55 protein-coding genes (2 of these 55 running past the window's edge) are annotated in these 57,671 nt (G+C 33.6%); 28 read left to right on the top strand and 27 right to left on the bottom strand.

Annotated elements, in window-relative coordinates; translation table 11 throughout:
• Positions 1-1,348: the 5' portion of a S9 family peptidase gene (locus EYD46_RS09955; protein WP_130936936.1), read on the bottom strand. It extends 599 nt beyond the left edge of the window; the window shows 1,348 of its 1,947 coding nt (coding positions 1-1,348); the start codon lies at positions 1,346-1,348; the stop codon falls past the left edge of the window.
• Positions 1,349-1,587: 239 nt separating this feature from the next.
• Here EYD46_RS09955 and EYD46_RS09950 point away from each other — a divergent pair, with 239 nt between their 5' ends.
• Positions 1,588-2,718: a vWA domain-containing protein gene (locus EYD46_RS09950; RefSeq protein ID WP_130936935.1), complete on the top strand. Its 1,131-nt coding sequence runs from the start codon at positions 1,588-1,590 to the stop codon at positions 2,716-2,718.
• A 57-nt stretch (positions 2,719-2,775) separates the two neighbouring features.
• The gene (locus EYD46_RS09945) at positions 2,776-4,287 is read left to right on the top strand and encodes a MoxR family ATPase (protein ID WP_130936934.1); all 1,512 of its coding nucleotides are present in this window, start codon (positions 2,776-2,778) and stop codon (positions 4,285-4,287) included.
• A 2-nt stretch (positions 4,288-4,289) separates the two neighbouring features.
• On the opposite strand, the gene EYD46_RS09940 is transcribed toward EYD46_RS09945, so the two are convergent.
• The 11 genes from EYD46_RS09940 to EYD46_RS09895 all read right to left on the bottom strand — a co-directional run bounded on the left by EYD46_RS09940 (position 4,290) and on the right by EYD46_RS09895 (position 16,875).
• On the bottom strand, positions 4,290-4,691 hold the full coding sequence (locus tag EYD46_RS09940; RefSeq protein WP_308807869.1) for a YdeI/OmpD-associated family protein: 402 nt from the start codon (positions 4,689-4,691) through the stop codon (positions 4,290-4,292).
• Positions 4,660-4,866, bottom strand: coding sequence for a YdeI/OmpD-associated family protein (locus EYD46_RS18085; RefSeq protein WP_308807868.1), 207 nt, complete (start codon positions 4,864-4,866; stop codon positions 4,660-4,662). Before EYD46_RS18085 ends, EYD46_RS09940 begins: the two co-directional genes overlap by 32 nt.
• Entirely contained in the window at positions 4,867-6,519 is a 1,653-nt protein-coding gene (locus EYD46_RS09935) for a M1 family metallopeptidase (protein ID WP_130936933.1), read from the bottom strand. It lies immediately after the preceding gene.
• A gap of 12 nt (positions 6,520-6,531) precedes the next feature.
• Positions 6,532-7,866, bottom strand: a complete 1,335-nt coding sequence (locus EYD46_RS09930; RefSeq protein WP_130936932.1) for a M28 family peptidase — start codon at positions 7,864-7,866, stop codon at positions 6,532-6,534.
• Positions 7,857-8,351: a DUF6265 family protein gene (locus tag EYD46_RS09925; RefSeq protein ID WP_130936931.1), complete on the bottom strand. Its 495-nt coding sequence runs from the start codon at positions 8,349-8,351 to the stop codon at positions 7,857-7,859. Before EYD46_RS09925 ends, EYD46_RS09930 begins: the two co-directional genes overlap by 10 nt.
• Positions 8,352-8,521: 170 nt before the next feature.
• Positions 8,522-10,333 (bottom strand): acyl-CoA dehydrogenase family protein, encoded by a 1,812-nt coding sequence (locus EYD46_RS09920; protein ID WP_130936930.1) that lies wholly within the window; start codon positions 10,331-10,333, stop codon positions 8,522-8,524.
• Between the two features lie 21 nt (positions 10,334-10,354).
• Positions 10,355-11,545 carry an acetyl-CoA C-acyltransferase gene (locus EYD46_RS09915; protein ID WP_130936929.1) on the bottom strand — a complete coding sequence of 397 codons (1,191 nt, stop codon included), beginning with the start codon at positions 11,543-11,545 and terminating at the stop codon, positions 10,355-10,357.
• Between the two features lie 76 nt (positions 11,546-11,621).
• Positions 11,622-14,030, bottom strand: coding sequence for a 3-hydroxyacyl-CoA dehydrogenase/enoyl-CoA hydratase family protein (locus EYD46_RS09910; RefSeq protein WP_130936928.1), 2,409 nt, complete (start codon positions 14,028-14,030; stop codon positions 11,622-11,624).
• A gap of 18 nt (positions 14,031-14,048) precedes the next feature.
• Positions 14,049-14,489, bottom strand: a complete 441-nt coding sequence (locus tag EYD46_RS09905) for a MarR family winged helix-turn-helix transcriptional regulator (protein WP_130936927.1) — start codon at positions 14,487-14,489, stop codon at positions 14,049-14,051.
• Positions 14,490-14,613: 124 nt separating this feature from the next.
• On the bottom strand, positions 14,614-15,006 hold the full coding sequence (locus tag EYD46_RS09900; protein ID WP_130936926.1) for a DUF1761 family protein: 393 nt from the start codon (positions 15,004-15,006) through the stop codon (positions 14,614-14,616).
• A 96-nt stretch (positions 15,007-15,102) separates the two neighbouring features.
• Positions 15,103-16,875: an AMP-dependent synthetase/ligase gene (locus tag EYD46_RS09895; RefSeq protein WP_130936925.1), complete on the bottom strand. Its 1,773-nt coding sequence runs from the start codon at positions 16,873-16,875 to the stop codon at positions 15,103-15,105.
• A gap of 313 nt (positions 16,876-17,188) precedes the next feature.
• Here EYD46_RS09895 and pflB point away from each other — a divergent pair, with 313 nt between their 5' ends.
• From pflB to EYD46_RS09880, 3 genes are all read left to right on the top strand, one after another.
• The gene (gene pflB / locus EYD46_RS09890; protein WP_443093553.1) at positions 17,189-19,447 is read left to right on the top strand and encodes a formate C-acetyltransferase; all 2,259 of its coding nucleotides are present in this window, start codon (positions 17,189-17,191) and stop codon (positions 19,445-19,447) included.
• A gap of 64 nt (positions 19,448-19,511) precedes the next feature.
• On the top strand, positions 19,512-20,285 hold the full coding sequence (gene pflA / locus EYD46_RS09885) for a pyruvate formate-lyase-activating protein (RefSeq protein WP_229731349.1): 774 nt from the start codon (positions 19,512-19,514) through the stop codon (positions 20,283-20,285).
• Between the two features lie 37 nt (positions 20,286-20,322).
• Complete coding sequence (locus tag EYD46_RS09880; RefSeq protein WP_130936924.1) at positions 20,323-21,591, top strand: L-lactate MFS transporter; 1,269 nt, start codon at positions 20,323-20,325, stop codon at positions 21,589-21,591.
• An 87-nt stretch (positions 21,592-21,678) separates the two neighbouring features.
• Here the strand turns inward: EYD46_RS09880 and purL are convergent, their stop codons facing one another.
• The 5 genes from purL to EYD46_RS09855 form a co-directional block, all read right to left on the bottom strand.
• The gene (gene purL / locus EYD46_RS09875; protein WP_130936923.1) at positions 21,679-25,404 is read right to left on the bottom strand and encodes a phosphoribosylformylglycinamidine synthase; all 3,726 of its coding nucleotides are present in this window, start codon (positions 25,402-25,404) and stop codon (positions 21,679-21,681) included.
• A gap of 224 nt (positions 25,405-25,628) precedes the next feature.
• Positions 25,629-26,201: a hypothetical protein gene (locus EYD46_RS09870; RefSeq protein WP_130936922.1), complete on the bottom strand. Its 573-nt coding sequence runs from the start codon at positions 26,199-26,201 to the stop codon at positions 25,629-25,631.
• 261 nt (positions 26,202-26,462) lie between these two features.
• On the bottom strand, positions 26,463-27,326 hold the full coding sequence (locus EYD46_RS09865; RefSeq protein WP_130936921.1) for a fructosamine kinase family protein: 864 nt from the start codon (positions 27,324-27,326) through the stop codon (positions 26,463-26,465).
• Between the two features lie 25 nt (positions 27,327-27,351).
• Positions 27,352-28,083 (bottom strand): hypothetical protein, encoded by a 732-nt coding sequence (locus tag EYD46_RS09860; protein ID WP_130936920.1) that lies wholly within the window; start codon positions 28,081-28,083, stop codon positions 27,352-27,354.
• Between the two features lie 201 nt (positions 28,084-28,284).
• Entirely contained in the window at positions 28,285-29,502 is a 1,218-nt protein-coding gene (locus EYD46_RS09855; RefSeq protein WP_130936919.1) for an RsmB/NOP family class I SAM-dependent RNA methyltransferase, read from the bottom strand.
• A 311-nt stretch (positions 29,503-29,813) separates the two neighbouring features.
• On the opposite strand from EYD46_RS09855, the gene EYD46_RS09850 reads away from it, so the two are divergent.
• The 13 genes from EYD46_RS09850 to EYD46_RS09790 all read left to right on the top strand — a co-directional run bounded on the left by EYD46_RS09850 (position 29,814) and on the right by EYD46_RS09790 (position 40,079).
• Positions 29,814-31,124: a sulfatase-like hydrolase/transferase gene (locus EYD46_RS09850; protein ID WP_130936918.1), complete on the top strand. Its 1,311-nt coding sequence runs from the start codon at positions 29,814-29,816 to the stop codon at positions 31,122-31,124.
• A gap of 20 nt (positions 31,125-31,144) precedes the next feature.
• Positions 31,145-31,921 (top strand): YHYH protein, encoded by a 777-nt coding sequence (locus tag EYD46_RS09845; RefSeq protein WP_206662892.1) that lies wholly within the window; start codon positions 31,145-31,147, stop codon positions 31,919-31,921.
• Between the two features lie 57 nt (positions 31,922-31,978).
• Positions 31,979-32,491, top strand: a complete 513-nt coding sequence (locus EYD46_RS09840) for a toxin-antitoxin system YwqK family antitoxin (protein WP_130936917.1) — start codon at positions 31,979-31,981, stop codon at positions 32,489-32,491.
• A 37-nt stretch (positions 32,492-32,528) separates the two neighbouring features.
• Complete coding sequence (locus tag EYD46_RS09835) at positions 32,529-33,182, top strand: SCO family protein (protein ID WP_130936916.1); 654 nt, start codon at positions 32,529-32,531, stop codon at positions 33,180-33,182.
• A 198-nt stretch (positions 33,183-33,380) separates the two neighbouring features.
• Complete coding sequence (locus EYD46_RS09830) at positions 33,381-33,959, top strand: RNA polymerase sigma factor (RefSeq protein ID WP_130936915.1); 579 nt, start codon at positions 33,381-33,383, stop codon at positions 33,957-33,959.
• A 38-nt stretch (positions 33,960-33,997) separates the two neighbouring features.
• The gene (locus tag EYD46_RS09825; protein ID WP_130936914.1) at positions 33,998-34,318 is read left to right on the top strand and encodes a hypothetical protein; all 321 of its coding nucleotides are present in this window, start codon (positions 33,998-34,000) and stop codon (positions 34,316-34,318) included.
• A 2-nt stretch (positions 34,319-34,320) separates the two neighbouring features.
• Entirely contained in the window at positions 34,321-34,836 is a 516-nt protein-coding gene (locus EYD46_RS09820) for a hypothetical protein (protein ID WP_130936913.1), read from the top strand.
• 129 nt (positions 34,837-34,965) lie between these two features.
• A complete protein-coding gene (locus tag EYD46_RS09815) occupies positions 34,966-35,265 on the top strand; it encodes an EF-hand domain-containing protein (RefSeq protein WP_130936912.1) in 300 nt (99 codons plus the stop codon).
• Between the two features lie 20 nt (positions 35,266-35,285).
• Complete coding sequence (locus EYD46_RS09810; RefSeq protein WP_130936911.1) at positions 35,286-36,734, top strand: CotH kinase family protein; 1,449 nt, start codon at positions 35,286-35,288, stop codon at positions 36,732-36,734.
• Positions 36,735-36,960: 226 nt separating this feature from the next.
• Positions 36,961-37,737, top strand: a complete 777-nt coding sequence (locus tag EYD46_RS09805; RefSeq protein ID WP_130936910.1) for a YHYH protein — start codon at positions 36,961-36,963, stop codon at positions 37,735-37,737.
• A gap of 7 nt (positions 37,738-37,744) precedes the next feature.
• Positions 37,745-38,305 (top strand): toxin-antitoxin system YwqK family antitoxin, encoded by a 561-nt coding sequence (locus tag EYD46_RS09800; protein ID WP_229731348.1) that lies wholly within the window; start codon positions 37,745-37,747, stop codon positions 38,303-38,305.
• Positions 38,286-38,954 (top strand): SCO family protein, encoded by a 669-nt coding sequence (locus tag EYD46_RS09795; RefSeq protein ID WP_130936908.1) that lies wholly within the window; start codon positions 38,286-38,288, stop codon positions 38,952-38,954. Before EYD46_RS09800 ends, EYD46_RS09795 begins: the two co-directional genes overlap by 20 nt.
• 78 nt (positions 38,955-39,032) lie before the next feature.
• The gene (locus tag EYD46_RS09790; protein WP_130936907.1) at positions 39,033-40,079 is read left to right on the top strand and encodes a WD40/YVTN/BNR-like repeat-containing protein; all 1,047 of its coding nucleotides are present in this window, start codon (positions 39,033-39,035) and stop codon (positions 40,077-40,079) included.
• A gap of 14 nt (positions 40,080-40,093) precedes the next feature.
• Here the strand turns inward: EYD46_RS09790 and EYD46_RS09785 are convergent, their stop codons facing one another.
• The 7 genes from EYD46_RS09785 to EYD46_RS09755 form a co-directional block, all read right to left on the bottom strand.
• The gene (locus EYD46_RS09785; RefSeq protein ID WP_130936906.1) at positions 40,094-40,537 is read right to left on the bottom strand and encodes a Spy/CpxP family protein refolding chaperone; all 444 of its coding nucleotides are present in this window, start codon (positions 40,535-40,537) and stop codon (positions 40,094-40,096) included.
• 11 nt (positions 40,538-40,548) lie between these two features.
• Positions 40,549-41,055, bottom strand: a complete 507-nt coding sequence (locus tag EYD46_RS09780; RefSeq protein WP_130936905.1) for a hypothetical protein — start codon at positions 41,053-41,055, stop codon at positions 40,549-40,551.
• Positions 41,056-41,099: 44 nt separating this feature from the next.
• Positions 41,100-41,642 carry an RNA polymerase sigma factor gene (locus EYD46_RS09775; protein ID WP_130936904.1) on the bottom strand — a complete coding sequence of 181 codons (543 nt, stop codon included), beginning with the start codon at positions 41,640-41,642 and terminating at the stop codon, positions 41,100-41,102.
• 303 nt (positions 41,643-41,945) lie between these two features.
• The gene (locus tag EYD46_RS09770; protein ID WP_130936903.1) at positions 41,946-43,781 is read right to left on the bottom strand and encodes an ABC transporter ATP-binding protein; all 1,836 of its coding nucleotides are present in this window, start codon (positions 43,779-43,781) and stop codon (positions 41,946-41,948) included.
• Positions 43,781-45,511 (bottom strand): phospho-sugar mutase, encoded by a 1,731-nt coding sequence (locus EYD46_RS09765; protein WP_174719899.1) that lies wholly within the window; start codon positions 45,509-45,511, stop codon positions 43,781-43,783. Before EYD46_RS09765 ends, EYD46_RS09770 begins: the two co-directional genes overlap by 1 nt.
• A 106-nt stretch (positions 45,512-45,617) precedes the next feature.
• Positions 45,618-46,565, bottom strand: coding sequence for a glycosyltransferase family 2 protein (locus EYD46_RS09760; protein ID WP_130936902.1), 948 nt, complete (start codon positions 46,563-46,565; stop codon positions 45,618-45,620).
• Between the two features lie 3 nt (positions 46,566-46,568).
• Positions 46,569-47,084 (bottom strand): DUF4199 domain-containing protein, encoded by a 516-nt coding sequence (locus EYD46_RS09755; RefSeq protein ID WP_130936901.1) that lies wholly within the window; start codon positions 47,082-47,084, stop codon positions 46,569-46,571.
• Between the two features lie 157 nt (positions 47,085-47,241).
• Between EYD46_RS09755 and EYD46_RS09750 the strand changes: the two genes are divergently transcribed.
• The 3 genes from EYD46_RS09750 to EYD46_RS09740 all read left to right on the top strand — a co-directional run bounded on the left by EYD46_RS09750 (position 47,242) and on the right by EYD46_RS09740 (position 49,780).
• Positions 47,242-47,493 (top strand): type B 50S ribosomal protein L31, encoded by a 252-nt coding sequence (locus EYD46_RS09750; RefSeq protein WP_076700033.1) that lies wholly within the window; start codon positions 47,242-47,244, stop codon positions 47,491-47,493.
• Between the two features lie 134 nt (positions 47,494-47,627).
• Positions 47,628-48,803: a GlmU family protein gene (locus EYD46_RS09745; RefSeq protein WP_130936900.1), complete on the top strand. Its 1,176-nt coding sequence runs from the start codon at positions 47,628-47,630 to the stop codon at positions 48,801-48,803.
• Positions 48,804-48,862: 59 nt separating this feature from the next.
• The gene (locus EYD46_RS09740) at positions 48,863-49,780 is read left to right on the top strand and encodes a TolB-like translocation protein (protein ID WP_130936899.1); all 918 of its coding nucleotides are present in this window, start codon (positions 48,863-48,865) and stop codon (positions 49,778-49,780) included.
• Here EYD46_RS09740 and EYD46_RS09735 read toward each other — a convergent pair.
• Entirely contained in the window at positions 49,770-51,353 is a 1,584-nt protein-coding gene (locus EYD46_RS09735; protein ID WP_229731347.1) for an ABC transporter substrate-binding protein, read from the bottom strand. The genes EYD46_RS09740 and EYD46_RS09735 overlap by 11 nt on opposite strands.
• 138 nt (positions 51,354-51,491) lie before the next feature.
• Here EYD46_RS09735 and mtaB point away from each other — a divergent pair, with 138 nt between their 5' ends.
• Together mtaB and EYD46_RS09725 are read left to right on the top strand one after the other, a co-directional pair.
• The gene (gene mtaB, locus EYD46_RS09730; protein WP_130936897.1) at positions 51,492-52,817 is read left to right on the top strand and encodes a tRNA (N(6)-L-threonylcarbamoyladenosine(37)-C(2))-methylthiotransferase MtaB; all 1,326 of its coding nucleotides are present in this window, start codon (positions 51,492-51,494) and stop codon (positions 52,815-52,817) included.
• Positions 52,818-52,916: 99 nt separating this feature from the next.
• Positions 52,917-53,291 carry a hypothetical protein gene (locus EYD46_RS09725; protein ID WP_130936896.1) on the top strand — a complete coding sequence of 125 codons (375 nt, stop codon included), beginning with the start codon at positions 52,917-52,919 and terminating at the stop codon, positions 53,289-53,291.
• Positions 53,292-53,352: 61 nt separating this feature from the next.
• Here the strand turns inward: EYD46_RS09725 and EYD46_RS09720 are convergent, their stop codons facing one another.
• Positions 53,353-53,649, bottom strand: a complete 297-nt coding sequence (locus EYD46_RS09720) for a GNAT family N-acetyltransferase (RefSeq protein WP_130936895.1) — start codon at positions 53,647-53,649, stop codon at positions 53,353-53,355.
• A 126-nt stretch (positions 53,650-53,775) separates the two neighbouring features.
• Between EYD46_RS09720 and EYD46_RS09715 the strand changes: the two genes are divergently transcribed.
• The 3 genes from EYD46_RS09715 (at position 53,776) to EYD46_RS09705 (ending at position 55,837) form a co-directional block, all read left to right on the top strand.
• A complete protein-coding gene (locus EYD46_RS09715) occupies positions 53,776-54,435 on the top strand; it encodes an alpha/beta hydrolase family protein (protein ID WP_130936894.1) in 660 nt (219 codons plus the stop codon).
• 50 nt (positions 54,436-54,485) lie between these two features.
• Positions 54,486-55,406 carry a lytic transglycosylase domain-containing protein gene (locus EYD46_RS09710; RefSeq protein ID WP_130937380.1) on the top strand — a complete coding sequence of 307 codons (921 nt, stop codon included), beginning with the start codon at positions 54,486-54,488 and terminating at the stop codon, positions 55,404-55,406.
• A 107-nt stretch (positions 55,407-55,513) separates the two neighbouring features.
• Positions 55,514-55,837, top strand: a complete 324-nt coding sequence (locus tag EYD46_RS09705) for a PH domain-containing protein (protein ID WP_130936893.1) — start codon at positions 55,514-55,516, stop codon at positions 55,835-55,837.
• A gap of 3 nt (positions 55,838-55,840) precedes the next feature.
• Here the strand turns inward: EYD46_RS09705 and EYD46_RS09700 are convergent, their stop codons facing one another.
• Positions 55,841-56,419, bottom strand: coding sequence for a M48 family metalloprotease (locus tag EYD46_RS09700; protein ID WP_130936892.1), 579 nt, complete (start codon positions 56,417-56,419; stop codon positions 55,841-55,843).
• Positions 56,420-56,629: 210 nt separating this feature from the next.
• Between EYD46_RS09700 and rpmH the strand changes: the two genes are divergently transcribed.
• Together rpmH and carB are read left to right on the top strand one after the other, a co-directional pair.
• The gene (rpmH, locus tag EYD46_RS09695) at positions 56,630-56,791 is read left to right on the top strand and encodes a 50S ribosomal protein L34 (RefSeq protein WP_027878648.1); all 162 of its coding nucleotides are present in this window, start codon (positions 56,630-56,632) and stop codon (positions 56,789-56,791) included.
• Between the two features lie 113 nt (positions 56,792-56,904).
• Positions 56,905-57,671: the 5' end (the start) of a carbamoyl-phosphate synthase large subunit gene (gene carB / locus EYD46_RS09690; RefSeq protein ID WP_130936891.1), read on the top strand. It continues 2,086 nt past the right edge of the window; the window shows 767 of its 2,853 coding nt (coding positions 1-767); the start codon lies at positions 56,905-56,907; its stop codon lies off the right edge, out of view.

The following is a 57,671-nucleotide window of genomic DNA, read 5'->3' as shown; positions in this document are numbered from 1 at the left end:
CATCCATTTGAAAAAACGTTTTGCCATACCCACTACTTCCCCTATTATTTACTGCTAAAACGGCATACCCATGGTTTACCAAATATTGAGTGAGCGAACTAAAGTTTTGTCTGCTCTGGCCACCAGGGCCACCATGAACTAATACTAGCGCAGGGACTTTATGTTCTGTTGAAGCTTGATGAGGTAAATAATAAATTGCAGGAATTTCAACACCATCAAAAGATTTGTATCTAATTACTTTTGCTTTTACCAAATGCTCTGGGGCAATCTCATCATTAAGTACATCTGTTAATTTATGTTGCGCTTTAGTCTTAATATTATATGTGAATAAATTTGCAGGACTATTAGAGCCGCCAACATACATGCGCATCATATTTTCGTCTCTAGAAAATCCAACACTAGTAATATTACCATTATTAAAGTCTGGTAAATCTATAATGTTACCAGATGCTACATCTGTTATTTCAATAGCATTTTTTCCATCTTCATTAATATATGCTACCATATATTTTTCGTTATGAGTAAAATACATCCCCATAATATCCCATGGTTTTTCTAAAATCTTTTCTTTTTTTCCAGTAACAATATCGTATTTCATAACATACGAAAACTCACTACCCTTATCAGTTGTATAATAAAGTGATTTTCCGTCTAGTGAAAAATCTTGTCCAGAATTTGAACTTTGGTTTTCATTAACTTTGGTAAGAGATTTGTTATTTCTATTGTAAATAAACAAATCACTATCGTTAGTGTTAATGGTTTTACTCAATGCAAAAAGGTTTTTATCGCTAGAAATAGTATTCATATTATAACCTTCATCATTTTTATATATAAGTGTAGAGGACATGTCTTCAACATTCATCTCATATATATCCATAAAACGTTTATCTCTCTTATTAGAACCGTAGCCAAAACTTTTGCCATCATGGGCCCAACCGTAGAAAGTGGCTCTTGCACCTTCATCTGGAGTTAAATCTTTTATAGAACCATCTATATCTCTAAGGTAGATATGGTATATCTCATCTCCATTATTATCTGCACGATATAACATACGCTCATCTTCTGGGAAATAGGATATTCCAAACACTGATGAGGAATCAGACTGAGTAATTGGTACAAACTCGCCACCAGTTGTTGGCACAGTATACATATTATAAATGCCCGATTTGTTGCTAGATACTAACAGCTTTGATTTGTCTGGAGAAAAACTTCCTCCGCCTACAGCTTCATTATCCATGAACTGTTCAATGGTATATTGCTTTAGATTTAAAGCAACTTCTTTGGTGCCTTTCTCTTTTTTACAAGAGAAGAAAACAACCAAAGCACAAAAGATTAATAATTTTTTCATATTGATTGACTTTTAAAGAATTAACAAACCCAATGTAGGATTTCTCTAATATAAGAAATATTAATTGTCTAATAATTATAATTGTACAGCTTGAAACTATAAACATACTTATTATTAAAACACATTTTTAAGGCAAGGAAGAGGTGTATTTCTGTAAAGTTTGGATCTAGTTAAAGAAATTGATAAATCTATCACTAGTCTTCTTTTTTTATTTGAAAATGTAGTATTTTTATACTGCTATGAAAAACAACAAAGTTTTTAGAAAAGGATTTGCTTTTAAATCATTCGAAGCACCTTACAAATCGCCTTTTGATACACTTTTTGAAATTTTTAAAGAACTTATAACACACACTTCTGGAGATTTTGATGAGGCGATTAGTTGGTTACGAGAATTAGATAAGGAATACAAGCTTACCACACCAGAGTACACCATTGAGGATTTTATTGAAGACCTGAAAAAGAAAGGCTATCTACGAGAAGAAATAGACCCTGATGGTAATGGTTCTTCATTAGCAATTACTGCTAAGACGGAACGAGCAATACGTCAGCAGGCATTAGATCAAATATTTGGTAAGATAAAACGTAGTGGACAAGGTAATCATAAAAGTAAAAGTCCAGGAATAGGAGACGAGCATACTGGAGATTTTAGAGGCTACCAATTTGGAGATGCTTTGGATAAAGTATCTATGACTGAAAGTTTAAAGAATGCCCAAATAAATCACGGAATATCTGATTTCACACTATCTGAAGATGATTTAGTTGTTGAAGAAACCTTGCATAAATCCCAAATGAGTACTGTGCTAATGATTGATATTAGCCATAGTATGATTTTATATGGAGAAGACCGCATTACACCAGCAAAACGTGTAGCCATGGCATTGGCAGAATTAATAACAACAAGATATCCAAAAGACACATTAGATATTATTGTATTTGGTAATGATGCATGGCGAATAGAGATTAAAGACTTACCATATTTAAAAGTAGGTCCTTATCACACAAATACGGTGGCGGGATTAGAATTAGCGATGGATTTGTTAAGACGAAAGCGAAATACGAATAAACAGATTTTTATGATTACAGATGGTAAACCTAGTTGTTTACGTTTACCAGATGGGCAATATTATAAAAATAGTATGGGGTTAGATACTCATATTATCAATAAATGCTACATGATGGCACAACAGGCCAGACGTCTGCATATTCCAATCACAACATTTATGATAGCAAAAGATAGCTATTTAATGCAATTTGTAAGGGAGTTTACCTATGCAAATCAAGGAAAAGCATTCTATACTGGGTTGAAAGGTCTAGGAGAAATGATTTTTGAAGATTATGAAACAAATAGAAAAAAGAGGATACGAGGATAGAAAAGCCCCTCTCAATCTCCCCAAAGGGGAGAAACACTCAACAATAAAATAAAAAATATGAGCAATAAAGAGAAAAGTAAGCAGGAAACAGTTCCCTCTCCTTCGGAGAGGGTTAGGGCGAGGCTTTTAGGAGAATTAAAACAATCAGGATATCAATCAAAATCTATAAAGGATGAGTTAAGAGATAATTTGATTCAAAAAATAAAAAATAAAGAAACTACTTTTGAAGGTGTACATGGATATGAAAATACGGTGATACCAGAATTAGAACGTGCTATTCTATCAAGACATAACATCAACCTGTTAGGGTTACGAGGACAAGCAAAAACACGTTTAGCACGGTTGATGTTAAATCTATTAGATGAATATATTCCATATGTGGCAGGTTCTGAAGTAAATGACGACCCATTAAACCCCATTTCGCGATATGCAATTGAACTCATAAAGGAAAAAGGGGATGATACCCCAATTTCTTGGTTGCATAGGAGTGAGCGTTTTGCCGAGAAATTAGCAACACCAGATGTAACGGTTGCTGATATTATTGGAGATGTAGACCCTATAAAGGCAGCCAATTTAAAATTGAGTTATGCAGATGATCGTGTGATTCATTATGGTATGATACCAAGAGCCAATCGTTGCATTTTTGTAATTAACGAGTTACCCGATTTACAAGCTAGAATTCAGGTAGCGCTATTTAATATTTTGCAAGAAGGCGATATCCAAATTAGAGGGTTTAAGGTACGTTTGCCCTTAGATATTCAATTTTTATTTACTGCAAATCCTGAAGATTATACTAATAGAGGAAGTATAGTTACACCTTTAAAAGATAGAATTGGTTCGCAGATTTTAACACATTATCCAGAGGACATTGAAACAGCTCGCTTAATCACAGAACAAGAAGCTAATTTAGTTGAAGGTCAAAAAGAAAATATATATGTGCCAGATTTGGCAAAAGATGTATTAGAACAAATTGTTTTTGAAGCTAGAGAAAGCGAATATATAGATGCAAAATCAGGTGTAAGTGCAAGGTTAAGCATCACAGCGTTCGAGAACTTATTAAGTACTGCAGAAAGGCGAGCTTTAATAGCTGGAGATGAACATACTACCTTGAGGTTAAGTGATTTTGTAGGGGTAATACCTTCAGTTACAGGAAAGGTAGAATTAGTGTATGAAGGAGAGCAAGAAGGCGCTGCTGTAGTAGCCTATAATCTTATAGGTAATGCTGTTAAAAGTTTATTTGAAGAATTTTTTCCGAAGATTGAAAAACTCAAAAAACAAGATGAAGAAACACCTTATGATGATATCGTATCTTGGTTTTTCCATCAAAAAGAAGGTTTTGAGCTATTAGATGATTTAAGAGATAAAGAATACAAAAATATGTTAGATGCCGTTTCTCCACTGGATGATTTATTAGGTAAATTTCAGCCTAACCTTAAAAAAGAAGATAGTTATTTCGTTAAAGAATTTGTGCTTTGGGCATTAGCGGAATATAAACAGTTGAGTAAACATCGCTTTTCTGAAGGCATGCAGTTTAAAGACCCATATGGGAGTTTTATAAGCGGGATATAGTTTTACCAAGCGTCTCTGCTTTTAATATTATTAGCGCATAATTCAATAATTTGAGTTATGCGTTTTTTTCGTGTTGCTTCTCGTTTTGCACTATGTAGCCAAGAGAGATAGGACTTTCTGTAGCCTTTAGAAAAGTTTTTATAATTTTCAAAAGCACGTTCATTTTTGTCAAAAGCAATTTTTAAATCCTCTGGAATTATGCCGTTTTCAACATCATCCATGGCACTCCAAGTACCTGTTTTTTTGGCAAGATCAATCATTTTACAACCAGACTTATGAATTAATCCAGCTTTTTCTAATTCTTCAATATATTTTTTATTCAAGGCACTCCAAGTACTCTTGGGGTTTCTAGGCGAGAAGTATTGCCTTCTTTTACCATTGCCTAAGCTTTTTAGTAGAATCAATCCATCCAAAGCATAGTGCTACTTTAACAGCTTCTTCCCAGCGCATCGTTGGTATGTTTAGCTCTAATTCATAGAAGATGAGATAAATATCCTTTGTGGTAGCATGATTTTGAAGTAACCAGTCGTACCAATCTGTATCTCTTTCAAAATAAAGTTCGGGTAAATCTTTTGTCATTTAAAGTACTTCTTTGGAATACACATAAAAGTTTTTGTCTACAGTAATTGGTAATTTACTTGAAGGTGTTTCTAATGTTTGCCATTCAGATTTTGGATAAATCCATTGCGTATCATCTCCAATTTTTATCTGAATGGGCATATCAAAATTGTCAACAATGTTGGTCCATCTGTATCTTAGTTTTTTCTTTTTATGAGAAAATTCTAATGTTGGAATTCGAGTATCTCTTAAATATTGATTAAAAAACTCAGTTAAATCAATGCCAGTTTCGTTGCTTAAAAAGTCTTCAATCTGTTTGGTTATTACTGTTTGATGGTAAAACTCAACATTTATTTTACGCAAAATATTCCGCCATTTCTCATCATCTTTTATAAGCTGACGTAGTGTATGAAGCATGTTAGCACCTTTGTAATACATATCTGTGCCATCACTTGATTTATTTACATTATAAAGGCCAATAATCGGGTTTTTATTTTCAATAAGCTTACGCGTACCTATCACATAGGCAGCAGAAGCTTCTTTTCCAAAATGATAATCTAAATACAAGTTTTCGGAATACGCGGTAAAACTTTCATGAATCCACATATCGGCTACATCTTTATTGGTAATGCTATTAGCAAACCACTCATGCCCAGACTCATGAACCAAAATAAAGTCAAACTTTAAACCCCAACCTGTACCTGATAAATCTCTACCTAAATATCCATTTTTAAATTTATTGCCATAAGTTACAGAGCTTTGGTGTTCCATACCCAAATATGGTGTTTCAACTAATTTGAAACTATCTGCGTAAAATGGATATTGTCCAAACCAATGCTCAAAAGCTTCCATCATTTTTGGAGCTTGTTTAAACTGTGCTTTGGCTTTTTCTAGATTGTAACTTAGTACGTAATAGTTCATATCTAATTTTCCAGCCATCCCATCATATATCTCAGAGAAATTTACATAATCACCAATATTAATATTTACACCATAATTATTTATAGGGCTTTTTACAGTCCAATGGTACGTTTTTGTGTCTCCTATACGTTCTACCAACTGTAATCTTCCATTAGATACATTGGTTAGTTTGTCTGGAACGTTTACACTAATTTTCATACTATCTACCTCGTCGTACATGTGATCTTTACAAGGCCACCAAACACTTGCACCCAAACCTTGGCATGAGGAAGCAATAAAATGATTGTTGTTTTTATCTTTTTTCCAGGAAATACCGCCATCCCATGGTGCTCTTATAGCTTCTTTTGGATGACCTTTGTAATATATATCGATAGTTTCTATATTACCAACCGTTTGATTTTTTACAAGATGAACAAAATGTGCGTTACCATCATGCTTCACTTTTAATTCTTGCTCATCTTGTATCACTTTCAAAATGCTCATAGGAGATTGCAAATCAATTTGCATAATAGAGTCTTCTTCTAAAACCTTGTACTGAACTGTATTTTTGCCAGAAATAAATTTTTTATCAGGTTCTACTTTAATATCTAAATGATAATAGGTTAAATCCCACCATTCGCGTTCGGGTGTAATACTTCCTCTTAAAGTATCTTGTCTGGTAAAGTTTGTTTTTTTAGATAATAATCCTTGTGAATATCCCAAAAAGAATGAAAGTGTAAATAAGAAAGTTATAAATAGTCTGTTGTAATTCATTTATATAAAATTTTATCGTACCATTAAACTATTTGGAAATACAACAGGGCTTTCAAAGCCATTTTCTCCAACAGTTGCAATTCCGAAGAAATAATTATCAATAACAATACCATGTAAAGTGGTGCCTAAAACCCCTTCAACATAACGACTGTTATCCCATGTGGGGGAGGTGGTATCTCTCCAATATACCTTGTAGCCTTTAGCGTCATCAACTTTTTCCCATATAAAGCGTGCAGATGCTTCAACCACACCTCCAATAGCGACTTCTTTTGGTGCGGGGGGTGCCCAAGCTAAACTTGCTAAATTAATAGCGTTTACGGCAGTAAGTTTTTTAGCATAATCAAGGTTAACGTGTTCTATTACATCTCCATATTTAATCCCATTTTCTTCTCTAATGTCTTGATGCTGTTGCGTGTAATTTTCATGAGCCTCCATAATACGTACACCAGCAAACCCTAAATCGTTGAATGGACGGTGGTGACCACCACGACCAAAACGATCTAATCGGTATATCATCATAGGGTTCATTTCTGGCATATATTTTCTGGTGTTTTTATGGATATAACGGGCCAATTGTCTAGAAATACCATCAACTTCCCCACCGTAAAAACGTCTCAGTTTTCTTTGATGTTCTGTTTCTGTAGGAGGGACAGGTTCAGAGAAAATTCTAAAGGTTCTGTTGTCAATTACACCATCTACACCTTTGATGTTACCAATCATGTCGTTATTTAGTACACCAATAATATCCCAATTATTATCTTTTGCATATTTAGCGAGTCCTGCACCACCAAAAAGGCCTTGTTCTTCTCCAGACAGACCAACGTAAACAATACTGCTTTCAAATTTGTATTTAGATAAAACACGTGCAGCTTCTATAGTTCCTGCCATACCAGATGCATTATCATTTGCTCCTGGCGCATCTGTAGTAAAATCCATAGTGTCACTTGCACGAGAGTCAATATCGCCACTCATAATCACATAACGATTAGGGTATTTAGTACCTTTTTGAATAGCCACTACATTAACTACCCAAGCATCATGAGGTACACGACTATTACCTTCTTTAGTTACAAAATCTTTCTGATAGGATACGTTTAAGCAATTATTGCAATTGCTAGAAATAGTTTCGAATTCTTTTTTTATCCATCTCCGAGCAGCTCCTATACCCCGCGTTTCAGAAATAGTGTCGCTAAACGTATTTCTGGTACCAAAATTCACAAGTGTTTGTATATCTTTTTCAATACGTTCAGCTGAAATGGCATTTATAATATCATAAATGTCTTTTTCTGATTGACTGTAACTGCATTGAATTACGACTACAAAAATTAAAGTAAGTTTTAATTGCATTTATCTCTTTTATAATTGAATTTAACTGTTTCAACTGTCCCGTCTTTATGCTTAACGCCTACGTAAACGTTCATTTCGTTAGGACTAATATTTTCAAAAGTCATACCTTCAAATTCAACTTTGTTTTTTGTTATACGTTTTAAAGGAAAGTCAACCGTTTCGTCTTTTGTTTCCCAACCTTCTAATTTATTATTAAAGTGTTTTAATTGAAGTACTAAAGTGTTATTAACTTCTCTGATTACTTCTATTTCATAAAAAGTAACTGATCCATCATTTATTAATTTGAAAGTTGCCATCATAGAGCCTCCAGATGGTTTACTCCAATTTTCTTCGGTTTGCCCTCCAAAGGCTTCACCTTTCCAATTCCCTGAAATCCAAGTTATATTTTCTAATTTTGGTTCTAATTCTTTTTCAGATTGAGTGTAGGCATTAGTAGTTAATACAAATCCTTTTAATATAAACGCTATTATTATAAATGTTTTCATGATAAAAAGTTTTAATTTATATATAAGACGTTCTAAATCTGATAATAGAGGACATTACTAGACAATTTTTTAAAAACTACAAGATAAAGAAATAAAAAAACGCCTCAAAATTGAATTTGAAGCGCCTTTTACATTTGAATTAGTCACACGATATGTTTAGAGTTTAAACTCTAAAAACAATATTTATTTTCTTTAATTACCTTTTCTGCAATAATATGTCTTAGCTCAATAATATTAGGCATGTTTACATATTTGATATAACGCTTTAAACCAACTAACATCATTTTTTGTTCATCGCCTGTGGAGAAAGAAATAATGGAGTGTTTACCTGCAGTTTCAATAACGTCTATAGCATGGAATAAATTTAATTTTGCCATAGCAATTTGTTCCTTAACATTATCTTCTCCTTGTTTTTTAGCCATTTTTTCTGCACGTAAAATTGCAGATTCTGCCAAGTAAATTTGAATCAATATATCAGAAGACGCTAACATTAATTGTTGTTGTTCTTCAATTTTTTCACCATATTTTTGAAGTGCTGCACCAGCTACCATTAAAAACAATTTCTTTAAATTTTTAATGATATTTTTTTCTTCTGAAAACAATTCTGAGTAATCTGGAACATCAAATGATGGAATACCCATTAACTCTTCTTTTACAGCCATAGCTGGTTCGAGAACATTTACATGTCCTTTCATAGCTTTTTTGATGAGCATACCAATACTCAGCATACGGTTAATTTCGTTTGTACCTTCGTAAATTCTTGCAATACGTGCATCTCTCCAAGCAGATTCAATTGGTGTTTCTTCTGAAAAGCCCATACCTCCAAAAATTTGAATACCCTCATCTGTACAATGTTGTACAAATTCCGATACTGCAACTTTTAAGATAGAGCATTCAATAGCATATTCTTCAACACCTTTAAGTTCTGCTTCTTGATGTGTGTCTTTACCATTTTTTTTGCGAAGTTCAATACGTTTTTCTATGTCTTTTGCAGCACGATAACTCGCTGCTTCTCCAACCCAACAGTTGGTAGCCATTTCTGCAATTTTTTGACGGATAGCTCCAAAACTTGAAATAGGTGTTTTAAACTGAATGCGCTCATTAGCGTATTTTACAGATTCAGTTATAGTGCGTCTTTGCGCATCTAAACAAGCTGCTGCCAATTTAATTCTACCAACATTAAGTGCATTCATTGCAATTTTAAAACCGTTCCCTCTAGTAGATAACATATTTTCTACAGGCACTACAGTTTCATTAAAAAATACCTGACGTGTGGAAGAAGCTCGAATTCCTAATTTGTGTTCTTCTTCACCCATTGTAATTCCGTTAGGATTCTCAGGGTCGTAGTCTACTATAAAACCTGTGATATTTTTATCATCTTCAATACGAGCAAAAACAATCATAACACTACAAAAACCTGCGTTAGAAATCCACATTTTTTGTCCAGTGATTTTATATGTTTTTCCATCATCTGAAAGTACTGCTTTTGTTCGTCCAGAATTGGCATCACTACCAGCAGTAGGCTCTGTTAAACAATACGAGCCAAACCATTCTCCAGAAGCTAATTTTGGTACATATTTTTGTTTTTGTGCTTCATTGCCATATAAGGTAATTGGCATAGTACCAATACCTGTATGTGCTCCAAACGCAGTACTAAAAGAACCTGTTGCTCCAGAAATATAATCACAAACCAAACATGTGTCTACAAAGCCCATACCCATACCGCCATATTCTTCAGGAACGGCAACACTTAAAAAGCCAAGTTCTCCAGCTTGACGCATACAGGATTCTGTTAATGCATAATCTTTTTGTTCAAACTGCGCTTTTTTTGACCAAATTTCTCTATCAACAAATTCAGAAACAGCTTCTTTCATCATGAGCTGATCTTCATTAAAATCCTCAGGTGTAAAAATGTCTTCGCAGTTGCTTTCTTTTACTAGAAACTGACCGCCGCGTAAAATATCTTTTTCTGTTGCTTCCATTTATTTTCTTTTATGTCTTTTTTAGTTTAAAAATTCAAAGATGCCACAAGCACCCTGTCCAGTACCCACACACATGGTTACTGCACCGTATTTACCTTTCATATCACGTTTACGCATTTCATCAAACAACTGTACAGAAAGTTTGGCACCAGTACATCCTAATGGATGACCTAATGCAATTGCACCTCCATTTACGTTAATGATATCTGGATTTAAACCTAATTCTCTAATAACAGCAAGCGATTGAGATGCAAATGCTTCATTAAGCTCTATTAACTCTAAATCATTTTGTTGTAATCCTGCTTGTTTTAATGCTTTAGGGATAGCTTTAACTGGTCCAATACCCATAATTCTTGGCTCTACACCAGCTGCTGCGTAATTTACTAATCTTGCTATAGGCTCAAGATTCAGTTCTTTTACCATGTCCTCACTCATAACCATTACAAAAGCTGCACCATCACTCATTTGGGAAGAGTTACCAGCAGTAACGCTTCCGCCTTGCGCAAATACAGGTCGCAATTTTGCTAGAGCACTAAGATTTGTACCTTTTCTTGGACCTTCATCTTTGGTAACGGTATAACTCTTTGTTGCTTTTTTACCGTTTTCATCAACATAAGTTTGTGTTACTTCAATAGGCACAATTTGATCTTGAAATCTATCTTCGGCTTGCGCCTTTAGGGCTTTCATGTGCGAGTTGTATGCAAATTCATCTTGATCTTCACGCGACACTTTAAATTCATTAGCTACGGCCTCAGCAGTATTTCCCATACCCCAGTAATATTCTTCTCTGCCAGATTTTGCAAGATCGTAATTAAGGTCTGTTTTGTAACCTGTCATAGGAACTGCACTCATGCTTTCTGCGCCACCAGCAATAATACAATCTGCCATGCCGGCTTGAATTTTTGCCGTAGCAATTCCAATAGTTTCAATTCCTGAGGAACAAAAGCGATTTACAGTTACTCCAGGAACATCAATTATATCTAATCCCATTAATGAGATTAAACGTGCCATGTTTAAACCTTGAGAACCTTCTGGCATGGCATTACCTACTATAACATCATCAATACGTTTTTTGTCCAATTCAGGAAGCTCTTTCATCATGTATTGAATGGTTTCAGCAGCTAATTCATCGGTTCTTTTAAACCTAAAAACACCTTTGGGCGCTTTTCCAACTGCGGTTCTGTATGCTTTTACTATATATGCTTGTTTCATCTTTTTTAGTCTTTAGTTGTTAGATTTTAGTACTTAGACTTCTTAGTACTAAATACTAACTTCTAATTAATTGCAATTAGTTGCGAAGTGGTTTCCCCGTTTTTAGCATGTGCTGGATACGTTCTAAAGTTTTACGTTCTGTACATAAACTTAAGAAAGCCTCTCGTTCTAAATCCAATAAATATTGTTCGGTTACTAGTGTAGGCTCAGATAGATCGCCTCCAGCCATAACATAAGCCAATTTATTAGCAATTTTATGATCGTGTTCACTAATATAGTTACTAGCTTCCATAGCATCGGTTCCTACTAAAAACATACCTAGTGCTTGTTTTCCGAGAACTTTTACATCTTTACGTTTTACGGGTTGTGTATATCCTGCATCTGCCATAAGTCTTGCATGTGCTTTGGCTGTAGCTATCTGTCTATCTTTGTTAACAACAACGATATCTTTTCCTTTTTGGAGAATACCTAAATCGTAAGCTTCATAAGCAGAAGTTGATACTTTTGCCATTCCTATAGTTAAAAAGTACTCTTGTAGCACATTTAACTCCACATCTCCTTTTCTGAAGGTGTCAGAAGCACGAAGCGCCATTTCTTTAGAACCAGCTCCACCAGGGATAACCCCAACACCAAATTCCACTAAACCAATATAAGTTTCAGCAGCAGCAACTACTTTATCAGCATGCATTGACAATTCACAAGCCCCACCGAGTGACATACCATGTGGTGCAGAGATAGTAGGTATAGCTGAGTAGCGCATGCGCATCATCGTATCTTGAAAATATTTTATAGCACCATTTAATTCTTCATATTCCTGCTCTACAGCCATCATGAAAATCATACCAATATTTGCACCTACTGAGAAATTAGCACCTTGATTTCCTATAACCAATCCCTCGAAATCTTTCTCAGCTAAATCAACAGCTTTATTTAATCCTGCTAAAACATCGCCTCCAATGGTATTCATTTTAGATTGAAACTCACAGTTTAAAATACCATCGCCTAAATCTTCAATAACAATACCTGAGTTTTTGAACACTTCGTTAGATTTTCTAATATTATCTAAAATGATAAAAGCATCTTGTCCTGGCACTTTATTTTGTGATTTTGACGGGATATCATAAGAGTAAGTTGCTCCGTTTTGTACAGTATAAAATGATGTGTTACCTGAAGATACCATATCATTTACCCAATTGGCAACTTCTAAGCCTTCCGCTTTAATTAATTCTAAACCTTTTTCAACACCAATAGCATCCCAAATTTGAAAAGGACCATGTTCCCATCCAAATCCAGCTTTCATCGCGTCATCAATTTTATATAGTTCGTCTGAGATTTCAGGAATTCTATAGGTTACATAAGCAAATAACTGCGCAAAACTTTTTCTGTAAAATTCTCCTGCTTTATCCTTGCCGGATACTAAAATTTTGAATCTATCGATAACTTTATCCACAGATTTGGTTAACTCTAAAGTTGCAAACTTTGCACGTTTTTTAGGTCTATATTCTAAAGTATCTAAGTCTAATGACAGAATTTCGCTTTTACCGCTTTCGCCTTTAACCTTTTTGTAAAATCCTTGTCCTGTTTTGCTGCCTAACCATTTATTATCAACCATAGTGGATATAAATTCAGGAAGCTTAAATAGTTCTAAACGTTCGTCATTCTTACAATTATCGGCAATACCGTTGGCTACATGTACTAAAGTATCTAAACCTACAACATCAACTGTTCTAAAGGTAGCTGATTTTGGTCGCCCAATTACTGGGCCAGTTAATTTATCAACTTCTTCAATGGTTAAACCCATGGTCTTTACCGTATGAAATAAACTCATAATGCTAAATATACCAATACGGTTTCCTATAAATGCTGGTGTGTCTTTAGCAACAACTGAAGTCTTCCCTAAGTATTGCTCTCCATAACCATTTAAAAACTCTAGTATAGAGGCATCAGTTTTAGGCCCAGGAATAATTTCAAATAACTTTAAATATCGTGGTGGGTTAAAGAAATGCGTACCACAGAAATGCTTCTGAAAATCTTCACTTCTGCCTTCACTCATAAATTGAATAGGAATACCAGACGTGTTACTGGTAATAAGCGTTCCAGGAGTTCTGTGCTTTTCTAAATTTTCAAAAACTTGTTTTTTAATATCAAGACGTTCCACAACAACTTCAATAATCCAATCTACGTCTTTAACCTTGGAGATATCATCTTCTAGATTTCCTGTTGTAATTCTACTCGCAAATTTTTGATGGTAAATAGGAGAGGGCTTAGATTTTAAAGATGCTTTAAGTGCATCGTTTACCAAACGATTTCTAACACTTTTATCTTCTAAAGTTAACCCTTTTGCTTTTTCAACATCTGAAAGTTCTCTAGGAACAATATCTAAAAGTAGAACTTCTACGCCAATGTTAGCAAAATGACACGCAATACCACTTCCCATGATACCAGAACCTACTACAGCAACTTTTTTTATAATGCGTTTACCCATGTTTGTTTACACTAAAATTTACTTGTTTTTATATATTTTTTTATTTGAAACCAATTCATTTATAGTTTCAGCAACTTCATAGAAGTGACTTAATTTGTCTTCGTCTATATTTTTTTTGATGGCTTCATTAAAGGTTAACACTTTTTCTTTTGAAAGCTCTCGTTTCTCTTTTCCAAAATCCGTTAAATGAATCAAAACACCTCTACCATCTTCTGGGTTAGGATGACGCTCTATTAAGCCTCTTTTTTCCATGGTTTTTAATGTACGAGATAAACTGGTAGCTTCCATTCCCATTTTAGGGCCTAAAGCAGTTGAAGGCGTGCCTTTTTCTGGGTCTATACTAAGCAGTGTAAAACCAGTTGCCATAGTGCTTTCAAATTTAGCAGCTTCTTCGTTATACATTTTATTAACCGTTAGCCAAGTGGTTCTTAGAACGTAATCTATTGTCTTGTCTTTCATTCTCGAGAGTTAGAATTTTTCAAATATAATAAAAATATATTATGCATGCATAATATATTGTAAAAATATGTATGCAAAAAAACACCTCGTTAGGAGGTGTTTATATGAATAAGTAAAGCGATAATTATCCTAATTTACCATTTATAGCACCTATAGCAGCACCAATAATAGTTGTCATTACTATAGAAATACCAACATCTAAGGCAGCTAGTTGAAATGTGAATTCAGGGTACATTGCAATATTGAAGAAATTATAAAATAGTCCTATAAATAGTCCTATGATAGCACCTGCTTTAGCACCTGTTGCAGCGGTTGTAATTTGTGCCCACCTATTGTAAATGTATGATACAAATAAGCCAAAGGTTAAACAACCTAGAAAGATAAATAACATAGTTTGTCCACTTTCCTCGGGTTGTGGAAATGTGTCTATAAAAATAATGCCGTAAAACAACCATCCTAAAAGGAAATCTACGATGCCTCCAACGATTCCAGAGACTAGAAAATGCTTTGTTTTCATTTTTTTAGTTTTAATTGGTTATGTTTAAATATACTAAAAAAATGAATAACTATTTAATAATCATTTGTTTAATGAGTATTGTCTTAGTGTTTTAAATTAAGATGGACGATATATATTCTCAATTAAATTAGAATACATCTTTTTAATAACGTCTCGTTTCATTTTCATGGTGGGTGTGAGATGTCCTGCATCAATAGACCATTCTTCGGCAGTAATTTCAAACTTTTTAATTTGTTCCCACTTTCCAAATTTTTTATTGCATTTATCAACTTCTTTCTGAATGCGTTTTTGAATAATTTCAGATGCAGCAATATCTTCTAAAGTATCTCCAACGGTGTGATTTTTACGTTCTATCCAATCTTTAACAAATTCAAAATTTGGTTGAATTAAGGCAGCTGGCATTTTCTCTCCCTCACCAATAACTATTATCTGCTCAATAAATCTAGATTGCTTTAACTCATTTTCTAGAAGTGTAGGGATGATGTATTTTCCACCAGAAGTTTTAAACATTTCTTTTTTACGTCCTGTAATTTTTAAAAAGCCATCAGCGTCAATCTCACCTTTATCTCCTGTATGGAAATAGTCATTTGTCATCACACTAGCAGTTTTTTCAGGGTCTTTATAATAGCCCATCATAACATTGGGACCTTTACATAATATTTCGCCATCTTCAGCTATTTTTACTTCAACGCCATCAATAACTCGCCCTACATAACCAATTTTCCAGCCATTGTTTCTTCGGTCGCTGGCGGATATTCCTGGAGAGGTTTCAGTTAAGCCATAACATTCCATTATGGGCATGTCGGCAGCTCCAAAAATTCTTCCAAGTCGGGATTGTAGTGCAGCACTTCCTGAAGCCATAAAAACAATATTTCCTCCCAGAGCTGCTTGCCATTTACTAAAAATTAGTTTTCGTGCGATAGCAAGTTTCAGTCCATACAAAAAACCATTTTGGCTGTAGGGTTTAAACTGCGCACCTAGCTCTACCGCCCAAAAGAACAGTTTCTTTTTAAGGCCTGTAAGATCTGTGCCTTTATCCATTATTTTGTCATACACTTTCTCGATGAGTCGTGGTACAACAGTCATTGTATGTGGTTTTATTTCTTTGGCATTATCACCTATTTTATCAATAGCTTCAGCATAGTAGGTTTCAATGCTACGGTACTGATATAGATAGGTAAACACACGTTCAAAAATATGGCAAATAGGCAAAAAACTTAAAGCTCGGGAGTTTTTGTCTAAAGGAAATCTATTGGATGCCGAAAGTACATTAGAAACGATATTATTGTGTGATAGCATAACACCTTTGGGCTTTCCTGTTGTTCCAGAAGTGTAGATTATTGTTGCTAATTCTTCAGGTTTTATATCTACTTTTCGACCCTCAACGTCTTTCTGGTTTACATCCTCTGCCCCTAACTCTAACAATTCTGAATAGTGTTTGCACCCATCAATATGGTCGAATGAATAGACTTCCTTGAGTTGCGTTTTCTTTTTAACCTTATTTATTTTTTCTAGAACTTCGGTACAGCTTACAAAACAATAAATGGATTCGCTATGATTCAAAACATATTCATAGTCATCAGAGCTAATAGTTGGATAAATCGGGATATTTTGTGCGCCAACTTGTAAAATGCCTATATCCACAATATTCCATTCGGTTCTATTATTCGATGAAATAATTGCAATTTTGTCATTTTTCTTAACGCCCAATTTCAACAAGGCTCTACTTATAGCATTGGCTTTATCTAAATAATCTTTAGTAGATGTTTTCTCCCATTTACCATTTTTTTTGGTGTTCAGCGAAGCATCTAACGGGTGGTTTTCTAATTGGTAATATGGAAAGTCAAAAAGTCGTGTTATCTCAGTCATAAGAATAGTAGAATGTATTAATGCAAATTATGAAAATAAATAAGATTTTCAAATTGGCTTAATTCCTAAAAGGAAAGACAATGTATGCAATTTTTAGATGAAATTATGAAAATAAGTTAGCTTTCATTTTTAAATTATCAAATTTTTAACGCTTTTTTTAAAAAAACATAAAAGAACTAAGCTGATGGAATCCTATTTATTGGAATTTCTCTGGGCTTTATCTTAATATCTTCAAAATCCTCTTTTTTAATGGTTTACTGACAATTGTCATGATTTAATATGTAATGGGGTACTACCTTTGGATAGTCAAACATTGGCATATACAACATATAAATACAAATTAGAGATGGAAGTAAAAGCATTTAGACCCGGAATTTGGAATGATAAGATTGATGTTAGAGATTTTGTTAGTAATAACATAACACCTTATCATGGAACGCACGAATTTTTGGAAGGCCCAACAGCCAAAACTCAAAAATTATGGGACATCTGTAAAGAAGCCACCAAGGAAGAACGCCAAAATAATGGTGTACGCGCATTAGATACTGATACGATTTCAACCGTTAGCGCATTTAATGCAGGTTATATTGATAAAGCAAACGAAGTTATAGTTGGTTTACAAACCGATGAGTTACTAAAGCGTACCATGAAACCTTTTGGAGGTTTTAAAGTAGTACAAAAAGCCTTGGCAGAACAGGGTGTAAAACCAAATGATAACTTAACAGAATTATTTACAAAATATGTAAAGACACATAACGACGGTGTGTTTTCAGCCTATAATGCTGAAATTAAAAAATTCCGTTCGCTAGGGTTTTTAACAGGATTACCAGATAATTACGCACGTGGTAGGGTAATTGGCGATTATCGTCGTGTGGCATTGTATGGTATCACTACTTTAATTGAAGCTAAAAAACAAGATTTAGCAAATATTGGTGGCCCTATGACTGATGCTGTTATTCGTTTACGTGAAGAGGTGTCAGACCAAATTAAAGCCCTCAATGAAATTATAGAGTTAGGAGCTAAGTACGATTTAGATTTAAGTCGTCCTGCTGAAAATGCTCAAGAAGCGGTGCAATGGACATATATGGGATATTTAGCTGCGGTTAAAGAACAAGATGGTGCTGCGATGTCTTTAGGTAATGTGTCTACATTCTTAGATATTTTTATTGAAGAAGATTTACAGGAAGGTATTATTACTGAAGCTGAAGCACAAGAGTATATTGACCAGTTTGTAATGAAATTAAGAATGGTACGCCATTTAAGAATGAGTGCTTATGATGAAATTTTTGCAGGTGACCCAACGTGGGTAACTGAAGCTATTGGCGGTATGTTTGAGGATGGCAGAACTAAAGTTACTAAAACATCTTTTAGATTTTTAAATACACTTTATAATTTAGGCCCATCTCCAGAGCCAAATATGACGATTCTTTGGTCTAAAGATTTGCCACAAAATTTTAAGGATTTTTGTGCTAAGGTGGCTATTGATACCTCTTCAATCCAGTTTGAAAATGATGCATTAATGCGAAAAACCAGAGGGTCTGACGATTACGGTATAGCGTGTTGCGTATCATATCAGGCGCTGGGAAAGTCTATTCAATTTTTCGGAGCGCGTACCAATTTAGCCAAAACCTTATTGCTGGCTATAAACGGCGGACGTTGTGAAATTACAGGGACTAAAATGGTAGATGGTATTGCGCCTTGTAACTGTAAAGTACTTGATTTTGATAAAGTAATGGCTAATTTTAAAATCGCCATGAAAGAAGTAGCTCGCGTGTATAACGATTCTATGAATATTATTCACTACATGCACGATAAGTACTATTATGAGAAAGCACAAATGGCACTTATTGATACTAATCCTGAAATTAATATTGCTTATGGTATTGCAGGCTTATCAATTGTGGCCGATTCTTTATCAGCTATAAAATATGCGAAGGTAACACCTATTAGAAATGAAGAAGGTTTAACTGTAGATTTTAAAATTGAAGGCGATTTCCCTTGCTATGGTAATGATGATGATCGCGTAGATGTTTTAGCTGCAAATGCCGTGGCAGATTTTAATAAAGAGTTAAAACAACTAGCAGTTTATAAAAATGCAGAACCTACTATGTCTGTATTAACCATTACCTCAAATGTGGTATATGGTAAGAAAACAGGAGCTACACCAGATGGGAGAGCTAAAGGTGTACCATTTGCGCCTGGAGCAAACCCAATGCACGGTAGAGACTCACAAGGTGCTATCGCATCATTAAATTCTGTAGCAAAAATTCATTATGAAGATTCTCAGGATGGTATTTCTAATACCTTTTCCATTGTTCCTAAATCTTTAGGAGCTGATGCGGATGAGCGTATTGAAAACCTAGCCTGTATCTTGGATGGTTATTTTTCTAAAAATGCACAACACGTTAATGTGAATGTTTTAGATAAAGACACCTTACTAGATGCGATGGAACATCCAGAAGCATACCCGCAATTAACCATTAGGGTTTCTGGTTATGCTGTGAATTTTGTAAGACTTACTAGAGAGCAACAAATGGAGGTAATCACAAGATCATTCCACGAGTCTATCTAATTCTATTTATATGCTGTAAGCATCTGAAAAAAGAAGTGTAAAGTATAAAACGCTTCTTTTTCAGGTGCTAACTATAAAACCTAAAGTCATCCAACATAAAGATAACATATTAAGAGTGCATTCCATTGAATCCTTTGGCACACATGATGGCCCAGGAGTACGCATGGTAATCTTTCTACAAGGTTGTAAACTAAAGTGTTTGTATTGCCACAATCCAGATACTATAGATACTCATGGCGGTAAAGAATATCCAATAGAAGATTTAGTGCAAATGGCCATTAAAGAGAAGCCTTATTTTGGAAAACGCGGTGGTGTTACCGTTTCTGGTGGCGAGCCATTGTTACAATCAAAAGAGTTGCTTCCGCTGTTTAAGCGTTTAAAGGAAGAAGGTATCCATACCAATATTGATACTAATGGTAGAATTATCAATCATTTTACAGAGGAATTATTAGATGATTATGCCGATTTGGTAATGCTGGATATTAAGCATATGACCGAAGAAGGCTATGAGTACATTACTGGGCAAAAAAATAAGGAAACCACATTTAATTTTGCAAAATACAGAGAAGCTTCTGGTAAGCCTATGTGGTTACGCTATGTGCTTATTCCAGAAATAACCAATACACCAGAACTATTGCACCAAATGGGTGCGTATTTTAAAGATTATAAAACCATAGAAAAAATAGAATTGCAGCCCTACCATAAATTAGGCGTGCATAAATGGGATGCTTTAGGTTGGGATTACCCGTTAAAAGATGCCAGAGAGAATAAACCTGAAGAGATTGATGCGGCAGTAGCCATACTAAAAGCATATTTTAAAGACGTTAGAGTAAATTAATGAGTAAAGCGAAGGCTATACTCAAACCATAAAAATTATGAGTACACAAAAACTAAAAAATCGTTGGTTAATCGCAGCATCGGCTGTGGGCATACATATTTCTATCGGGTCGGTATATGCCTATTCGGTAATGACCAACCCTGTTAAAGATATATTTGATGTAGATGGTAGTGTGATAAAATGGGCATTTAAAATCGCCATTTTATTACTTGGGTTATCAGCTGCTTTTTTAGGACGATGGGTAGAAAAAGTTGGCCCTAAAGTAAGTGGTACAACAGCTGGTTTGTTTTACGGTATAGGTATTTTAGGTTCTGGGTTAGCAGTACAACTAGAAGCCTTATGGTTGTTCTATTTGTGCTATGGCGTTATAGGTGGTATAGGCTTAGGTTTAGGCTATATTACGCCAGTAAGTACTTTGGTAAAATGGTTTCCAGACCGTCGTGGTTTAGCAACAGGAATGGCTATTATGGGTTTTGGTTTTGCCGCCTTAATTTTTGGACCCGTAATGCAATCGCTTTTTGAGGCTGTTGGGGTATCCAATGCGTTTTACATTTTAGGAGTAATTTACATGGTTTTAATTTTATCTTCAGCGAGATACATCGAAAGACCACCAGAAGGATATTTACCAGATGGTTTTAAACCGGGAGAAGGTAAAACCATTAAAAAAGATTTGGCAAATATTACGGCGAATGAAGCTTTAAAAACCCCACGCTTTTATTACATCTGGATTATGATGTTTATAAACATTGCATGTGGTATCGCTATTATATCAGCAGCAAGCCCTATGATGCAAGAGAAATTAAACTACACTCCAATGGAAGCCGCAGCTATTGTGGGTTTAATAGGTGTGTTTAACGGCTTGGGTAGAATTATGTGGTCTACACTATCCGATTATTTTGGGCGTGCCAATACCTATATTGTGTTTTTCGGATTTCAAATATTAGCTTTCTATTTCTTACCACAAATTGGTATGGAAATGTTGTTCTTAGTTGTATTGTTTACGGTAATTACTATGTATGGTGGTGGTTTTGCAACCTTGCCCGCATTTTTAGGAGATTTATTTGGTACCAAACAATTAGGAGCTATCCACGGTATGGTACTAGCGGCTTGGGGATTAGCAGGAGTAGTAGGGCCAACAATATACGATATGGTTAAAACCGCTACAGGCTCTTTAGATACTACGCTTAAAGTATTTGCAGGTTTGTTTGTTGTGGCTTTATTGGTGTCGCTATTAATGAAGCGTACTGTAGTAAAAGCGTACCAAAAAAAAGATAAAAACGTAAATAAAAAATTGAAGTTCGCTTAACGTTGCGAATTTTATGATTAATTGATTTTTTTGTAATTGGTTAGTAACCCCAAAACGTGTAAGGTGTTTTGGGGTTACTTTAGTTTTTTATTGTTTCTCAATCCATATTCTAGCATTCACAAATGCTTCTAACCAAGGCGAAACTTCATCTTTTCTGCCATCAGGATAATTTGCCCAATTCCATTGGAAGGTGGAACGTTCAATATGTGGCATAGTTACCAAGTGGCGTCCCGTTTTATCAGTCATCATTGCGGTGTTAAAGTCCGAACCATTAGGATTGTGTGGGTAACCTTCATAACCGTATTTTGCCACAATATGGTATTGGTCTTCAGTGTATGGCAAGCTAAATTTACCTTCGCCATGTGAAATCCAAACCCCTAAAGTGCTTCCTGCTAACGAGGATAACATCACAGAATTATTCTCTTGAATTTTTACCGATGTAAAACTGCTTTCGTGCTTATGCGAATCGTTATGATGCATTTTGCCATGTACCTCATGCTCTGGGTTGATAAGGTCTAGTTCCATCCAAAGCTGACAGCCATTGCATATCCCAACAGATAATGTGTCTTTTCTAGCAAAGAAATTGTCTATAACTGCTTTTGCTTTTTCGTTATACTTTATGGCACCAGCCCAACCTTTAGCAGAACCTAAAACATCAGAGTTAGAGAAGCCTCCAACAGCTCCTAAAAACTGAATATCTTCTAAAGTTTCACGACCAGAGATTAAATCGGTCATGTGTACGTCTTTCACATCGAAACCTGCTAAATACATAGCGTTTGCCATTTCACGTTCGGAGTTTGAACCTTTTTCACGAAGGATGGCTGCTTTAGGTTTCCTTCTGTCATTACGAGACCCTTGCGACGTGGTAATCTCATCATTTGAAGTGGGAGATTGCTTCACTTCGTTCGCAATGACGTCTTTCAGTTTCCCTGTAAAATGTTTTGGGAATGTATATTGTAATGGTTGCTTTTTATAATTATTAAACCTGTCTTGTGCTAAACCATTTGTAGTTTGCTTTTGGTCTAATAAGAAAGAGGTTTTGTACCAAACATCACGTAATGTAGATACTGTTAGTGTGAACACATCAGTATTATTAATGATGCTTAAGGTATCGCTTTCAGTAGCTTTACCAATATTAAAAAATTCGATTTTAGTATCAGCTAATATCTTTTCGATAGAAGCGTCTTTCGTCTGAATTACAATTCCAGCATTTTCAGCAAATAATAATTTAATGGAGTCGTTTTCATTTAAAGCGGAGAGATCTAACTCAACACCTAAATTCGTGTCCGCGAAACACAATTCTAAAAGCGTTGTAATTAATCCACCCGATGCTATATCATGTCCTGCAACTATTTGTTCGTCTCTAATTAAATCTTGAATGGTGTTAAATACGTTTTTAACATAGTTAGCATCCTTTACATTGGGCGCATCGTTCCCGATTTTATTTAATACTTGCGCAAACGAACTACCACCTAATTTAAAATCGTCTTGAGATATATTGATATAATATATACTTCCTGCGTTTTTCTTTAAAACAGGCTCAACAACTTTAGAAATAGCGTTACAATTGGCTGCGGCAGAAATGATAACTGTTCCTGGAGAAATTACATCCTCGTTAGGATATTTTTGTTTCATAGAAAGCGAATCCTTTCCGGTAGGCACATTAATGCCTAAATCTATAGCGAATTCTGAAATGGCTTCTACAGCCTCATACAAACGTGCATCTTCGCCATCATTTTTACAAGGCCACATCCAGTTTGCAGACAGGGAAACGTTTTTAAGTCCATCTTTTAAAGGTGCCCAAATAATATTAGTTAAGGCTTCTGTTATTGAATTTCTACTTCCAGCTACAGGATTAATCAATCCAGAAATAGGCGAGTGGCCAATAGAAGTGGCAATACCTTCTTTTCCTTTATAATCCAATGCCATTACGCCAACATTGTTTAATGGAATTTGTAACGGACCAACACATTGTTGTTTTGCTACTTTACCACCAACGCAACGGTCTACTTTGTTAGTTAACCAATCTTTACAGGCTACGGCTTCTAGCTGTAATACTTGCTCTAAATAACTTTGAAAATTGTCAGAATGATACGCAACATCAGCATAGTTTCGTTTTACGGTATTATCTGTCATTACCGTTTTTGGCGAACTGCCAAACATGTCTTCCATGGCTAAATCCATTGGCGTATTGCCTCTGGTTTTAGATTTGAAGGTAAAACGGTCGTCGCCAGTAACATCCCCGACGGTGTACATTGGCGAACGTTCACGATCTGCTATTTTGTTAAGCGTGTCAATATGTTTTTCAGAAATAACTAACCCCATACGTTCTTGAGATTCGTTACCAATAATTTCTTTATCCGATAGGGTAGGGTCGCCAACAGGTAAAGCATCTAAATCAATCTTTCCACCTGTATCTTCCACCAATTCTGATAGGCAATTTAAATGTCCACCAGCACCATGGTCGTGAATAGAAACAATAAAGTTTTCATCACTCTCCACCATACCTCGTACCGCATTGGCAGCACGCTTTTGCATTTCTGGGTTAGAACGTTGTACTGCATTCAATTCGATACCTGAGGCAAATTCTCCAGTATCAGCACTTGATACCGCAGCGCCTCCCATACCGATACGGTAATTTTCGCCACCAAGAATTACTATTTTATCGCCTGTTTTAGGTGTGTCTTTTAAGGCTTGGTCTTGTTTGCCGTAACCAATTCCACCAGCTTGCATAATTACTTTATCAAACCCTAGTTTGCGGGCATCTTCTTCATGTTCAAACGTTAATACCGAGCCGCAAATTAAAGGCTGACCGAATTTATTACCAAAGTCTGACGCACCATTAGAGGCCTTTATTAGAATATCCATTGGGGTTTGGTATAGCCAATCGCGTTCTTCAACGCCATTTTCCCAAGGACGGTTGTCTTCTAGTCGAGAATAAGACGTCATATACACTGCAGTTCCAGCCAAAGGAATAGAGCCTTTACCACCTGCAAGTCTATCACGAATTTCGCCTCCCGAACCTGTAGCGGCACCGTTAAAAGGCTCCACCGTGGTAGGAAAGTTGTGTGTTTCTGCTTTTAGTGAAATTACAGAATCAAAATTTTCAGTCCTATAAAAATCAGGAACATCAGCACGTTTTGGTGCAAACTGTTCTACTTTTGGACCTTTTATAAAGGCTACATTATCTTTATATGCCGAAACAATATCGTTAGGATTTTGCTTTGACGTTTCTTTAATTAATTTGAATAATGACGTCGATTTTTCTTCGCCATCAATCACAAATGTGCCATTAAAAATTTTATGGCGACAATGCTCAGAATTCACTTGAGAAAATCCAAACACTTCAGAATCCGTCAATGGGCGACCTATTTTCTTTGAAACACCCTCTAAATAGGCCACTTCTTCATCGCTTAAAGATAAGCCTTCCTGTACGTTATACGCCGCAATATCTTCAATGTCTAAAATTGGTTCGGGTTCAATATCAATGGTAAAACTTTCTTGGTGTAAGCCATTAAATTTCTCAGAAATCATCGGGTCAAAATCTGCAAAATCTACGGAAACTGCTTGAAACTCTTCAATGCGTATAATACCAGAAACCCCCATGTTTTGAGTGATTTCCACCGCATTGGTACTCCAAGGTGTAATCATTGCGGCACGAGGTCCAACAAAAAAAGCATCTAAAGATGCTTGTTCAATTTTAGGTTGGTTACCAAAAAGCCATGTTAATTTTGAAATTGTTTCAGGACCTAATTCTTTTGTTGTTTGAACCGCAAAAACCTTGCTATTTACGTTCCCAAAGAAATGAATCATTCGTGTTGCGTTTGGATGTTTATAGAAAGTGCAAAAATACACTTTTTTAGCGATTCAAAGTGTCTTTTTTGTCTGAAGGATAACCTGTTATTAACAGTATTTTTAACAAGAAATTTATGGGCGTTGTCCACCTCCTTCGAGAAATTTAGGTAAAGTACCCACTAAGTTGTTGAATTTACAGGTGTTTTCAGAGGTAGGCGAGAAAAAGTAATTAATTATGTTCATTAATTGGTAGTAATCTTTTGTTCGGTTTGTAATTTCAAATACATAAATGACATTAAATTACGTAATCCCTCTGTTGGACGTTGTGTACATTTAATAGTTTTGCTGTAAAGGTTTGTTTTTAAATTCAATTCATAATTCGTTCCATCAAAACCGGGAAAATCATAAATCTCTTTGTACTTGTCAAATTTTAGAATTTCTAAATATTGTTCCAATTGATGAAATGCTGAATCAGAAAAAGTTGTTACTTCCAATTCATAGTTCTTTTCAATTCTTCTATATTCAGTTTTTTTATCTTTTGTAATTATTAATTCAGTTATACCAGAGGAACATAGATAAAGAGGCTCTATTTTTAGTTTTAATTCTTCTATTTTTAGTCCAGTATTTTCTATTGAATCTTTTTTAAATAAAGTTATATAATCGCTGTACTTATCCAAAGGTTTAAAAACAAGTTTGCCTTCTAGATTACTTTCTAAATAAAACTTTTTAATTTCGTTATTGCCATAGTCAAAGAGCAATTCAATTTCCTTGTTTAAATTCAATTTTCCGATTTCGTCAAAAATTGACTCTTTCATAAATAAACCTCTTTTTATGAACGTAGAATCTTTGAAATGAAATTCATTACAAAGTGAGTCAATCCAAATAGTATTTTTCAAATTATTAAAAGCGCTTAATTTACTCGAATCTACATTACAATTCGAAAATAGAATACAAATGGTTAGAGCAACAATTATTTTCAAAGATTGGATTTTGATATTAATACTAACTTTAAGGATATATAATTTTAATGGTACATATCTGGTTGCAAACGAAATTAGTAGTAAGTTTTTACAAAATCAAGTAAAATGTCTTTTCAAAATAGAATTTACGGAATCATAATATGAGTGTCCAAACATATTTAAATGCACCAATAAATAATATAATTGATAAATTTCTATTCTTGTTTTAGTGTTTATATCCATAGGAAAATAATCGTGATAAGCTGAATAAAACGATTGACTAAAACCGCCGAAAAGTTTACTCATAGCAATATCCACTTCAGCGTGTCCGTAATATACTGCTGGGTCAATTAGACAAGGCGTGCCGTTTTTTGAAATTAAATAATTGCCACTCCATAAATCGCCGTGTAACAAGCTAGGTGTTATGTCTTCAAAAAGTGGTTTTAATTTATTTTTAATATGTTCTGGTTTTGGGCATTCAGAGTCTTGAAGCAAGCCTTTTTGTTTGGCTAGTTCTAATTGTGGTTGTAAGCGTTGATACGTATAAAAATCTACCCATATTTTGTGCTGGATGTTACTTTGTGGCAATAGCCCGATAAAGTTATCACTATCTAACCCAAAATACTTGGATGTACATTTATGTAATTGTGCTAATTGAGCTCCAAGGGTTTTAAAATCTTGAGTAGAAGGAGATTTCGACGCAATAAACTCTAAAATTAAAAATGCTGAATTCTCAAAAACATCACAAGCTATGACTTTTGGTGTTTTTATGGTATTGGTTTTAGCTATGGATTGTAAACCATAAGCTTCAGTTTGAAACATGGTTAACGCATCTGGTGCATTATTAACCTTTAAAAAGTAATCTGCTTGTGGTGTTGAGATTTTATAGGCTTGTGAGATATCTCCACCTGAAATTTGAGTTAGTTCCTCAATTGAAGTGTTCAGGGCTTTGGTTATAATCGAATTGAAATATGGACTCATTATAAAAGAGAGAATTTACAAAATACTAATCAATATTAATTATTTTGTTTTTTGGATATTGTTTCAAAAAGTTTATGAAATCTTCTCTGCCAGAACTTACTAGAACATTGTTTTCTTTGGTTTTATTGTCGTAAATAATTATATCATCAATATGGAATAGTTTCTTTTTGCCGACACTTTTATAAGTGCCTATGGCTCTCAAATAGATTTTGGAAATATCTTCAATATTAGTCATCCATCTAAAGTCCCAAATTGCGTTGGTCGGATATATTTGGTGTTTTGGAAGAGGATTAAGTTTATAAAGCTCATGAGCTTTATTGTTAAACACCGTAAGCAGATAACATGTTACATTTAAGTCGTATGAAGGCGCATCTCTACTAGTGAATGAAATATTTATGTAATCTTTGTTATTTGTATCTTTTTTTATTGAGATGCCACTAGTATCAATCTTGAAAACAGAAAAAGGTTGTTTGTCAACTCTGATAGTACTTTTTATTGAGTCCCTCAATTTTATTATGGAATTATTAACAGAGTCAATTTTTAAACCTTGTTCAGCAAAAGCTTTTGATAAATTATTAAATATTTTTGAGGTGCTTGAATCTATACCTTTCTTTATAAAGATGTCTCTTTCTTGTCTTTCATTGAGTAGCTGAAAATCCCTATTTCTATTAAGATTTTGGTTGTTAATTTCTTGACCAATTAATAAAGAGAGTATGAAAAGAAGAGCAAAAAGGACTAGTTTGCCTCTTTTTGTCAATTTCTTAAATATGTTGGTATACCTGTTGTCCGTTAGTTGCCCTTTTGTAGTTAAAAAAGTTAAATAAGCGGTAGAAATTCCGATTAGAACTACAAAAAATATATTTGGAATAGTGTATGCCAATTAACTATGATAATTTATTTGTGATATATCTAAAGTACTTAAAACGAGACTCTGAAATAAGTTAAGAATGGAAAGTAACTAAGCTTTTTTTACTAACAACGCCATATAAAACCCATCAAATCCGCTTTCATGCGCCAGCACTTTTTTGTCTTTTACAAACTCAAAATTGGTGCCTGCTTCTGATTTTAAAAAGGCTTCTACTTGGTTTTGATTTTCTGATGGTAATACGGAACAGGTAGCGTAAACTAGTTTTCCATTTGGTTTTACCATTTTAGAGTATTGTTGTAAAACATCTTGTTGTACACCTCTAATTCTATCTAAAAATTCGGGTTCTAATTTCCATTTGGCATCAGGGTTGCGACGCAATACACCTAAGCCAGAGCACGGAGCATCTATTAAAACGCGGTCTGCTTTGTTGTGTAATTTTTTAATTGGTTTTGTGGAATCAATCACTTTTAGATCAACGTTGTGTACGCCGTTTCTACGTGCTCTTATTTTTAGTTTTTTAAGTTTGCTTTCGTAGATGTCCATCGCTACAATTTGTCCTTTGTTTTCCATTAAAGAAGCTATATGTAGTGTTTTGCCACCTGCACCAGCACAAGCATCTACTGTCTTCATTCCGGGCTTTACATCTAAAAATTCTGCGACCAATTGGGATGAGGCGTCTTGCACTTCAAAAAGCCCTTTTTTAAAAGCATCGGTTACAAATACATTGGCGCGTTTAGTCAATTTTAAGGCTGATGGATAGCCTTTTATGAATTCGGTTTCAATAGTATTTTCGTCTGATAGTATGTTTTGAAGCTGATCCTTTGTAGTTTTTAGGGTATTAACTCTTAAAATTACATCAGCTTGCTCATTTTGCATAGCGATTTCCTTGGTCCATTTAGTTTCTCCCAGTTCTTTTAATCCCAGCTCGTCAATCCAATCAGGTATAGATTCTCTTAACTTTCTGGTTTTTGAGAGTTCATCAAAACGTCCTTTTATTTTTCGGGTTGGGGTATTTTCAAAATATTTCCAATCGGGTAGCTTTATGCCTTTTAATGTTGCCCAAACGGCGAACATGCGCCAAAGGTTATCACGATCAAAAGGTTCTTTTACTTCTGCTATTTCTGCGTAGAGACGTTTCCAGCGTACGATGTCATAAGTAGTTTCGGCTACAAAACCTCTGTCTCGAGCGCCCCAGCGTTTATCGCGTTTTAGGAGTTGTTGGATGACTTTATCGGCATACTGCGCTTCGTTAAAGATTTGCGTTAATCCGTCTATTACGGCAAAGCAGAGGTTTCTGTGTAATCGCATGGTGTTTTATTGAGGGTGCAAAGGTACGTTTAAATTGTTTAATTGTTGATTTGTTACTTTGTTTAAACGTTTTGTTTTATTGTGTACTTTGCTGATTGTTTTTTGGTGGTCTTGTTTTTTGGTTTTGCATTGGTTTTGGCAGATACGTGCGTTAAGCCTGCCTGCCGGCAGGGATTGCAGAGGAAAGCCCACAGCCCGACGTAGGAGGTGCGAGGACTTGAAACGGAAAGCCTGACCCGAGAGGGGAACGCTAAAAAAATAATTAAACCTTTTGTATTTGTTTTAGTCTTAGAAAGAAAATCATACTCCAAATGAAATTACCAACACTTACTTTTGTTTTATTAATTGCCTTGCTATCCTGTGGATCTTCTGACGATATTGATACGCCTAAAGACGATACAAACATTGCTACTAATACGCCTAATATTCTTTTAATTATAGCTGATGATATGGGGGTGGATGCTTCCCCTGGCTATGCTATCGGGGATATTAAGCCTAATATGCCAAATTTAGAGAGCATGATATCTAGCGGTATTGTGTTTAATAACATATGGTCTTATGCAGTGTGTACGCCAACCCGTGCCAGTATACTTACTGGTAAATATGGTTTTAGAACTGGTGTAACAGGCGTTGGAGATGTTCTGTCTACTAGTGAAACTTCGATACAACGGCATTTAGATACCAATAATTCTGGATATGCCCATGCGGTTATCGGGAAGTGGCATTTATCTTCTGATACTACTCATCCTAATAACATGGGGGTAGGTACATATGCGGGATTTTTATCTGGTGGTGTAAGGGATTATTGGGAGTGGAGTTTGGTTGAGAATGGGCAGACCATTGATAGTGACGTATACACTACCACTAAATTTACCGATTTGGCTATTGATTGGGTTAATGCACAAACGCAACCTTGGTTTTTATGGTTGGCATATAATGCACCCCATACACCGTTTCATTTACCAGATACTAATTTACACAGTCAAGGCAATTTGCCTAGCGACCAAGCGAGTGTGGATAATAATCCGTTACCATATTATATGGCTATGCTGGAAGCTATGGATACCGAAATTGGAAGACTTCTTGATTCTATGACGCAAGAAGAGCGCGATAATACGATTATTGTTTTTATTGGCGATAATGGTACTCCTAATCGGGTAGTACAAGAGTATCCTGGGAGACGTGCAAAAAATAGTGTATACGAAGGTGGTATTCGTGTACCTATGATTATTTCTGGAGCTGGTGTTACTAGAAAAGGTGTTACCGAGGATGCTATTTTAAATTCTACGGATTTATTTGCAACCATAGCGTCTATTGCTGATGCCGAGGTTGGTGCTATGAGTGATAGCAAAGATTTTAAACCCATGTTGAGCACGTCTGGAGTAAAGGTAAGGGACTACAGTTATGCTGAAGTAAATAGTGGAGGTGTTGGTTTTGATTATGCTATAAGAAATGATACGTATAAGTACATACGTTTTGTTGATGATACAGAAGCTTTTTACAATTTGTCATCAGACCCTCTGGAGACCACAAATTTATTGAATTCTAACGGAGGTTTAACCAACGAAGAAGCCAGCAATAAAACCAATTTGGAAACCCAATTAAATAACATTAAAATATAAACTAATAAAATTTTTTTACTATGAAAACACCCAAATTTATAATACAGTTCATGCTTTTAATTTTTGCGATAATAGCATGTTCTAATGGAGATGATAGCGTTAACGATTTGACTATAGATGAAGAAGTGGTTATTCCAGAAAACTCTTATGATATTAGCAATATTCTATCAAAATTTGAAGGTACAGGTTTATCGTATGCCGTAAATGGAAGTACTGTAACGTTTACTACAGCCAATTTGCCAAATCATACAAGTCCGTATTGGCCTATTAATAACCCTTTATATGAAGCCTATAATGGCACTAATACTAATTTTAGACAGAACCCAAACGAGATTGCAGAACAAAACATTGTGTTTACTATAACTTTAAATCCTGAAGAAGCCACTAATAAACAAGCCACGTCAATGGGGCCTATTGGTATTTCTAGAAATGGTGTTGTATTCTTTAACCAATATGCTGCAGGTGGTTCTCCTTTAACTAATGAAATAAATTCGTTTGATCAACATTTAGGGCATCCTGCCGGGGGAGGTCAATACCATTACCATATTGAGCCTACTTATTTGACAGGGCAGTTTGGTGAAGATGCATTTTTAGGTCTTTTAGCCGATGGATTTCCTGTGTATGGGCCTGAAGAAAATGGGGTAATAATAACCAATGATGATTTGGATGTATACCATGGGCACACGCATGGAACTGCTGATTTTCCTGATGGTATTTATCATTATCATATTACCAATCAGGACCCTTACATTAACGGTAATGGCTTTTACGGTACGCCAGGAAATATATCACGATAGTTGAAGTTTACGTATTTTCATATGATCTTTTTATTGATAGTTTTTGGTAGCTGCAAGATGCCATCTGATAGAAAAACGATCAATGTATTAGATGAAAACCTAAAACTTATTAATGGTATTTTATTTTATAATGAGACACCTTTTAGCGGGAAATTATTAGACTATTATGATGCTAAAAATTTAAAATCTGAAGTTACATACGAAGGAGGGAAGAAACATGGAGCTGAAAACATCTGGTATAAAGGCGGTAATATATTAAGTGAGCGTTTTTATACTGAAGGTTTTAAAACAGGTATTCATAAATCGTGGTGGCCTTCGGGTATTTTGAAGTTTGAATATCATTTTAATGATAAAGGCGAGTTTCATGGCACAGTAAAGGAATGGTATAAATCTGGACAACCATTTCGAGATTTTAATTATAATAAAGGCAAAGAAGAGGGGAAACAATTAATGTGGAAACCAAATGGAGCTATAAAAGCAAATTATGAAGTAATTGCTGGTGAGCGTTTTGGTTTAATTGGATTAAAAAAATGTTATACAGTTACAGTTGACAAAGATGAAGTGCAATAATATATTTTCTCAATTGATTTGTTTTCGACTGCTTCTAATGGCACGAGGAAACATCTTGTCATATTTATTTTTTGCTATAATTTTATTATTTAGCACATCTTGTAAAACTAAAACGGATAAAAATATCTCTAATAAAATTACAAGATTACCCTATTTTAATGCTGCAGATTTTACTCCAGAATGGGACACACCAAAACATAAAATACCTGAGTTTGCATTTATAAATCAAAAAGGAGATACAGTAAACAACAATACGTATAAAGGTAAAATTTACATTGCTGATTTCTTTTTTACAAGTTGTCCAGGTATTTGCCCTAAGCTTACTAAAAACATGGCAGTTATTCAAGAAGCTTATAAAGCGGATAAGGATATTATGCTATTGTCTCATACTGTAATGCCTTGGCGAGATTCAGTGCCGTTACTAAAGCGTTATGCTGAAAAATATAATGTTAATTCTAACAAATGGCATTTAGTCACAGGGGATAAAGATGCACTTTACGCTATTGCTAGAACAGGTTATTTTGCAGATGAAGATTTTACAAAAACTCAAGATGAAAATAATTTTATACATACTGAGAATTTTGTTTTGGTAGATAAACTGGGGTATATACGTGGTGTTTATAATGGTACTTTACCCATAGATGTAGAACGCTTAAAGCGACACATTGAAATATTAAAACAAGAAATTTGATGTAGCTATGTGTATTTAATAAAAAGCTTCGGGAGTATTCTCGAAGCTTTTCTGTATTTGATAAAAAAATAATATAAAGCACAAGTTTTATTTTTTTTAAGCATCTAAACTGAAAAAGCTTTCATCAAAGCTTAGCTTTGATGTATCGATAAAAATTATCATTAGTATAGAATTGGTAATGTAATTTGAATTAGGTATTTGACGGAAAACGAGTTTATAGCAGGATTACGGAACCATAACGCCAATGCGTATGGGAAGTTGTTGGATGATTTTCAGCAAAAGGTATTTGCTACATGTATTTCGTTTATTCCAAACAAGGAGGATGCTGAGGATATTGCACAAGAGGTTTTTGTGGAAATATTTAATTCTATTAGTAAATTTAAAGGAAATTCTAAATTGTCCACATGGATTTATCGGATAACTACCAATAAATGTTTGGAATTTATTAGAAAGCGTAACACCAAAAAGCGTTTTGGATTTATGCAATCGATTTTAGGAAATGAAATTCCTATAGATAAAAGCAGTTATTTTACGGAAATGAACCATCCAGGGATTATTTTAGAAAATAAGGAAAAAAGTGAGACGCTATTTTATGCAATTAACCAATTACCAGAGATTCAAAAAGTGGTTTTTACTTTGCATAAAGTAGATGGAAAAAGCTATCAAGAGATTAGTGATATTGTGGGGAAAAGTTTGTCTTCAGTGGAGTCGTTGATGTTCAGGGCAAAAAAGAATTTACAGAAGCTTTTAGAAAATTTTTATAAAAACAATAATTAACGCAAGTTTTTAAAACTTAATGCATCTAAATATTTGATATGGAAAGCAATAAGAACCTACAACAGAAAATTGACGAGACTTTAAACATTTTGGATAATACTGAAACGGTTAATGTATCTCCCTTTTTTAAAGATAAAACGATGCATGTTTTATTTGCTGAAAAGAAGGAGGAACACATCGCTTGGTCTTGGTTTACACCTAAATTGCAGTTGGCTACTTTAGTTTGCGTTGTAGTTTTAAATGTAATGGCATTTACGAGATTACAAGAAACATCAACTTATGAAGAAAATGTTAGCGAGTTTGCTGAGTCTTATGGGTTATCTACTAACGATACAAGTACTTCAATTTTAAATAATTAATTATGAAGAAAAATTTACCCTTATATATTTTACTTCTCTTCCTTATTATTGTAAATGGGTTTTTTCTCTACAACTATTTAGGTAGTAGTGAAACAGAACAAAAAGTACAGAAACACAAGCCTCCAGCTGATTTTTTGATAAACGAACTTGGTTTTGATGATAAACAAAAGCAAGCGTTTAGAGCTTTAACCCATAAGCATAGACAAAAGATGAAAGGAATATCAGATGAAATTAGGACATTAAAAGATAAATTGTTTAGTGGCTTCTCAGATACCTCAATGGTAGATAAAGATGTAGATTCTATTGCTGTTTTAATTGGAGATATGGAGACTTTAAAAGATTTAGAAGTGTTTCGGCACTTTAAAGAAGTTCAAGAACTGTGTAGTGTTGAGCAAAAAGAAAGATTTGGTAAAATACTCCAAGATGCATTAAGAGGGGGATTTAGAGAAAAAGGTCCACCTCATAGAGACCGACCCCCTAGACCAGAACACAGACCTCCTCATCTACCAGAACATTAATTGTTTAAAAAAGAATAAAGACGCTCAATTCCAGAGCGTCTTTTTTATTTATGCTTTTTTTAACATTAGCAGCCACAAGTTTAGAATCATGAACACATCTAAAAATATATAACGATAAAATTTAAACCAATGAAACGAGACAAATTTAGAATGGCATTATTGATTGTAGCTATCGCCCTGTTTATGACAAATAACGCTTTTGGGCAATCTGATGATAAACAAAAAAGAAGAGAGCCGCCAACTTTCAAACAGTTATTAGAAAAAATGGATGCTAATGAAGATGGAAAATTATCAAAGAAGGAAATAAAAGGTCCTTTAAAAGAACATTTTGATGAAGTTGATGCTAATGAAGATGGTTTTATTACTGAAGAAGAATTAAAGAAAGCCCCAAAACCAAAACGTAGAAAAGATGGGAAAGAAAGAGATTAAAATTTTAAAAAATTGAAGGTATGAATAAGATAAATATATTTAAGGTAACAATAAAGACCTCTTTGTTAATATTGATTTTAGTTGCACTAATAGGATGTAGCAATGATGATTCTAATACAGAAGAAATCTTGGAAGAAGGGGAAGAGGAAGACGTTGAGGTAGTTGTAGATGATACAGATTTTGAAGCTACAGATTGGACTACAGAAACACATACTAAAGATATAGATCCTAATTTTGATGAAGTGTTTGAGGATAACACAGTAAAAAGGCTAGATATAGTAATTACAGAAACCCGTTGGCAAAGTATGTTGGATGATATGACGGCTATGTACGGTAGTTTTGGGTCTGGTGGCGGTGGTCCAGGTGGCGGTTTAATCGAAACCGATGAAGACCCAATTTTTGTGCCAGCCGAAGTGTTTTATAATGGTAAACAATGGTATCGTGTAGGCGTAAGATTTAAAGGGAATTCCAGTTTACAATCTAGTTGGCGAAACGGGATTTTAAAGCTGTCATTTAAACTAGATTTTGATGAGTTTGAGGATGATTATCCTCAAATAGATAACCAACGTTTTTATGGTTTTAAAAAGTTTAGTCTCAAAAATAATTATGATGACAAATCTATGCTACGAGAAAAAGTTGCAGGAGATGTATTTAGAAATGCTGGGTTAGTAGGCTCCCATACTGCGTTTTATACACTTTATGTAGATCATGGTAACGGCCCTGAGTATTTTGGATTGTATACGTTAGTTGAAGAAGTTGATGGAAGTGTTTTAGATACACAATTCTCTGATGATGATGGTAATTTATATAAACCAGATGGAGATGCAGCCAGTTTTGCAGTGGGCACTTATAATGAAGATGAATATGAAAAGAAAACTAATGAAGATGAAGCTGATTTTTCAGATGTACAAGCATTGCTAACTGCCATAAATGATAATTTAAGAACTACTGATGCTGTTACATGGAGAAATAATCTAGAGACTGTTTTTGATACAGATGTATTTTTAAAATATTTGGCAGTAAATACAGTTATTCAAAACTGGGATACTTATGGACGTATGACACATAATTATTATCTATATAATAATTCAGATACTAATAAATTAACTTGGATTCCCTGGGATAATAATGAAGCATTACAAGAAGGGAAACGTGGGGGATCTCCCAGTTTGGATTTTTCTGATATTTCAGCGTCTGAATGGCCATTAATTGGGTACATGTATCAAGATGAAGTATACAAAGCTAAATATGACACCTATTTACAAGAAGTAATTGATGGTCCGTTTAAAGTGAGTAGCATACAAGCGCTTTACGATTCGTATACTGCATTAATTGAGCAATATGCTACATCAGAAGTCTCAGGATATACCTTTTTAAATACAAGTGCAGATTTTCAAGTAGCAGTTAATGAATTGAAGAGTCACGTATCATCTCGCACAACAGCAGTGAATAGTTATTTAAACAAATAATTTGTTTGGTTGATTGGTAGAAAAAGGCTTCATATAAATACTAATTATGAAGTCTTTTTTATTAAAAGCACAAGTTTTCTTTAAAACATGCATCTAAAAAGATAAACAAACCCCAAATAAATGAAACTTAACCAGAACAAACTAATATATCTACTAATAGCAATTGTTCTAATAGTGATAACTCTTAACATCGTAATGATTTGCGTTTGTTGTAAATAAAAATAGTATGAAAAATGTATTAAAGCCATCTTTTACCCTTTTAAGTATTTCTTTACTTTTTGTATTTGCTTTTATAGCTTGTGGCAATAGTGATGATAGTACTTCTCAAGATACAGAGATGGAAGAAGAAACTACAGGAGAACTACATCCAGCATTTGCTGAGTTCGATAAAGATGAAACAGATGTTTATTTAAGTGGCTCTAATGTAGTTATAGAAACTACAGGTTTGCCTAACCATGAAACCGTCTATTGGGGAGAAGGTAATGCGCTTTATATGGATGAGCCTAACGTGCAACTTACGCCAAGTAGAATTCCAGGATATGATGCATCAGCAACATTAATGGTATCCCAAAATCCTCAATTGGCGAGTACCTCTACAGCTACACGTTTAGGGGCTATAGGGATAGCTGTAAGTGGTGCAGCAATTTATAATGATCAAGAAGGTAACGGACCGTTAAATCAGGCAGCTGCTAGTTTGGATTATACAGGTGGGCATATTGGTCCGCAAGCTTACCATTATCATTTAGAACCAAAAGCTTGGACAAATGATGACGAAAAGTTAGTAGGTATATTGGCTGATGGATTTTTTATTTATGGAAGAAAATGTAATTCTACTGGAACATATCCAACCGATTTGGATGCTTCTGGCGGACACACATCAGTTACTCAGCATACTACTGATATTGTAGAATACCATTATCATATCGAGAATGAACTATACCTTAATCAATACTATATTATTTTTCCAGGAGATTATCAAGGCACTCCAAGTAGCATCAACTAGGTTTTGTTTGTGTTTTATATTATGCTGTGTTTTTGGATGTGCAAAACATAAAAATTCTACTAGAACTGTAGCAAATATAGAAGTCAATAAACAAGAAGTTATCCTAAAGCCCAATCTTGGTAGATGGTTTCATGAAAATGAGCTATTTAATGGATATGCTGTGAGTTTTCATACCAATGGAAATATAGCTGAACGTATTGGTTATATTGATGGAGCTAAACAAGGTAAGGCGCAAAAATGGTTTGCTAATGGAAAACTTCAAAAGGAATCTAATTATAATGAAAATCGTTTGGACGATACAATGAAAGTTTGGTGGGATAATGGGGTTTTAGCATCCGAATCACAATTTGTAAATGGACTGAAGCAAGGAGAACAAAAAAGGTGGTTTTCTACAGGGCAAATAGCAAGAAAGACACATTATAATAAAGGTCAAGAAGAAGGCTTACAGCAAGCTTGGTTAAAAAACGGAGAAATTTATATTAATTACGAAGCTAAAAATGGTAGAACTTTTGGTTTAAGAAAAGCAAAATTGTGTTATGAATTAGAGGATGAAAAGATTAACATGTAAATATATATTTTATACTATTGTACTTTTTGTATTGTCTTTCTCGTGTAAAAATATTGAGGAAAAACAAGGCAGGGTGACTACTTTACCTTTTTACAACGAGGCAACATTTACGCCACATTGGTTTAATGTTGAAGATGAAAAACTGAATACATTTCATAAAATTTCAGATTTTGAATTAGTGAATCAAGAGGGGAAAATTGTTACACAAAATACATTTAAAGATAAAATTTACATAGCAGATTTCTTTTTTACAACATGTCCAGGTATTTGTCCTAAAATGACAGCAAATATGAAGGTACTGCAAGACGAATTTTTAACAGATGATTCTGTGTTATTGTTATCACATACGGTTACACCAGAAACAGATTCTGTTTCTGTATTAAAAGCTTATGCAGAGGATAAACAAGTAGATAGTGATAAATGGCATTTGGTAACAGGAGAACGCTCTTTAATATATGATTTAGGAAGGCAAGCTTATTTTGTGGAAGAAGATTTGGGTAAGCTAAAAACTAAGGACGATTTTTTACATACCGAAAACTTCGTTTTGATTGATAAGCGAAGACACATCCGGGGTATTTATAATGGTTTAAATAAAACAGCTGTACAACAATTAATTGAAGATATTAAAGCACTGAAAAAAGAAGGATGATTTGATTAATAGATTTTTTGATTAAAAGCTTTGAGTTTATTCTCGAAGCTTTTTCTATTTTTAATAAAATTCAAGATTATGCGTTATTTTATTGTGGTTTTAGTGCTTTTGGTTTTTGTGTCTTGTAAAAAACAGGAAAAAAGGAGAGATCGGATTTCTAAAGTAAATATTGAAAATATTGTTGAAGATTCTCTGTTAAATGTTAGAGCATTAGAAGTTTATGGAGAAAGTTTTGGGTGTTTTGCTACTTCAGCGGGTGAGGTAGGAATACTTAATGAACACGAAGGTATTACTGATTACGAGTTTTTAGTACAGCATAAATATGATACAATAATACCCAACTTTAGAGCAATATCTGCTACTAGTGAAGGTGGATTTGTCTTGGGTATAGAAAGCCCTGCCTTACTATTTGGTGTAGGAATTTTTGATAATCAAGTGGTTTACAAGGAAACACATCCAAAAGCTTTTTACGACTCTATGGAGTTTTGGAATGATCAAGAGGGGATCGCTATAGGAGATGCTGTAGATGGTTGTTTAAGCATTATTATTACACGTGATAGAGGAGAACATTGGACTAAGTTATCTTGTGATGATATTCCAAAAGCCTTGGAAAATGAAGGAGCTTTTGCTGCCAGTGATACTAATATTGCAATTGTTGGTAGTCATACTTGGATAGCTACAACTGCAGGGCGTGTATATTACTCGCCCAATAAAGCTAAAACTTGGAAAGTGTACGATACACCTATAATCAAAGATAAAGATACAGAAGGCATTTATTCCATTACTTTTTATGATGAACTAAACGGATTTGCGATAGGTGGCGATTATACAAACCCAGATGATAATAGTGACAATAAAATTAGAACTGAAGATGGTGGTAAAACATGGGAGTTAGTTGCACAACATAAAAATCCAGGATATCGTAGTTGTGTGCAATATGTACCGAATAGTAATGGAATGGAATTAGTAGCAGTCGGTTTTAAGGGTATTGATTTTAGTAATGATGCGGGTAATACATGGCAACACTTAAGTGATGAAGGCTTTTACACTGTTAGGTTTTTAAACGACTCTATGGCGTACGCAGCTGGTAAAGGTAAAATCTCTAAATTAATATTTCGTAAATAAAAAAAGAGAAGCTTTTAAGGCTTCTCTTTTCGTCTATTTCTCAATTCTTTTAACATTTTTTTCTTAAAATCTTCTTCAGCTATTTTTAGTTTGATAATTTTTTTGGCAGGAATAATATCCATGATTTTAGCGTGATATGTATTGCGTAATTCATGTAATTTGTTTTCTGCAGCGCTCATTTTTTTAATTAAAGCTTTCGCCTCTTCGTCAGTAAGTGAGTCATAATTATTACGAATATTATTTCTTATACTTCTTATTTTTTCAAATCTAATTTTAGACGTCTTTTCCTCAAAATCATTGTAAACAGGCCAAAATTTTTGAGCTTCTTCTGTAGTTAAATTTAACTGATCCGTAATAAAAGCAATTTTTAAAGATTTAATACGCTCGCTATGTCTTGGTTGCGCATAGGTGCTAAGAGTACAAAATAGCACAAGTATTATAGTAGTTAATTGTTTCATTTTTTAAAATTTTATTCAATCATTAAACTTTCAAAGTCGCCTGTGTCTAAAAGATAAGCCTCTATAGTTTCATCTTCAATATCATTTGTGATAAATGTGTGTTCATTAATATCATCTTCGGATAATAAAGAGGCTATTTCATAAGAACTAATATTGGCATCAATAATATAATTTTCAACGGTTTGTGTTTCTAGATCGTCAAATTCAGGTTTGTTATTAAATATAAATAAACTAATCAATAATAATACCGAAGCAGCAATACTAGAAACATAACGAATATTCTTTTTGCTGAATAAAGGTATTACTTTGGTGTCTTTTTCTTTTGAAACGGCTGTAATGATATTATCTTCAATTCCTTCAAAATAATGCTCTGGTACTTTAAAACCTGATGGAATTTTATCAACAGAAAGGTCATCACTTTTAATGTATTGTAGTAATTTTTCATCTAAATCATCAAAATAACCCTCTGGAGTTTTAAAACCAGTAGTCTTTGTGCTATGTAAGTTTTTGTTTTTCATTATTTAAGCATTCATTTATTTAGACGCATAATTCGTAAAAAGGTTTAATTATCAGTTAAGTATACTTCAATTTTTTTTACTGCAATATGGTAAGATGCTTTTAGGGCGCCTTCACTAGTTTCTAGGATGTCTGATATTTCTTTATATTTTAAATTTTCAAAATACTTCATATTAAATACCAATTGCTGTTTTTCGGGTAGAGTTGCTATAGCTTTTTGAAGCTTTAATTGAATAGCATCTCCTTCAAAATAAACATCAGAGGTTAGGTTGTTAATAGCTAACTGTTGTACTTCTTCACTGGTAATCTGTAAACGTTTAGCATTTTTATTTAGCAGCGTTATAGATTCATTAGTAGCAATGCGATACATCCAAGAAAATAATTTACTATCTCCCTTAAAGTTATTAATGTTTTTATAAATTTTAATAAATGTATTTTGCAAGACATCATCAGTATCCTCATGTGATTTAACAATGTTACGGATATGCCAATACAAGCGCTCCTTGTAGAGAGAAATAAGTTCTCTAAAGGCTTTCTCTTTATGTTGTTGCGATTGCAACTCTTTTACAAGTTGAATTTCGTTGTTCACAAAAGTGATTTAAAATTTTAGACTGTTAAATATAGCTAAAGTTTAATACGTGATTTTTTTTAAAAACGCCTTGCTATTGTAATTGTTTAATAATCATACAATTATAAAATTAAATATCGATAAAATGTAAATAAATACGATAAAATGCATTTTTTTCTTGTTTCGTATGCATTTTTGATATAGATTTGTAACAGAAACCTACTTATATATGTTAGTCGTCCCCAAGTCTAGCATGAATAAAAAAAGGATAGTTGCCCAAATCACTATCCTTTTTCTTTTTGTAATATTTTAATCGAAAATAAACTATCCTATACTTTGCATTTCAACCAGTTTATGATAAGTTCCTTTTTTGGCGATTAGATCGCTATGTTTTCCCTGCTCAACGATTTCTCCTTTACTTAACACTAAAATTTCATCTGCATTTTGAATTGTAGATAATCTGTGCGCAATCACAATAGAAGTTCTATTTTTCATCATATTTTCCAATGCTATTTGAACCAAACGTTCACTTTCGGTATCTAAAGCAGAAGTAGCCTCATCCAACACCATAATAGGAGGGCTTTTTAAAACTGCTCTTGCAATACTTAAGCGTTGTTTTTGTCCACCAGATAATTTGTTTCCTGCGTCTCCTATATTTGTATCGATGCCTTCAGGTAAGTCTTTTACAAATTCCCAAGCATTAGCTACTTTTAAAGCTTCTAAAATTTCATCATCTGTAGCATTTTTGTTACCTAGCTTTAGGTTGTTTTTAATACTATCATTAAATAAAATGGCATCTTGAGTTACTATTCCTAATTGCTTTCTAAGGGAGCTTGTTGTTAAATCTTGAATGTTTATACCGTCAATCAAAATTTCCCCCTTGTTAACATCATAAAAACGTGTAATCAGGTTGGCTACTGTAGATTTTCCACTACCAGATTGACCAACTAGTGCCACTGTTTTTCCCTTAGGGATTGTCAAAGAAAAGTCTTTTAGCACATAGTCATCCTCATACTTAAACGAGACATCTTTAAATTCTATTTTAGAAGCGAAACCTTCTTTAATCTGAGCATTTGGTTTGTCTTTTAAAGGATTTGGCGTATCAATTATTTCTTGAATACGTTCAGCGGCTGCACTTCCCTTTTTGATGTTATATAGGCCTCTAGAAATAGCTTTTGCTGGAGTTAATATATTGTAAGCTAATCCCATGTAAATAAGGAAGTTACCTCCGTCTAGAGCTAAGCTTGCATCATTATTTAAAACAAGATTACCACCATACCATAATATTACAGATATCATACAAATGCCTAAAAATTCACTTGCTGGAGAAGCTAAATTTTGACGATTCATCAATTTGTTAGAGAAACGATAAAATCTAGATGTAGATTCTTGAAACTTTTCGTTGAATTTATCTTCTGCACTAAACCCTTTTATTATTCTTAAGCCAGTTAGTGTTTCTTCTAAAGTAGATAAAAACATACCTTGTTCTTTTTGGACACGGTCTGATTTTCGCTTTAAGCTTTTGCCAATTCTTGAAATAACAAACCCCATAACTGGTATAAAAATAAACACAAATAATGTGAGTTTTGGACTAATGTATACCATAGCAATAATGGTAAATAAAATTGTTAGAGGTTCTCTAACAATGAGTTCCAAAACAGATAAAAAAGAATATTGTAAATCTTGAACATCACCAGTAACTCTCGCAAGTATATCGCCTTTTCTTTGGTCTGAAAAGAAGGATAAAGGCAGCTCCATAGTTTTTTTGTATACCCTGTTTCTAATATCTCGAATTACACCATTTCTTAAAAAGACCAGAAAGTAATTGGCAAGATATCCAAATAGGTTTTTAAGTAGAAACATGACTACAATTAACCCGATGGTAAACATTAATGCTTTTGCTTTATCTCCACCTGTAAACTGATGCATTTCGAAATTAAGATAATCTCCTGCAAATTCCCCCAATTTATCAATACTAGTATATACCGGCTTTGACTTAGGAACAACCTTTTCCTTATCGAAAATAACATCCAACATTGGTTTTAAAGCAATAAATGATAAGGTGCCAAATAATGCAAAAAACACGTTAGAAATAACGTGTCCTATGGCATATCGCTTGTAGGGCTTTGCATACCCTAAGATATTTTTAAAATGACTCATTAAATCAAATTCATATCCTTAAGGATAGTTTCAGCTTTAGTGTCTAATTGCTGCTCTAAAGTTTTAAAGTTTTCAGTAGCATCCAATTTAGAATTTACACTTACATAAAACTTTATTTTAGGTTCTGTACCACTTGGTCTCAATGCTATTTGACTTCCATCTTCGGTATAATAAATAATTACGTTAGATTTAGGAATGTCAAGTGTTGTAGTTTCTCCTGTAGCTAAATTTTTAGATGTTGCAGATTCGTAATCTTCAATTTTTACCACTTTTGACCCACTTATCTCAGTCAGAGGATTTTGACGCGCATCTACCATCATCTGTTTAATTTCTTCTGCACCTTCAATTCCTTTTTTAGTTAGTGAGATTAGTTTCTCTTTAAAACATCCATGCTCAACATAAAGCTTTACTAATTCTTCAAAGAACGAACTGCCATTAGCTTTAGTTATTGCGGCGATTTCACAAGCCAAAAGAGTAGAGGTAACAGCATCTTTGTCTCTCACAAAATCGCCTACCATAAAACCAAAACTTTCCTCACCACCTCCAATAAAGTCTAACTCAGGGTAGTCTTTTATTAATTTTGCAATCCACTTAAATCCAGTTAGTACAATCTTGTTGTCTACATTATAAGCTTCTGCCAGTTTATTGAGCATTGGTGTAGAAACTATAGTAGTGGCAATAAATTCTTTTCCTTTTATGTTGCTTTCAGATTTCCATTTTTTTAATAGAAAATCTACCATCATAATCATGGTTTGATTACCATTAAGTAGTTGTAATTCGTTATCAGAATTACGTACAGCAACGCCTAATCTGTCACAATCTGGATCTGTACCGATTACAATATCTGCTCCAACTTCTTCAGCTAATTCCAAAGCCATTTTTAATGCTGCTGGTTCTTCTGGATTGGGCGATTTTACTGTAGGAAATCCACCGTCTGGCTTACGCTGTTCCTCAACAATATGTACATTTTTATAACCAGCACGTTTTAACGTTTCTGGAACTGCAGTAATAGAAGTGCCATGAAGTGAGGTAAAAACAATTTTCAAATCGTCTTTGGCTGTTTGTGAAGCTCCAACACTTCCATTTTCTACTGAAGCATCAATAAATTTATCATCTACATCATTTCCTATGTAGGTAATTAAGGAGTTATTTGCTTCAAATTTTATATCAGAATAGTTTATATTGTTTATTTCGTTAATTACAGCACTGTCATGTGGAGGCACCAATTGCCCACCATCTTGCCAATACACTTTATATCCATTATATTCAGGTGGATTGTGAGAAGCTGTTAAAACAATACCGCAGTGGCAGTTTAGATGTTTTACTGCGAAAGATAATTCTGGAGTAGGGCGTAAATCTTCAAATAAAAAAACATCGATACTATTAGCTGAAAACACATCAGCTACTACTTTGGCTAGCGTCTTACTATTATGTCTACAATCATACGCTATAACCGCTTTAGGTGTTTCATTAGGAAATTGCTTAAGTAAATAATTGCTTAAACCTTGTGTGCTTTTTCCAAGCGTATATTTGTTAATTCTGTTGGTGCCAACCCCCATAACACCTCTCATGCCTCCAGTACCAAACTCTAAATCTTTATAAAAACTCTCTTGAATATCTTTAGGATGATTCGCAATACTATCTTTAATGACTTGTTGTGTTTCTGCATCAAAAGTAGGGGTTAACCAAGAGTTTATTCTATCTAAAATTTTTGGTTCTATGTGAATCATAATTATCTTATTTTTAAGTATAAACAAAAGTAAACATTTGATTAAAAAAATGACTTTAAATCAAAGCCTTTTTCTATAAATATTCATGAAAGGTAAAACGATTAAATTAGAAATTTAACTCATTTTTTATGAGGTAACGGCGTTTATCTGTTCTATTTCGAAGAATTAGTTCGCCTAAAAATCCAGCTACGAAAAATTGTGTGCCAATAATCATGGTTGCTAAAGCAATATAGAATTGAGGGCGTTGAGTAATTAATCTGCCAGTTTTGTTAATATATAATTTATCAATACCTAAATAGAATGCAAATCCAAACCCAATAATAAACATAATAACGCCTAATGCACCAAATAAATGCATAGGGCGCTTAGCAAAATGAGACAAAAACCAAATAGTTATAAGGTCTAAAAAACCATGTATAAATCGGTTAATACCAAATTTGGTTTCTCCGTATTTTCTAGCTTGATGCTTTACAATCTTTTCTCCAATTTTACTAAAACCAGCATTTTTCGCTAAAACTGGGATATAACGATGCATTTCGCCATTTACATCTATATTTTTAACCACAGCTTTTCTGTAGGATTTAAGTCCGCAATTAAAGTCATGTAATTTAACACCAGAAGTTTTTCGAGCGGCCCAGTTAAATAATTTTGAAGGTAAATTTTTTGTAAGAACAGCATCATAACGTTTCTTTTTCCAACCAGAAACCAAATCATAACCTTCTGCAATAATTAAGTTGTAAAGTTCTGGAATTTCATCAGGACTGTCTTGTAAGTCAGCATCCATAGTGATGATAACGCTACCTTGGGCTTTTTCAAACCCAGCATGTAGTGCTTGTGATTTTCCAAAGTTTCGTAGAAATCTTATACCTTTTACATTAATGTCCTCATCGGATAATTCAGAAATAATTTTCCATGAATTATCTGTACTACCATCATCAATGAAAATAATTTCATAAGAAAAATGATTGGATTGCATTACTTGTACAATCCAATCATATAATTCTTTTAAAGATTCTTCTTCGTTAAGTAGTGGTATAACTACGGATATGTTCATTAACTATGCTTCTTTTTTCATTACTAAACCACCAATAACGGAATAGATCAAGCCAAATAATGCACTAAGTCCAATACCTATAGCCCCACCTAACAAAGGGTTAGAGAACTTTTTAATAGTTTCCATTGTCTTATCTATCATTTCCTCTGTCATTTTTGGATTCTCATAAAGCTTTTCTCGAGTAATATCCATTATTTTATCGGTTAGCTCAGGATCAATTACATAAAATAATAGTGCATTAAAAACGGTACTAATCAAAGCACTTATCACGGCAACTGCTACGCCAACTTTAATAGCCTCAATTAATGTAAGCAAGCCTCCGTTATGCTTTTTGTAACGATTTATAGCATAAATTATAATAACAGGAAATATAATATACAAGATGAAATTTGGCCATTGCTCCCCTTTTTCCATGATACCAGAAAAATAGGTTATAGCTGTAATTACAATCATAATTATGCCTAGTATAAGACCATAATTTACTGCAAATTTGCCTGGTGTTAATTGTTTGGTTTCCATATTTTTTGTTGTTTTAGTTATATGGATGGTTAGTAAGCAAAGATAACAAAACGTTACATTTTCAAACCTAAATAAAAAATATAAAAAAGTAATTGTAGATTTGTAAAAATTACTTAAATTTGCACCTCTAAAAAATTAAGATTTAAAGCGTAAAGTGATGAAAAAAGGTATACATCCAGAAAATTACAGAATAGTAGCATTTAAAGATATGTCTAACGACGATGTGTTTTTAACTAAGTCTACTGCTGATACAAATGAAACGATTGAAGTTGATGGTGTTGAGTACCCACTTGTAAAAATGGAAATTTCTAGAACATCTCATCCTTACTACACTGGTAAATCTAAATTGGTAGATACAGCTGGTCGTATTGATAAGTTTAAAAACAAATATGCTAAGTTTAAGAAGTAAACTTACACAAAATATATGCATAAAAGCCTTTCCTCTGTAGAAAGGCTTTTTTATTTTTACTAAATGATAGATTTTTAAAATTATTTGTAATTAGATTTTTTTAAGTAGAGATCTTAATATAAACTAAAACTTAAATGAATTATATACTTTTTGATGGTCCTGTGCGTAATAATTTGCTGCCATTTACATTTACTAGACCTGTTGCTGATATTCGTGTTGGTATTTTAACTATTAGAGAAAAATGGGAATCCTATTTAGAGACTACCACTACAACTGTAACAGAAGATTACCTATCTGAAAAGTACCCCATGGTTGAAATGGAAGAAAATATAATGTTAAATGCATCTTACCTTCCAAATTTTCAATTAGTTGAAATGGTTAAACAATTAAAAGAGAACCAAGCTATATTTAGAGGAGAAGATGTTATTGCATTTTATACAAAAGATGGACAAGATAATATTGATTTTAAGTCTTATGAAACTATTGAATGCGACATTGAATGTATTCAAATAGTGCATACTTGGGATATTTTTTCCAAGAATGGAAAAGCTATAGAAGAAGATTTTGCATTGCTTACGAAAGACAGGACTTCCCAAACAATTCCTGAAAGTAATAATATAATTGCTTCAGAAAATATTTTTATAGAAGAGGGTGCTAAGTTAGAATTTGCAACACTTAATGCTTCCAATGGCCCAATTTATATTGGAAAAAATGCCGAAATTATGGAGGGTGCGATAATAAGAGGTCCACTAGCTTTATGTGAAAATGCAACAGTTAAGTTAGGTGCAAAAATTTACGGACCAACTACAGTTGGGCCATATAGTAAGGTAGGAGGAGAGATAGGTAATTCTGTGATTTTTGGATATTCTAGTAAAGGTCATGATGGGTATTTAGGGAACTCAGTTTTAGGTGAATGGTGTAATCTTGGAGCAGACACTAATAATTCTAACTTAAAAAACAACTATGCAGAGGTAAGATTATGGGACTATGAAACTGAAGGGTTTGCTAAAACAGGACTACAGTTTTGTGGACTTATGATGGGAGATCACAGTAAATGTGGTATAAATACCATGTTTAATACAGGTACTGTTGTAGGAGTAAGTGCTAATATTTTTGGTAGTGGATTTCCAAGAAATTTTGTGCCAAGTTTTAGTTGGGGTGGTAGTAGTGGATTTTCAACGTATTTAACTAAAAAGGCATTTGAAGTTGCTAAGGTGGTAATGTCTAGACGAAATGAGGAGTTTACTCAGCAGGATCAAGATATATTAACGCATGTGTTTGAGGACACCAAAAAATACCGACGCGAATAAGTGTAATTATCTTGTAGCGAAACATTTGTATATTTGTTTGTATACCAAACTTCTTTACTTTGAAAAAAATAGCACTAGCTCTACTTTTATTAGTTGGTTCTTTGAGTTTTGCTCAAATTAAAAAGTATCAAGTCAAAAACTTAAAGATTAATACCAAATATCCTCATTTTGGTATAAGTTTACAGGGTAAAAGCCGTATTATATTTACATCTTATGTCTTTACTAAGAAAGGTAAAGTAAAAAAGACCTTTGATGGGGAAGGTGCTCTAGTTATATATGAAGGCATCGTAACAAATGATGGGAATATTGAAAATATTAAACCAATAGTTATTGATCCCAAAGCTAACATAAAAAGTATTACAAGTGCAGCATTGTCTCCAGATGGCAAACAGTTATATATTACTACCACGTACACTGATAATAATATGCCTAAAGGAAGTTTTAATAAAGCCAATTTTCATATAGAAGTGGGAACTTATGAAGCGGGTATAGGTTTTACCAATTTTAAAGTACTGCCTTTTTGTAAACCTAGATATTCTTATGCGCACCCTACTTTAAGTGCAGATGGTAAAACGTTACTTTTCACTGCAAATATTAGAGGGGGAAGAGAAACAACCAAAGGCGCTTCAGATATTTTTAAAGTTTCAATTTTGGAAGATCGCACATTTGGAAAAGTAAAAAATTTAGGTTCTAAAGTCAACTCTTACAGTAGGGAAATGTTCCCAACCATGGGAGCAAATAATATATTGTATTTTTCTTCAAATAAGCCTAATGGTATTGGTGGGTACGATTTATATAAAAGTACAATGAATGAAGATGGTACTTTTAGTAAAGCTAAAATACTTCCAAAACCATTGAATAGTAAAGAAGATGATTTATCTATGGTTATGTTACCAAACAGAAATTCAGGGTTTATAGTTTCTAAACGTAAAGGCGGAGAAGGAGATGATGATATTTACCATTTTGTTATTCAGTAGTTTTATCAATAGACTTAGTTACACGCTTAAAATCCAACATATTGATAGGGTTACTACCTAATCCTTTTACATTTTTTCTAGTAAAACGAACTACTTCATCGTAAAATAAGGGAACCATTATTGCATTTTCCATAGCGATAGAATCAATGGAAGTATATAGATGTTTACGTTCATCTATATTGGAAATGGTAAAGGCTTTGTTGTAGAGGCTATCAACAATATTGTTTTTAAAGTGAAAGTAATTAGAACCATCTGGGGCAAAATTTTTACTGTAAAAAATTGATAGATAATTTTCAGCATCTAAATAATCAGCTACCCAAGAACTTCTAAACATATCTACTTTACCATTAGAACGTGATGATCTTAAGGTAGCTTCAGGCATTACATCAACATTAATTTTTAAGCCGGCTTTTTCTAATTCACGTTGAATAAATTCACAAAAGCTTAAATAATTACTAGAGGTTACTAAAGTAATCTCTGGGTTAGAGATACCAGTTTCCTTTTTAAATTGATTGATAAGTTTTTTAGCTTTTTCAGGTTGATAGCTAAAACCTATAGAAGAATCATACCCTGGAAGCCCCATAGGTATAAAGCCTCCGTTTGCAGGATTGCCTATACCATTTCTTAAATACATCATCATCTTTTTTCTGTCGAACCCATAATTAATTGCTTTTCTAATGAGTTTAGATTGTATTTCCGGGGTTTCAGAATCTAAATAAAAGCCTAGATATTCAGAGTTTAGATATGGTCCTCTAGTCATGTTAATAGATTTTGCATATTTGTCTCTTAACCGGCCATCGGCTGTAAGTAGTTCATCTTTATATGATGCATCCAAACCTTGCAGGTAGTCAATATTACCTTGAGCAAATTGTAAAAACTCACTTTGTTTATCGGGTAAAAAAGTTAATGCTATGGCTTCTAAGTAAGGAAGTTGGTTACCATGTTCGTCGGTTTCAAAATAGTGTTCATTTCTTCTAAAAACCAATTTAATATTTTCTTCCCAGCGTTTAAATTTAAAAGGTCCTGTACCAATAGGATGGGAACGAAATTCAGTACCATAATGTTCTACGATTTCTTTAGGAACCACAGAACAGTATTTCATGGTTAAAAGCCCAATAAATGCTGGAAAAGGTTGTTTTAAGGAAATTTCAAAAATAGTATCATTTACAGCTTTAAAATTAGCAACCTTATTTAAAACCCATCCGCCGGGAGCTGCTAGTTTTTCATCTCTTAACCTATTGAGGCTATAAGTGAAATCTTGAGCTTTTACCTGTCTTGTTGAATCTTTACCAAATAAAGAATGCTTATGAAAATAGACATTACGTCGTAAATTGAATGTATAAGTTTTTCCATCTTCTGAAATTGACCAATTTTTAGCTATACACGGTAAAATATTTAGTTTATCATCAAGTTGTACTAAGCCATTAAACAGTTGGTTACAAACAGAATTATCTTGTAAAGTTCTTGAAAATGCAGGATCTAGTGTGTTGATGTTAGCATATTCGTTGTAACGGAAAACTAGATGGTCTTTTTGTGAGTTTTTGTTATTTCCACAAGAAAAAGCTAAAAGCATAATGCAACTAATTGATAAGTAATGAATTAAATGTTGCTTAAAGCGTTTTATCATTTTGATATTTAGTTGTAAATTTGCTGTCTTTTAGCTGTAAAGATAATTTTTAAAACATCCTAACACAAGTTTAGGTATATTAAAGTGAATAACAAAAAAGTAGCATTTTATACCCTTGGTTGTAAACTCAATTTTTCTGAGACTTCTACTATTGCCAGAAGTTTTGTTAATGAAGGTTTTGATCGTGCTGATTTCTCTGAAAAAGCAGATATATATGTTATTAACACTTGTTCGGTAACTGAAAATGCTGATAAGCGTTTTAAAACTATTGTAAAGCAAGCTCAAAAAACAAACCCTGAAGCATTTATTGCAGCTGTGGGATGTTATGCGCAATTAAAGCCACAAGAATTAGCTGATGTTAATGGTGTAGATTTAGTGTTAGGTGCTACTGAAAAATTTAAGATTACAGATTACCTAAACGATTTATCTAAAAATGATTTTGGGGAAGTACATTCCTGCGAGATTGAGGATGCCGATTTTTATGTAGGTAGTTATTCTATTGGAGATAGAACAAGGGCTTTTTTAAAGGTGCAAGATGGCTGTGATTATAAATGTACCTATTGTACTATTCCTTTAGCACGTGGGATTTCAAGGAGTGATACCATGGCTAATGTTTTGAAAAACGCTAAAGAAATATCAAAACAAAATATAAAAGAGATTGTATTAACAGGTGTTAATATAGGTGATTATGGTAAAGGAGAATTTGGAAACAAAAAACACGAACATACGTTTTTAGATTTGGTTACCCAACTGGATAAAGTAAAAGGCATTGAGCGTTTAAGAATTTCTTCTATTGAACCTAATTTACTAAAAAATGAAACTATTGATTTAGTTGCTAAGTCGAGAGCTTTTGTACCACATTTTCATATACCATTGCAATCAGGTAGCAATGAAATTCTCAAGAAGATGAAACGTAGATACTTACGAGAATTATATGTAGATAGAGTTTCAAAGATAAGAGACGTGATGCCACATGCGTGTATTGGAGTAGATGTGATAGTTGGTTTCCCAGGAGAAACGGATGCACATTTTTTAGAAACATATAATTTCTTAAACGAATTAGATATCTCTTATCTACATGTATTTACTTATTCTGAAAGAGATAACACTGAAGCTGCTGAAATGGAAGGAGCTATACCTTCAAATGTAAGAAGTAAACGAAGTAAAATGTTACGTGGGTTATCAGTTAAAAAAAGACGTGCCTTTTATGAAGCGCAATTAGGAACTAGAAGCACTGTGCTTTTTGAGAGCGAAAACAAGGAAGGTTATATTCAAGGATTTACTGAAAATTACGTAAAGGTAAAAACACCTTGGAATCCAGAATTAGTTAATACTTTACATGAAGTAGAATTAACTAAAATAGATGAAGATGGTTTGGTGCGTTTTGATTTTGTTAAAATAGTGGTCTAAAGTCCTTATGAGCTTATTTTCTTACTCTTAGTCGAATTAATTGTTGGGTATAGGTTTGTCATAATACCTTAGGGATGTTAATGTTGAGACCACCAAATCATGAAACATTTAATAAAGACTTCATTTATTTTTTTACTATTTGTTGCAGTGTCATCCTGTTCAAAGGAAGATGTTAATGAACAGCAGAGTTTACACGGTGTGTGGGATAATGTTCAGATAACTGATAACCAAACAGACATCATCAGATTAGTATTTGGAGAAGACAACACCGGACTTTTAATCAATAGAGTGGAATTAGCTATTGGAGGTGTTACTTCTGTTACAGAATCTTTTTCATGGATTAATACTGACGGTGTTGTAGAAATTGATAATAATAAAACTTACATCATGAATGCTCAGGGACAGTTAGTTTCAAGTGCCTCTAGTGAATTGATTTTAGATAAGGTTTCGGATGATTATTTAAAATATTACTAACAGAAATAAAAAAATCCGAAACTAAAAAACTTCGGATTTCATATTTTAAAACATGTTGCGCTTATATTCTTACGCCTACGGGTAACATTCTTTTGTATTTTCTATTGCTTCTTACAAATTTTGCAATAGCTGGGCTTGTAGGCATAACACTTAAATTTCTGTCCTGAATTTGTTCAAATACAGCAGCAAGAAATTCTTTTTTAACCTCTTCATTATTAATTTCTTCTGGAATAATTAACTTAGTTAAAAAGATTTTTCGTTCTTGTAAGGAATATTCAATTTTTGCCAATTGTCCATCAATTTTTAATTCAAATTGACGTAAAAAATCATTGTCAATTAATTCAGCAGCTTCAACCATAGTAGTTTATTAATTATTTAATTATAAAGAAGTATCGAGTTAGAATAGTGATTACTATTTCTATAACTTTGTGCAAAAATACAAAAAAAAATCCACCTATTAAAAGTATTTTAGAGTTAAAACCTTATGAGTCAAGACATAATACATGTTTATTTAATGCCGGGTATGGCGGCAAGTCCACTAATTTTTGAACATATTAAATTACCCGAGCATCAATTTAAAATTCATAAACTAGAGTGGTTTATTCCTTTTGATAATGAGTTGTTGAGCAATTATGCGTTCAGAATGACTAAGAAGATAAAGCATGATAACCCTGTACTATTAGGAGTATCTTTTGGAGGTATTTTAGTTCAAGAAATGCAAAAACATATTCGTGTTAAAAAACTAATTATAGTTTCGAGTGTAAAGTCTAAACACGAACTGCCATTAAAAATGCAATTGGCTAAATCTACTGGAGCTTATAAGTTGGTACCTACGCAGTTGGCAAATAAAATAGAGGTTTTTGAGAAGTATGCCTTTGGGAAAACTATGGCAAAGCGTTTAGAACTATATAAAAAGTACCTATCTGTAAATGATCCCAAATATTTAAGTTGGGCTATAAAACAAGTAGTATGCTGGGAGCAAGGTAGGCCAAACCCAGATGTTATCCATATACATGGGGATAAAGATCCTGTTTTCCCTATAAAACATATTAACAACTGTATAATTGTTAAAGGTGGAACGCATATTGCTATTATTAATAAATACAAGTGGTTTAACGAAAATTTGCCTAATATAATCCTGTAATTAATAGGAAAACACATGATTTTTTATATTTTTAAAAAAACTTTTTAATGATGAAGACCATACAAAAAATGTTGGCGCTTGTGGGATTATTAAGTTTATGTTTGTTATTTATATATGCCCTCCAAGACGCCCCTACTGATGAAAATTTCGAGAAGAAAGTCATAAACGATTATAATGTTTATGCGTTACAAGTACCAGAAAATTTATCTTTTGCTGGAGAGCCAATGCCTCTAGAAAACCCTGATATATTAGAGCGTATGGATAGAGAGCTTTTAGTAAACACTTATTGGCAATCTAATGGTTTACTGATGTTTAAGCGTGCTAAAAAGTATTTCCCAGTTATAGAACCTATTTTAGAAAAATACGGTGTTCCAAATGATTTTAAATATTTAGCAGTTATAGAAAGTGGTTTAACTAATGCGGTTTCTCCTGCAGGAGCAAGAGGAGTTTGGCAAATTATGAAAACAACTGGTCGTGAAAATGGCTTAGAAGTAAATACAAATGTAGATGAAAGGTATCATCTGGGAAAAGCAACAGAAGTAGCTTGTAAATATCTGCTTAAAGCAAAAGAACAATTAGGTTCTTGGACACTAGCTGCTGCTGCTTATAATGCAGGAAACGCTGGAGTTTCTCGCCGTTTAGAAGAACAAAATGTTTCTGATTATTACGATTTATTATTAGGAGAAGAAACAGGGCGCTATGTATTTAGGATAGTAGCCTTAAAAGAAATACTGTCTCATCCTGATAAGTACGGATTCAATTTTAGAGATAAAGATTTATATATGAATATCCCAACATTTAAGATTGAGGTGGATACTGCAGTTACCGATTTTACAAAGTTTGCTGAGCGTTTTGGGATTAATTATAAAATTTTAAAAATTCACAACCCTTGGTTGAGAGAACCTCACTTAAACAATAAGTCTAGAAAGAAGTATCTTATTGAAATTCCTAAAGAGGGGCATTATAATTAAAAATATTGAAGGTTTATAAGTCTGAGATTAGCTATTTTCTTTTAGTTGGATTATGTCTGCTATTTCTTGGAATTTCTTTTACTCAAGTTTTAAATGATAATGCCAACTTGAAGCATATAATTATCGTTGTTGCAATTCAAGGTTTATCTATGGCATTTGTTTTGCACTTATTTCTAAATACATCTTATAAAATTAAAGGAGGTTTTCTGATTATTAAATCAGGTATTTTCTATAAAAAGAATATCAGAATTACTGAAATAAAATCAATAAGTAAAACCACATCATTATTATCATCTCCAGCAGCATCACTTACCAAAAGAATAGAAATAAATTATGGTAAATTTAATAACGTTATTATTTCTCCAAAAAACCAATCAGCCTTTATTGAAGATTTAAAAAAAGTAAACTCAGAAATTAAAAGTAATCTATAAAACCTATCGACCTCTTCTCTTTTGAGACCTTAAAGAACCACCAGCACCAAAATGCTGATTTGGTCCTACAGCTTGCTTCATGTTTTGCTTCATCATTTTAATTTGATCAGCAAGCATACCATGTTTATCAAGCTTTTGTGCTTCGGTAAGTAACTGTTGCGCTTCGCGTTTCCTACGTTTAGAGAAAGCAATACCAGCTAAGTTTAATTTAGCCATTGCTAAATCATGCTTCATAGAAAGCCCTAAGCTTATAGCTTTTTTAAAATGCTTTTCAGATTCGTTCATGTTATCCTGCATGGTCATAATACCATGTAAGTAACTATAGTACCCTTGCTGTTTTTTTACCAAAGCAGCCTCTGGGTTTTTAATTTTATCCAGCCATTTTTTAGCACCTTCAAAATCTTGTTTCCTTAAGCGTAAAAATGATAAGAGGATAAATTCATTTTTAAAATAAAGGAATATAAAAACACCTGCTAATAGAATAAGTGATATACCATTGCCAATATTTCCTTCAGTAAATTGGTATACAGCATAGGCTAAAATTCCAGCAGCTAAAATTAGTTTTATAATTTTATTGAACATTTAGATTGATTTTTATTGCAATTTTGGGCATTATCATTCACTTTTAGCCCATTTTTATTTTAAAATGCAAAGAAACTAAATTTTTATGGAAAAAATATTTTTAAAATAGGTTTGTGAAATAAAAAAGCTTTGTATATTTGCGCTCAGTTTTGGCGAAGGGTCAAAATTATTTCAGAAAACATACAATTCAGATTTTAAAGATATAAGACGATGAGTAAAAGAACGTTTCAGCCTTCTAAAAGAAAAAGAAGAAACAAGCACGGTTTTAGAGAAAGAATGGCTTCTGCTAATGGTAGAAAAGTGCTTGCTAGAAGAAGAGCAAAAGGAAGAAAAAAATTGTCTGTATCATCTGAAACAAGACATAAAAAATAATGATTAACAATTGTTGATATTTTAAAGGTGTTGCTTAAGTGTAACGCCTTTTTTTATGTTTAGTTATCACTAAATTTGCAAACCGATTAATTTATAATAGAATACTTTTAAAAATGCCGAAAAATCCGAAATTAAAATCTATCCTAATCATTGGTTCAGGTCCTATCATTATTGGTCAAGCATGTGAGTTTGATTATTCAGGTTCTCAAGCGTTAAGATCTTTGAGAGAAGACGGAATAGAAACCATTTTAATTAATTCGAATCCAGCAACAATTATGACTGATCCTTCCATGGCAGATCATGTGTATTTGTTGCCATTGAATACCAAATCAATAGTAAAAATATTAAAAGAACACCCTCAAATTGATGCAGTATTGCCAACAATGGGAGGGCAAACTGCTTTAAATTTAGCTATTGAAGCCGATGAGAAAGGTATTTGGGAAGATTTTGGAGTAGACATGATTGGTGTTAATATTGATGCGATAAATGTTACTGAAGATAGAGAGCAGTTTAGAGAATTGATGGAAAATATTGGTGTTGGTATGGCGCCACAAGCTACAGCGTCTTCATTCTTAAAAGGAAAAGAAATAGCGCAAGAATTTGGTTTTCCATTATGTATACGTTCGTCTTTTACTTTAGGTGGTGCAGGTGCTGCTATTGTTTATGATGAAAAAGATTTCGATAAATTATTACGTCATGGTTTAGAGATTTCTCCAATTCATGAAGTAATGATTGATAAAGCGCTCTTAGGATGGAAAGAGTATGAGTTAGAGTTACTTAGAGACTCCAATGGTAATGTGGTAATTATCTGTTCTATAGAAAATATGGACCCTATGGGTATCCATACAGGAGATTCCATTACAGTAGCTCCAGCAATGAC

Source organism: Hyunsoonleella pacifica (genome assembly GCF_004310335.1).
GTDB classification, from domain to species: domain Bacteria; phylum Bacteroidota; class Bacteroidia; order Flavobacteriales; family Flavobacteriaceae; genus Jejuia; species Jejuia pacifica.
Note: the sequence above shows the minus strand (reverse complement) of the source record. Positions and strands in the feature narration are given on the sequence as shown.

Bases quoted from the DNA above. Each gene is read 5' to 3' on its own strand.
- EYD46_RS09765 (WP_174719899.1), bottom strand. From the start codon at position 45,511: ATGATTCACATAGAACCAAAAATTTTAGATAGAATAAACTCTTGGTTA.
- EYD46_RS09725 (WP_130936896.1), top strand. From the start codon at position 52,917: ATGAAACATTTAATAAAGACTTCATTTATTTTTTTACTATTTGTTGCA.
- EYD46_RS09880 (WP_130936924.1), top strand. From the start codon at position 20,323: ATGAGTACACAAAAACTAAAAAATCGTTGGTTAATCGCAGCATCGGCT.
- EYD46_RS09780 (WP_130936905.1), bottom strand. From the start codon at position 41,055: ATGAAAAACAAAAACTTACATAGCACAAAGACTACTGGTTTTAAAACT.
- EYD46_RS09770 (WP_130936903.1), bottom strand. From the start codon at position 43,781: ATGAGTCATTTTAAAAATATCTTAGGGTATGCAAAGCCCTACAAGCGA.
- EYD46_RS09870 (WP_130936922.1), bottom strand. From the start codon at position 26,201: ATGAAAGAGTCAATTTTTGACGAAATCGGAAAATTGAATTTAAACAAG.
- EYD46_RS09805 (WP_130936910.1), top strand. From the start codon at position 36,961: ATGAAAAATGTATTAAAGCCATCTTTTACCCTTTTAAGTATTTCTTTA.
- EYD46_RS09855 (WP_130936919.1), bottom strand. From the start codon at position 29,502: ATGCGATTACACAGAAACCTCTGCTTTGCCGTAATAGACGGATTAACG.
- EYD46_RS09720 (WP_130936895.1), bottom strand. From the start codon at position 53,649: ATGGTTGAAGCTGCTGAATTAATTGACAATGATTTTTTACGTCAATTT.
- EYD46_RS09790 (WP_130936907.1), top strand. From the start codon at position 39,033: ATGCGTTATTTTATTGTGGTTTTAGTGCTTTTGGTTTTTGTGTCTTGT.
- EYD46_RS09760 (WP_130936902.1), bottom strand. From the start codon at position 46,565: ATGAACATATCCGTAGTTATACCACTACTTAACGAAGAAGAATCTTTA.
- EYD46_RS09735 (WP_229731347.1), bottom strand. From the start codon at position 51,353: ATGCTTTTAGCTTTTTCTTGTGGAAATAACAAAAACTCACAAAAAGAC.
- EYD46_RS09850 (WP_130936918.1), top strand. From the start codon at position 29,814: ATGAAATTACCAACACTTACTTTTGTTTTATTAATTGCCTTGCTATCC.
- EYD46_RS09915 (WP_130936929.1), bottom strand. From the start codon at position 11,545: ATGAAACAAGCATATATAGTAAAAGCATACAGAACCGCAGTTGGAAAA.
- EYD46_RS09710 (WP_130937380.1), top strand. From the start codon at position 54,486: ATGAAGACCATACAAAAAATGTTGGCGCTTGTGGGATTATTAAGTTTA.
- EYD46_RS09750 (WP_076700033.1), top strand. From the start codon at position 47,242: ATGAAAAAAGGTATACATCCAGAAAATTACAGAATAGTAGCATTTAAA.
- EYD46_RS09925 (WP_130936931.1), bottom strand. From the start codon at position 8,351: ATGAAAACATTTATAATAATAGCGTTTATATTAAAAGGATTTGTATTA.
- EYD46_RS09845 (WP_206662892.1), top strand. From the start codon at position 31,145: ATGAAAACACCCAAATTTATAATACAGTTCATGCTTTTAATTTTTGCG.
- EYD46_RS09835 (WP_130936916.1), top strand. From the start codon at position 32,529: ATGGCACGAGGAAACATCTTGTCATATTTATTTTTTGCTATAATTTTA.
- EYD46_RS09920 (WP_130936930.1), bottom strand. From the start codon at position 10,333: ATGGAAGCAACAGAAAAAGATATTTTACGCGGCGGTCAGTTTCTAGTA.
- EYD46_RS09825 (WP_130936914.1), top strand. From the start codon at position 33,998: ATGGAAAGCAATAAGAACCTACAACAGAAAATTGACGAGACTTTAAAC.
- EYD46_RS09820 (WP_130936913.1), top strand. From the start codon at position 34,321: ATGAAGAAAAATTTACCCTTATATATTTTACTTCTCTTCCTTATTATT.
- EYD46_RS09910 (WP_130936928.1), bottom strand. From the start codon at position 14,030: ATGGGTAAACGCATTATAAAAAAAGTTGCTGTAGTAGGTTCTGGTATC.
- EYD46_RS09755 (WP_130936901.1), bottom strand. From the start codon at position 47,084: ATGGAAACCAAACAATTAACACCAGGCAAATTTGCAGTAAATTATGGT.
- purL (WP_130936923.1), bottom strand. From the start codon at position 25,404: ATGATTCATTTCTTTGGGAACGTAAATAGCAAGGTTTTTGCGGTTCAA.
- rpmH (WP_027878648.1), top strand. From the start codon at position 56,630: ATGAGTAAAAGAACGTTTCAGCCTTCTAAAAGAAAAAGAAGAAACAAG.
- EYD46_RS09865 (WP_130936921.1), bottom strand. From the start codon at position 27,326: ATGAGTCCATATTTCAATTCGATTATAACCAAAGCCCTGAACACTTCA.
- EYD46_RS09905 (WP_130936927.1), bottom strand. From the start codon at position 14,489: ATGAAAGACAAGACAATAGATTACGTTCTAAGAACCACTTGGCTAACG.
- EYD46_RS09930 (WP_130936932.1), bottom strand. From the start codon at position 7,866: ATGCAATTAAAACTTACTTTAATTTTTGTAGTCGTAATTCAATGCAGT.
- EYD46_RS09785 (WP_130936906.1), bottom strand. From the start codon at position 40,537: ATGAAACAATTAACTACTATAATACTTGTGCTATTTTGTACTCTTAGC.
- EYD46_RS09815 (WP_130936912.1), top strand. From the start codon at position 34,966: ATGAAACGAGACAAATTTAGAATGGCATTATTGATTGTAGCTATCGCC.
- EYD46_RS18085 (WP_308807868.1), bottom strand. From the start codon at position 4,866: ATGACAAAAGATTTACCCGAACTTTATTTTGAAAGAGATACAGATTGG.
- EYD46_RS09950 (WP_130936935.1), top strand. From the start codon at position 1,588: ATGAAAAACAACAAAGTTTTTAGAAAAGGATTTGCTTTTAAATCATTC.
- EYD46_RS09935 (WP_130936933.1), bottom strand. From the start codon at position 6,519: ATGAATTACAACAGACTATTTATAACTTTCTTATTTACACTTTCATTC.
- EYD46_RS09895 (WP_130936925.1), bottom strand. From the start codon at position 16,875: ATGACTGAGATAACACGACTTTTTGACTTTCCATATTACCAATTAGAA.
- EYD46_RS09700 (WP_130936892.1), bottom strand. From the start codon at position 56,419: ATGTTCAATAAAATTATAAAACTAATTTTAGCTGCTGGAATTTTAGCC.
- EYD46_RS09945 (WP_130936934.1), top strand. From the start codon at position 2,776: ATGAGCAATAAAGAGAAAAGTAAGCAGGAAACAGTTCCCTCTCCTTCG.
- EYD46_RS09715 (WP_130936894.1), top strand. From the start codon at position 53,776: ATGAGTCAAGACATAATACATGTTTATTTAATGCCGGGTATGGCGGCA.
- EYD46_RS09900 (WP_130936926.1), bottom strand. From the start codon at position 15,006: ATGAAAACAAAGCATTTTCTAGTCTCTGGAATCGTTGGAGGCATCGTA.
- EYD46_RS09840 (WP_130936917.1), top strand. From the start codon at position 31,979: ATGCCATCTGATAGAAAAACGATCAATGTATTAGATGAAAACCTAAAA.
- EYD46_RS09810 (WP_130936911.1), top strand. From the start codon at position 35,286: ATGAATAAGATAAATATATTTAAGGTAACAATAAAGACCTCTTTGTTA.
- EYD46_RS09745 (WP_130936900.1), top strand. From the start codon at position 47,628: ATGAATTATATACTTTTTGATGGTCCTGTGCGTAATAATTTGCTGCCA.
- EYD46_RS09795 (WP_130936908.1), top strand. From the start codon at position 38,286: ATGAAAAGATTAACATGTAAATATATATTTTATACTATTGTACTTTTT.